Origin of the sequence: Albidovulum salinarum, assembly GCF_025673475.1 — a bacterium.
GTDB classification, from domain to species: domain Bacteria; phylum Pseudomonadota; class Alphaproteobacteria; order Rhodobacterales; family Rhodobacteraceae; genus Albidovulum; species Albidovulum salinarum.
In genome coordinates, this window is sequence record NZ_JAOVQO010000014.1 from 1 (window position 1) to 54,613 (window position 54,613).

Genomic DNA, 54,613 nt, shown 5'->3' on the forward strand with positions numbered 1-54,613 from the left:
TCCTGGACGAACTCGGCTATCTTCCGTTCGCCCAGACCGGCGGCCAGCTCCTGTTCCATCTGATCAGCAAGCTCTACGAGCGGACCTCGATCATCGTCACGACCAACCTGGCGTTCGGCGAATGGCCTACCGTCTTCGGCGACGCAAAAATGACCACCGCACTCCTCGACCGGCTCACACACCATTGCGAGATCGTCGAGACCGGCAACGAAAGCTGGCGCTTCAAAAACCGGGCGTAACACCAAGCCGCAACCACGCAGGCCCGCCGCCGCTGCGTTACATGAGGACTACGCAGCGCCGGGCCAGCTCAGCACCAAGGGGGTCAATCTTGGACGCCGATACGGGGTCACGATTGGATGCGGATTGACAGATCCGTTCGGTGCTGTCCCAAAGGTGCTCGATCATGCGAGCGATGACCCCGCGCGCTACCATCGTCTTGCCGAGGCCAACTTCGTCGGCGACCAGGAACTGGCTGACAGGGTCGTCGTCGCCGTAGAGACGATCGAAGACATAATCGACGGTGCGTCGCTGAAAGACCTTGAGAGGAGCGAGCGCCGCGTCGGCGCGGAACCGTTCATTCGCCATGCGCGGCATCCTGCGCAGCGAGCGCAATTCGAAAGGTGTTCCACAGCGCGCGGAACTCGGCGGGGATCGGATCGGTATCGGAAAAGGTATCGTCGCCGGTTTCTAGGCGTGCGATTAGCCGTTCTATCGCGCGGAGCTGGTCGCCGCCTTGGCAGAACGCCCGGACCATCTCTTCGAGGATCGGCGCGTCGTCGCTTGCCGCTCGCCAAGCGCCTTGACCGGAACCGTCCTGCGCCGCCAGAGCGGCGGCGAAGGGATCGCCCAATTCTGAGAGGAGAAGCCGCAAATAGCGAAAGAAAGCGTCCCTGCTATCGATGACCCAGCGCAGGATAGCGGCGTGGCGCTCTGCGGGCAGCCCATCCATTTTGAGCCCAGTGCTAAACAGGATAGAGAAGTCTTCCTCCTCATCCGTCAGGTGACAGGAGAGGAATCGGGTGAGGTCGACCAACGGCATCGCGCCAAGGTCAGCGGGCTGTCCTTGCCGAAGCAGCTCCAGCACGGAGTGCGCATGCCCTTCGCCCCGTGTGATCGGCCAAACGCGCAAGGCCCCAATCCCAACAAGCGGAAGCGGTTCGGTTGGTACAAGCCAGACCCGCCACGCCGAAGCGCCATCGTTGGTTGGCTCGCCACGCTCGCAACGGAGCTTCAGGCCACTGCGGCATATCTCGCGCCGCGCCAAATCCAAACGCGCTTCGGCTGCCCGTTGCGCCGCATCGGCAGCGCTCATCTCGTTGCGGGCGAAAGGCCGCGTCAGCCTGCCGAACCCCTTGTCGCCGAGGATTTCGTCAACGCTCCCGACCCGCGAACGCTTCCCTGTCAGTGTAGCAAATATCTCTACATTTTTGCCGGTCAGCAGCGCTGGCCGCGTGGCGTTTCCCGAACCGATCGTGATCGCAGTGTCCCATCCGCGCTCAGCGATGAACGCCTTGGCGTGAAGCCCTTGCAAGGCCGTGCCATCTTCCTCCTCGCCGTCTTCCGTCGCCGCCATTTCGTCGAGCACTGCAACGCCAGCAAAGCCATCCAGCGTGGCATCGGAAACTTGTGCGAGTTCGTCGGACCGCCCGATGAAGGAGGGTTTTTCGGCGCTGGCCAAGCCGGCGAGCATCGACAGAGTCTGATCATCGCAGAAGGGTGACACTACGCCCAGCCGTGCACAGGGTTCCGGGCGCCAAGGCTTTCCACCGAGTCCATTGACCGAGAAGGTGACGCTCTGGAACGGTTCGGGCAGAGTCCATTCGGCGCGCCGGATGTCTGCTGCGAGTTCATCGACCAGTGTATTCGTGCCCTCTGGAGCGCCTGCGGTCGTAAGGTTGGGGAGCTGTCGGAGAAAATCGGCAAGCGGGCGGTTGATAGCTTTGGGCTGCTTGGTGATCACGCCGTCTAGGGTGGCTGCAAGATCCCAGGAGCGATCACGTGTCAGGTTCCGAGAGAGAATAAGTAAACGTACGCGCGTTGGTTCGTCGGAGCGCAGCGGCGTGAAACGCAATGCCCACATCTTGGGATGGAAGGCTCCGCCTTTAGGTGCGGCGACCTCGACCACGATGCGTTCGAGCAGCGAGCACAGGCGGGAGTGTGGTCGGGCACTGGCTTGGATATGTCCTGCGTCGGTGAAGACGACGAGGCGGCCAGAGATGCGCTCGGCGCCCTCTAGAAGCGCCAGGGGGTGAGAGAGTATGTCGTCGCGATTTTCTGCTGCGAAGAGCGCCAGACTGACCGGTACCGCGAGCGCGGTCTCGAAGTCGAGCGAGAAGGTCGTGGCGACCGCCGCATCGAATACATAGCCTGCGGGCGGCTGCAGATTGGCGCCGTAGAGTGTTCTCTGCTCGGGATCGAGGCTGCGCCTATTCAGCATGCGCGAGGTCCCGGAGATGTGATTTTGCCTGCGCCCAGCGGAAGCTGAGGCGTTCTGCACCCGATGCACCTGTCCAGCGGTCGCGCACGGCATGATTGGCGTAGCGGGACTGGCTGGTCTTGAGCCGGCGTTCACGTTCCTCGACAAGCTGTCGCCCTGCGGGCGACGAAAACACTTGCTCCGGCCCGGCCAGAACCAACTCGCGCCACTCGGTCACGAAGCGCTTGGCGGCCGGTCGGACAGCGTGCGCCGGATGCTCCACGATATTCCAGAAATCATCGAGCGACCACGTACGGACGGCGCCCAGATCGAGTTCGTCGCTCCAGACTTCAAGCCGCTCGCGATAGGAGTCGATCCAATCATCGCGCTGGCGCAGCTCGCTGAGCGCGAGGTTGTACAGCAGAGAGGCGCCGTGCATCAAATGGGAGAAGATCTCCCCATGCTGGACGAGGCGCCGAGCGGGGGTCGGAAACGCCGAAAGATGAGGATGCGTCCAGATCTGGTCGCAGTCCGCGTCGATGCCTTCGCGCGCAAGCATCGTGAGTAGCGAGTTCGGCTGACTGGCGACCAGCCGATCGATTAGGAACTGCGCCTCGTCAGTGCTCAGTTGGAAGACGGCGCGTTCGAGCAGGTCTCCTGGCATCTGCGGCAAGGCCGGATTCCAGACGGCGGGAACCTGTGCGCCGGCCAACGAGTCTTCGCTGCTGGATGCGATGCGCGAACGGCCTCGGCCGCGCAACGCCACGAACAGGCTGTCGATGGAACCGGGAAAGACCCGAATCGCCCACGCGCCAAGCCCGGCCCAATAAACCGAACTCGGGAGCCGCTGGAGACGCGGCCCAGCATCGCGACCGATGATGCCATTGGTCTCGCCGCCAGCTTTCAAGGCGTCGGCAAGCCGAATTTCCGCGTCGCGCGCCTGAGCGCGGAGCTGCGACTCGGTGCCGTCGCGTCTTTCCAGATCCCGAAACAGCCAGGGAATGAACAACATGTACCTCAGGCGAGTCTGGATAGTGCTCGTGCCGGGAAAAAGATGATCGGCGATGGAATCCCGGATCGCGCCAAGCCCCAGCTCATCGCGAGTCTCGCGCTCTTGGAATAGCGCCATGATGCGCTGCGCCCGCTGACGCTCGGCTTCATCGAAATCAATCCAAGCAAGAGACGACATATACTCAGGCCGTCTCGCTCTCTGGAGACTTCGTCGGCAGAACGGGGATTACGATGCCCGAAGTCATCAGCACGATCAGTCCGCGCTCTGCGCCAGTCATGTCGAGATAGGCGCGGACCTGGGCTCGATAGTGATCGAGCGTTTGAACGTCGGGGTTCACGTCGCTTTTCCAGTCGACAACCACCACCGGCCTGCCATCCTCGTCAACAGTCAAGGCGTCGGCAATCCCTGCCCGAGCGGTCTCGACGCCATCAGACACATCTGCGCTATAGACAGGAAACTCAGCCAAAAGATCGGGTCTCAGGGCCGCAATGTCGGGGAGGGTCAGGGTTCGGGCAACACAGGCCGCCATTTCCTCAGCTGAGAGTCCCGTCGCCGGGTCTGCGGCCTGAGATCGGCCAAGGGCGCCGACTAGGTCGGCCGCCCGTTCCGTCAGGGCGGCTTCCGCCTCTAGGATTTCGCCGGTCAGCACTTCCTCCATGAGCTTGTGGAGGATCAGCCCGCGCTCCCGGCCGCCCTGCACGAGTGCCGCGGCCTCCATCTCTGGAGCCTGGTCATCAGCCGACCCCATCCAGAGCGCAGGGCCTTCCGCTTCCCGCCGCACGGTCCCGGCGGCGTTTTCGTCTCGGCTGGGAACAAGCCAGGTCAGCCGCGCCTGTGCGGCGGCAATGATCTCGGCTTCCGCGGCGAAGCTCGTGCGCGTCTGGGTATTGCCAGCGTCCACCCCTGCGGTCGTGAGGCTGGCAGGCAGGTGGGATACGTCCAAGCTAGGCAGGTCCGCGAGCGAAAGATCGACTAGACCGATCCAGGCCGTTTTCGATGGCGTGGCGTCGAGCCGGGGTAGGACGAGGAGTTCGCGGGCGCGAGTGGCTGCTACATACCAGAGCCGGATGCGTTCGCGGTCCAGCTCCTCCTTCTCCGTCTGGCGCGCGGCTTCATAGCCCTCGGGCGTGACGCCCAGGACCGGGCAATAGAAAGTCTCGGACTCGCGGTCGATGACAGCACTGTCGGGCGCCATGACGCCGGTCATGGTGTTGATCGGAATGACGATCGGCCATTCCAGCCCCTTGGCCGCGTGCATGGTAAAGAGTGCGACGGCTTCCTCCTGCGCGTCGGGCCGTCCCTCAACAGCGCGGGCCTCGTCGGACCACGCCGCGGCCATCGCCTCGGCAAAAGCGCGCAGGCCGCGCACGTTGTAGCCGGTCGACAAACTGAGATAGAGATCGACATTGGCGAGCGCACGTTCGGCTTGCCCGCGATGACGCTCAAGGAGGAGCGGACGGACGCGCATCACGTCCACGGCCTGCGAGAGCAGTGCGTGCGGCGTCGTGCTGTTGCCGCGACGGGAGAGCGATTGCAGCCGCTCGATGATCTCGCGCGCGAGCGGGTGCGCGATGACGGCTGGGTCGATGCTGAGATCCAGGCGCGGAATCCGATCCGGCTGTTCCTCCGAGCGCGGAAGAGCCCAGACAATGTCCAGCAATTCTTCTTCAGTGAGACCGACCAGAGGTCCCCGTAGCAGCGCACCGAGTGCCAGCGTGTCGCGGCGATCAGCCAGAACACGCGTCAGCGCGATGAGATCCTGGATCTCCTGGCGGCGGAACAGACCCTTGCCGGCCTGCGTCGCGACGGGGATGCCGCGGCGCTCTAGGGCTTCCTCATAGCGCCACAGCTCGGCGCCGGTAGGCGCCAGCAAGGCGATGTCGCCCGGTTGGCAGGGACGCTCCGCGCCGTTGCGACGGTCGATGATAGAATGGCTTTCGATCAGCCTGGCGCACAGATCGGCGACGGCGTCCGCTTCTGCGTCGCGCTGCTGTTCGGCGCTGGCTTTTCCATTTTCGTTGGCCGCGGCGATGTCGAGGGCCGCGACGCACAGGCCGCCCCGATCGTCATGGAACGGGTCGAGAGCGGTGAAACCCGGCTGGCCGCCGGCCGAGAGCACTGCCTCGAAGCGCTCGTTTACGAAGGTGAGGATTGAGGCGCGGGAGCGGAAGTTGGTAGAGATAGACAGGAGGCTCTCGGGGTCCTGGGCGCGGAAGACGTCTCGTGCCAGCAAATAGGCTCCGACGTCGGCTCCCCGGAATCGATAGATTGCCTGCTTCGGGTCGCCGACCAGGAAAAGCGCGCCCGGCCGGATCCGGAAGCGGGTCCAATCGTCATTGCCATCGGCCGGTTCGCCGCATAGTCGCCAGAAGATCTCGGTTTGAAGAGGATCGGTGTCCTGGAATTCGTCGACCAGGACATGGGCGAAACGCTGCCCCAGCGCCCGGCGCACAGCATCGTGGTCGCGTAGTAGGTTACGTGCGGCAAAAATTAGATCGTCGAAATCGAGCTGGGCGCTGGCGCGCTTGTGGTCGCGATAGCGTTGCAGGATGGGGCGTGCTTCGCCGATCAGCGCCGTGAGTGCATGGCCGGCGGCCGCCTGCACGAGCGCAACCCAGGCTTCGCAGCAAGCGGTGTAGTGGGTCTCCGCGGCATCGTTGAACCGATCGCCGTCAGCTTTTGAGAGGCCTGCCTGCTTGGCTGCGGTGGCCCATTTGCCCTTCTTGCGATAGGAGGCGAACGTGCCTGCCTTGGTGCAAAGGTCCGGGTGCGGCCGTGAAGTCAGGAGGTGGACGAGGCCTGCAGGCGCTACGGGATCGGGACCGTTCGCCAAGGCTGCGACCATTTCGGACAGCCGCTCGACGATCGTTACCGTTTCCGGCTCGGCTGCCGCCAAACCATCCATGAAGCCTGCAAAATCCGCAGCGGCCTTCCGGAAAGCCGCTAGGTGGTCGTCAAGCGGGGAAACGGGCGGGGCCGCGAGCGTGGGGCGGCGGCGCAGGTTTTCGGCGATCTTGTGGATCAGCGCCACGGTCTCGCCGGGGCTGTGAAGTACCATTTCGGCCAAGATGCCGTCCTGGCCGTCGGACAGGCGTTCGCGCAGGTAGCCATCGATAATCTCGAGGAAGGTGAGATCTGCCTGATTGCGATCCATTACGCCAGCGCCGGGATCGATATCAGCCTCCGCTGGATAGGGCTTGATTAGGCGCTGGCAGAAGCCGTGGATGGTTGAGCATGTGATTTCGTCGAGCGCCGCTCTGGCGGCGGCGAGATTGTCGCGATGGTGCTGTGTCAGCCCATTTGGGAACGCCACGCGTAGTTCGGTTGCGATCATGCCGTCCGCGAGGTCGGCGACGAACTCGCGGACACGCGACAGCAGCTCGCTCGCGGCGAGTTCGGTAAAGGTGACGGCGGCGATAGAACGCGGCACGACGCCTTCGGCCAGCATGGCAGCGATGCGGCCGGCCATTACGGCGGTTTTCCCTGAACCCGCGCCAGCTTCGACCAGAATTGAACGATCATGAAAGCTGATCGCATTGCGGCGTGCGCCGTCGTCCTTCAGCTCTTTGGACACGCTGCTTGTCATTGCGCCTCCCACACCTGCGCGACTTCTCCCAAACGCTCCGTCGCGGCTGGCATTTTGCGTCTGCAATAGGTGGCGCTGGCATTGGCTGGCAGGGCGAAGGCGAGCTCGTCATAATCGCCGCCGGTATCCGGGCCAGGCAGGGCTGCGCCGCTGGCGAAACTCGCCCGTGCTGCACGCAGATAGCCTGTGATCTCTGCGAGCACGGCTTCGGGATCGTCGAGTTTAAGATCGACGGCCTCGCGCGGATAGAGCAGCGAGGCGCTGATGGCGACGTCATCGCCGAGGAGTGCCTTCACCGCGAAGGCATAGAGGCAGCGTTGAAGCTCCCGCCCCCCGTTCAGGCGGACCTCACTCCGCGGTGGGCGGCCTGTCTTGTAGTCGCGTACCAGCGCACGCTTTCCGTCGCCGGAGACGTCGAGCCGGTCGATATAACCGGCGATGTTGAAGCCCGTGTCAGGAATCGTGACCGGCGTGCTCGCATCCCAAGGTGTTTCTGTGTCGGATTTCGGCTGTGATCCACCGAAGGGCACCTCACCGTAGGACCGTGCGCCCGGCAGTGGATCATCGCCATAGGACAGGGCTCGGCCCGCCATCACGCGAGCGTCGTCTAGAGTGCGCCGCCAGATGATGGCCGGTGGAACCGGACGCGCGCTTTCCCAGTCGGCGGCAACAGCCTCCGTGGCCTCTGCCACCGCCACATCGATGGCTTTCGTGCTGGCGGAAACGAGGCCGCCTCCGATTTCGAGTTTGCGCAAAGCGCGCTCGAGGACCATGTGGACGAGATCGCCGATCCCGAGTGCATCGAGCACAAGCGGCTCTGCGCTGCTTTGTGGTTCACGCCATCCAAACGCATAGACCCAGATAAAGCTAAGCGGATTGCGCAGCAGACGACGCAAAGAGCTGGCCGATTGGGTGCGGTCGAGGATTGCCTGAACGAGTGGATGACCGGCGCGCACGAGCCCGTCATGGGGGGTGATCTCCCCCTGCCGCCAGTCGCGCCAGCAGATTCGTGCGCTGACCGCTTGGGGATCTGAGGCGAACTCCTCCGGTCGGGCCAAAAGGCGGTCAGTTTCGCTGAAGGCGCGCGCCGGCGTCGCGTTGCGGCGTAGATAGGTTTCGTCGCCATGTGCGGCGAGGAGAGGACTACGCCCGAAAAGGCGTCCGTCGCTGTCGCGCCGAGCGCGTGAGAGGACGACTTCGTCGACCGTCGTGGCGAGTATCGTCTCGAAGTCCCGGCGGTCGGCGAGGTTTACGGGAAGCGGGTCTAGAACGGGGGTTGGGATGATATGGTCGGGGATCAGCCGATCTTCGGCAATCCCGCGCGGCCAGCGAGACGAATTTAGCCCGAGCAGCCGTACGAAGCGGCGAGGCGACGATGCAAGCGCGCTGGCCGGCGTCCACACAACGCAGACGCACGCTTCAAGTCCGTCGTCCTGTTTCATTGTCTCCAGTGTCGCGTCGATCGAGGCAGCAGGACCAGCGAGTAGAGCCTTGCGCCAGATCGCCAGTGCTCTGCCGTTGAGGAAGGCCTCTCCGATTTCGCCGGCGGCCTCCGGTCCTTTCGTCAGAGTCTCGACCGCTGCGCGCAGCGCCGGCGCATGCTCGGAGCGGTCGGGCCAGTCTTCCGGTGCCAACCGAGCTAGCAGACGGTTCCAAACGCCCGGTGTGGAGAGCGGCGCGTCCGTCGGCAGGACTCTCAGCCAACCTGTGGGCAAGGTCTCGAATGGCCCGTTGTCCCCGCAGAGCGCCGCGAGGCGCCGCAGTCGCGATTGTGACAGGCCGCGGACCACGATGTCGGCAAGCGCTGCGGCTGTCTGGCCATCGCGAGTGGTGACGGTGCGGACGCCGTGGACGAAGTGCAGGTCGATATTGGCGTCGGCGCGCAGGGCCAGGAAATAATCGTCATAGTCAGCGGTCGACGCAGTCGCGATTGCGATCTCAGAGGCCGAGACGCCCGAGGCCAGTAGGTTTCGCGCCCAGCGCATCGCCTCAATGGTTTCGTGATAAGCAGTCGCCGCGCTGATGGAACTGATCTCTGGCTTCCGCGCCGGTGAGCGCGCGACCTCGACACCCGTGCCGTTCAGCCATGCGGGAACCTCTCTCGGGCCGGCCGTCCACTGCACGGGGATATGGTCGGTGAGAGCCTGAAGCAGCGGCCGCCAGCAGCCCGAGAGTTCGGTAGGCCCGGCGATCTCCAATGGGCCGAGGACCGCAGGCGCATGAGCGATGCGGGCGGTCGCGGCTGCAACGATGTCGAGGGGTCGCATCATGCCGGGCGGAAGGCGGTCGAGGATGGCTGCTTCCAGGCGTGCGATAGCGGCGAGACGCGGATGGTCGGCCGCGTGCGAGGCAAGATCGATGCCAGCGCGCCAGGCTTTGTGGAGCGTGTCGGCCGCCGCGTCGATCATTCCGGGGAGTGCCTTGATGCTCTCGAGCTCTCCCATCGGCGTAGCGGGTAGGGCCGCCTGGATGGCCGCTCGCAGGCTCTCGGCGTCGATTGGGCGAGCGAAACCGCCCGCAAGGCGAACAGCTGCTTGCTCGAACGTCATGACCTGCAGGCCGTGTCGCCTGTTTCGGGCTGCTGCTATGCGGCTTTCCCGCATGGCGAGGCGACCGTGAACCACCAAAGTGGAGCGATAGGCAAGAGTCATGCCTGAACTCCTTCCGCTTGCCCTGTTTCATCGCAGAGTTCCGTCGATCTCGTCATAGATCGTTCGCACGACCGCCTTGCAGCGTCGTAGTTCGGCTCGACTCGGTGGTTGGGGTTGTACTTCGACACGCGAAAACGCTTTCTCGGTTCCCCTCCTAGAAGGTGCGGTTGATGCCAGAGTTTTTTTGGCCCCGTTGCCTTGGACGCTCAAACCCGCAGTAGTTCGGGCTTTCCAAGCATGCGTGAATAGGACCCTCGGCCTTCATCTGCGAAATGTTTCTCTTGCAGCGAGGGCAGGGCACGTAGAAATAACGCTCTTCATGCTGGCGTGGGGTGGCCGCGTTGCTTCTGATGTCGAAGTAGCCCGGACGCCACTTCTCAATAATGTCGCCGGGGACAAATTTCCAAAGGTCCCCAACGGTCTGAGTGCGTTCATCAAACCTTGCGACATTGGTTCTCTGATAGAGATTGGTATGGGCCAAGGCTCCCACTTGACCAATTGGGCCAGGCTTCCCTCCAGAGCCAAGCTCGTCACCCTGTTGATCCGAGGAGGCTGCCTCGGCCAGAGACAGACCGAACTCGAGGTCGTGGAATTCCTCCGAAGCCTCGGCACCGCGTCCCGTAGACTTGAGACTAACTCGTGCGACGTAATCATGATCGATCTGCAGGTTGCATTCGATCCGTTCGAGCAATGGCTGTGCTTTGGGGTCAACGTTGACTTTAACGACGCAGAGGGAGCGTCGGGGATCATTCGGTGAGGTCTTTCCGAGCTTTACCGGCTTCGCGACCTCCACCACGGCGATGCCCTCTCGGGGATCAACGCAAAATAGGCGCGTGTTGGCGACGTTCTGCGTTTCGTTCTCGATCGGAAGAGGCCACCCCGCATCGACGAGAGAGTGGTATGTGCCCTGGCCCGATGTATCCGCGACAAGAATTTCGATCGGTTTAGACAGCTTGAGCCGGAGCCCATCATTCGCGATCCAAGCTGCGCCTTCGGCGATGATGCGATCTCCATTTTCGAGTCGCGGAACCCTTCCCACGAACCTTTCCGTCAGGCCATCCCGAATTGCGGGCATGTTGACCATCCCGCCAGTTGCCAGGCAGAGTTCGATGTCCTGGTAAGTCAGCTGCGCCTGCTCGAGTATCTCATCAATCCGAGCTAGCCCGCGCGCGACGATGCCAGAGCTAAGTTCCTCGAGTTCCGTACGGGTTACCGATGCAAGGAGGTTTTTCCCGGGCCCATCCACCTTCAGGTAGTTCCGCACGATCACGTCTTCGGTGTCGACCTTGGGATCAGACAAATGAATCTTCAGAATTTCGCACTGGTGCAGCAGCTTCGCTGCCATTCCCGGTTGCTCCAGAGCTGTGATGTCTTCCAAGGCATGCGCAGAAGCATGCTTTTCGCGCAGGTAATTTCGTAGACGTTCGTCGAACTTATCGCCGCCGACTTCGTTATCACCAAGATTTCTGACCTGCATGATCGCACCACCAGTGATGCGGCAGAGGGTCAAGTCGAGGGTACCGCCACCCCAATCGAAAACCAGGATGGACCTTCCTTCGAGGCGCGCCAGCTCACGGCCAAGGTCAGGTTGGGCACGAATGTGAGCGTAAAGAGCAGCCACTGGCTCATGAACGAACTGCACAACACCAATGCCGGCTTTCCGCGCCGCTTCGCGGAGGGCTCGACGCTCAGGCCCTCCGAAGTCGACGGGGATGGTGAAGACCGCTCGCGCGAGATCATGCGCAGGTGCTCCTCCGCGTGCTATGGATGCGTCGGCTTTCAAGTGTCTGAGGACTTCGGCCACAGCGTCGGTAGGCTCAACGGGTCTCCCGTCTACAAAGATCGGACCGTCGCGCCTAAGGGACATTTTCGGAGATCGAACGAAGCCTGGTGGGGCGCCACTTTCGGTGATGTCCATATTCTCGCGGGCTTCGCGTCCAACCACGATGTCCGAGCCTCGGTACCAGATGACTGAAGGGTGAGGACGACGGGTAACCTGATCTACGAGCGCCAGAGCTCGACCCCCGACAGAGACCGCCGCAAGACTGTTCGTCGTTCCAAAGTCTATACCAAATATGGTCTCACTCATTCCTTAGCCTCTTCAATTACTGACAGGGCAGCCTTCACACGTCGAAGCGCAGTTCCCGGTGCTGGAGGCTCGATTTCGAGGGCGTCAATGGCATCCGCGAGCAGCGGTCCCAGTCGTTCGCCTAGGAGAACCTTCTGCTCCGCTTTGGTCTCCGTCAGATCATGACCCCAGTGATGGCGTTCAGCGGCAAGGGTCTGATCCAACTGCGCTATCTTGGTCTCCTGATCGGAGATCGTCTTCTTTGCATCTTCTAGGTCTGAGCGAAGCTTTTCGAGCTTTCGGTTCGCATCGTCGAGGCGAAAGCGAAGATCGTTTGAAATGTTCCTCTCGCGGGCCTGTTCGTCTTCCGCGGCCTTGACCATCTGGTCGCCCAGTGCTGCAATTGCTGCAGCAATCCGAAGCTCACCAGGCCTTCCCCTCTGAACGGCTCGCTGAGCTACGCGCGTAGCAGCCTTTAGATCTTTGAAGAGGACTGGACAAAGTTGCTCCGCAACCTGCCAAGTCCTGAGCTTCCGTTTCTCGACAAGCCAGCAGATGGCCAGCCGAAGAAGATTTTCGGCGCGTTTCTTATCCTCCTTCTTTTCTGAGCTCAGGCCTACAGAGAGTTCACGCAGAATGGATTTGAAGATGCGCCCTGCATCGTGGTCTTGGGGGTCGAAAGCTTCTCCGAGTTGCTCCTTAAGGCGCGACTGGGCGGCTCCCCACACCCACGCATCGACTGGGTCCGGCGGCGAGGCTTGGGCCATCAAACCCCAGAGACGCTCCACCTCGGGGTCCTTGGTCGGCATGAGCTTGGCTGCCGCCTCTTGGTCCGCGTGGCGGAAGCGCTTCACATCATTCTTGCGAAGAACCTTGAAGAACGCGGACGGGCTCGCACGATCCTCGCCAAAGTAGCCCACAAGCGTGGGCGGAAGTTCAACTTCATCGGACGAGGTATCGTTGGCGCGATCCGGCCCCTCTGCTGGCTTTTCGGTATTCGTGCTCTCAGCCTTGGTTCCTGGCTTATCTTCTCTCTCGGTCACGTTGATGCTTGCTCCAGGTATTTGCTTGCCCATCGGCTGAAGGGATAGATTTCGGCGATCTGTGTTAGTGGTTCCAAGGCGCTGTCTGTCGAGCCAAGTCGCCACGCTGATGCGGCCCAAATAGCGAAAGCCTTCTGGTGATCAGTTGCGTCGAGTAGATCGGAGTGCGCGAGCGCTCTGCACTCGTCATCCAGGATGGGGCTCCATCTGGGTTGTGCTGTGAGATGTTTGGAAAGTTCAAGCATGCGCCCTGTCCCGTGATCGATCGGGCAGACCGGGCGCCGTGCGTCGCTTTCGAGACGGCGCGTCAGGCTTGCCGAGCTAGGATCCGATAGTAGCTCGATCGCGAGGTCGAGCTCCCAATATCCCGTGCGTTCTCCGCCATTCTCGAAGTCGTTCAACGAGAAGCGTATGATGCAGGTAATCAATTTTGCGAGGGGGCTCGGGAAATCCTTCAGAATATCGAGTGCGCGACCATAGAGTTCACGATAGCGAGAGAATGGAGTGGTGAGGTTTTCGCCTTGGGGGCGCTCTTTGATCAGAATGCCGAGACAATAATCAGCCAAACCGGACGCATATTCCTTGCCCGGTCCCTGGGTCCTCTTGTCCGCGAGGAAGGAGCCAATCGAGTTTCTGGTAATCGATTCTGCTACCAGTATTTCTCTAAATGCTTCCTCCACTCGCTTGAGATCCGCTTTCTCCGCAATTCGGAAAGAAAAGCCATATTGAGTTACAACGGGTGTCGCTCTTTCCTCTGTCGCATTGACCAATTCGAGCTTTAGCTCCGCTTGTGAGGTCTCGGCGACAATCTTCTTGAGTCTATCTATGGAGACCTGCTCTGGCTCGGCACCGTCGAGGCAGACCATGGCGTGGCTCGTGTTCGCTACAGCAATTTCTGGCAATGCGAGTGGCGATCGAAGGACGGCATGGGCACTTGGTTCGCGGCCGCGCATCATGATGAACGGCCGCTCTACGCGATGTTTGGCGTAGACATGGTCGTGGAAAACAGACTGGCTCGGAAAAAGTGATGCGCAGAAAGGACAGGAGAAGCTAGGCTCTTTCGGTGGCCCGGGATCAGGAGTCCTTTCGGTGCCCTCATAGAAGGCATCGAGGTCACCTTCGCGGATCCAGCCGACAGTGGGCATGCTGACCTCTCACGTCGCGACAGTCTTCGTTGTGCAGAGGGGGCTTGGCCCCGTCCATCCAGCTTCATCATTGAACATCAATGGCATAAGGCGTATCACTTCGCATATCCGCGAACAAGCGGATTGACAGGGAGAGCAAGCGATGAACCGGCCATGTCCGCCGACGGTGTGACCTTCGGCCAGGCGATTTCGAAGGCCCGCAAGGCAATCGGATTCAGCCAGAAGGAGCTCGCAGCGCGTGTGATGAAAGAAGAGGCCGGCGGGTCGATCTCTCCACAGTACCTCAACGACATCGAGCACGATCGACGCAGCCCCAGCTCGGGCCATCTGATCCGCCAGTTCTCCGGGATCCTGAATATACCGCAGGACTACCTCTTCGCACTCGCGGGTAGGCTGCCCGACGACTTAAGACCCAACACAACCGACCCGGACAAGGTGGTGAAAGCCTTCGCAGTTCTTAGGAGGACGCTGAAAGAGTGATGAGCGTTCGCCTCGTGAAGAAATTTGGTTAGTTAGAGCTCGGGTAAACGCTCGCGGCCGCCACAGATGCCGGGCCGCTATATTTCTCGAGCAAACCAGCGGATACGGCCGACGATGTGAATCTCGTCGGCCGTTCTTTCGTATTCGGGATAGTGCTTGTTGTCGGAGATGACCCGCACGGCGGGCGGATCGCTGTTGGGGATGTGCTCGAGCCGCTTGGCCACCAGGCCGATCCCGTCGTCAAGCACAAAGATGCCGGGCGGATTGGGCGCGCGGCGCGTCATGTCGACAAGAACGGTGTCGCCCTCCAGCAAGGTCGGCTCCATGCTGTCGCCCTCCACATGCATGATGCGCAGCTGAGACGGGCTGGCCTTGAGGCTGCCCTTTATCCAGGAACGGCGGAAGTGGTATGCGCGGCCGGCCGGTTCATGGTCCAAGGTGACCACCGTACCACCGCCCATTGAGGGGCGCGGGCTGGCGTGTGCGATTGCGACGAAGGTCTCGTCGGGGTTCGCAACAAACGGCGGCTCGCCCTCAACTTCGCCGATGCCGTGGATCAACCAGTCCCGGTCGACTTTCAGGACGCGCGCGACTTCGGCCAGCTTGTCGATACCGGGGCGGGCGGACCGTCCGCGCAGGATGTCGTAGACGAAGGAGCGGTTGACCTCAGCCATTTCGGCGACGTGCGCGGGTGTCAGGCCGAGTTGGTCGGCACGGGCGCGCAAGCGGTCGGCCAGTGTATGCTGCTCGGACATGATTTCCCCAAGGGGCTGTGGATGAATTAGGATAAAACAGGATTGAAGCGGATGGGTCAAGGGGCTAGAACAAAACCTAAACAAACGTACATGGGGAATCGGGTGCGGCCGGATGGAGATCGAGAAGTCGTATTTCACCGTGCCGGAGATCCTCGAGCGCTGGTCCATGTCCGAGGCAGACCTCGTTTACCTCGCCGAGAACGACCAGCTGACGCTGTCGATCAGGGTGTTCAACCTGCCCCTCGAGTTCGGTGATTATGAGGAAACGCAGGAGGGTGAGCGCTTCCCTGTCCCTTGGGAGCAGGGCCGCTTCAACGGCCTTCTTGACCTGAACGCCCACGACGTCTTTCAGCTGTTCCGACATGGCGAAGTGCTGTCCGGCCACTTCCGGTCACCACGTGCCGACTACGCTTGCCTTACCGGAACGCGCGAACACATTACCATCCGTAAGCGAGACCTGCTGGTGAGGCGCGAAGAGCGCGATCGCTTCGAGGCTGAGACAGGCTTTGCCGGCGCTGCTGCGGGCCCACGACCAGGCGCCTTCCATGCCTCTGCCGATTACCAGGATATCCGCTGCAACGGGCAGCATTTCAGACTGGGCGCCATCCAGGCGCAGGTCGTACGCGCCCTCCATGAGGCCGCGACTCGTGGTGAGCCATGGCAGAGCGGCAAGGCGATTCTCGCCGCCGCGGGCTCGCGCAGCCTCAAGATGTCGGACGTCTTCAAGTCAAAGAGGAACTGGCGTCTCCTGATCGAGTCGAATGGCCGTGGTGCCTACCGCCTCTCCGGGCTCTGATCCCGTTTCGTTGCTCCGGCTCATCCCATTCCTTCGGTGGGATGCGCAGGGGGATGAGGGTGGGATAGTGATCCCCGACGGATGCTGTGGCCCTTGGGTTAACAAGGGTTTCTCCATCCCACTCTGCATCCCACTCTGATCCTGACGACATCCCATTGCGGGATTTCGCACTGTCCTTCGCAGGCATTCGGCCAAACGCGAAGGAGACGACGATGTCAGTCACGCATCTCAACCAGGTCGAGCTGGCGGCTCGATGGAAAATCAGCCCGCGCACGCTGGAGCGCTGGCGTTGGACCGGTGAGGGCCCCGCCTTCATCAAGATCGGCGGCCGGGTCGTGTACCGGCTCGAGGACGTCGAGGCCTACGAGGCCAACCGGCACTGCTCGAGCACGGCCGACAAGCCCGCCGTGAAGCTGGCGTGAGGGGGCGGCCATGACAATCCCCAACCGCATCACCCTCGAAGACCTGCCCACCCTGCCGATCGGCGAGATCGCCGCTCTGCCGGGCGACGAGCTGGCGCTCCTGAAGCAGGACGCAGATGAGCGGCTGCGCTCTGCGAAGACCCTCTGCGACTGGCTCGATGGCGCCACCGCGCTGAAGTACGGCGAGCAGGCGCAGGAGGCACGCCGCGCGGAGGGCAAGGACACCGGCACCGTCCGGATGCAGGACGGCCCGGTCACGGTGGTCGCGGAGCTGCCGAAGCGCGTCGACTGGGACCAGGCGATGCTTGCCGGTCTGGTCGAGCGCATCCGGGCCGATGGCGCCGATCCCGCCGAGTACGTCGACATCGCGTTCAGCGTGCCCGAGCGGAAATACACCACCTGGCCCAAGGACATCCGGCAGGAGTTCGAGCCCGCGCGGACCGTCCGCACCGGCAAGCCCAAGTTCCGGCTGCTGCTCGGTGAGGAGGTGCGCTGATGGCCGTCTCGCTCGCATCGCTGCAAACCTCGACGGCTCTGAGCCCGCCGCGCGTGCTGATCCACGGCGTCGCCGGCATCGGCAAATCCACCTTCGCCGCGTCCGCCGACGCGCCGGTGTTCGTCCTCACCGAGGACGGTCTCGGCAAGCTGCAGGTGCCGCATTTCCCGCTGGCGACGAGCTACGCGGAGGTCGCCGAGGCGCTCGACGCGCTGCTCGATGAGGACCACGCCTATTCCACGGTTGTCGTGGACAGCGTTGACTGGCTGGAGCCGCTGATCTGGGCCGAGGCCTGCCGGCGCAACGGCTGGCAGTCGATCGAAAGCCCCGGCTTCGGCAAGGGTTATGCCGAGGCGCTGACCATCTGGCGCGAATACATCGACCGGCTGAACGCGCTCCGCGACCGGAAGGGCATGGCGGTCATTCAGATCGCCCACACCGACATCAAGCGCTTCGACAGTCCCGAGCACGAACCCTACGACCGGTACGTGATCAAGCTGCAGGCCCGTGCCTCCGCGCTGCTGCAGGAGCACTCGGACGTGGTGCTCTTCGCCAACTACCGGATCTCGGTCAGCAAGTCCGACGTCGGCTTCAACAAGAAGGTGACCCGGGCGCTCGGGTCGGGTGCGCGTGTGATGCATACCGAAGAGCGCCCCGCCTTCCTCGCCAAGAACCGCTACGGCCTGCCGGAAAGCCTCCCGCTCGAGTGGTCGGAGTTCCTGGCCGCCATGGCGAGCGGTGACCGTGGCCCCGGTGGGGCCGCGAAAGCGCCGCGAGCAGCCAACTGATTACCACTGAAAGGACAGCACGATGGCACGTTTCGACACCGCCTTTGACGCCACCGGCATCGAGCCCACCACCGCCTACGAGATCCTGCCCGCGGGCAAGTACCGCGCCCAGATCGTCGAGAGCGAGATGCGCCTCACGAAGAACGGGACGGGGCAGTATCTCTGGCTCATGCTCGACATCCTCGGGGGGCCGCAGCAGGGCCGTAAGGTCTTCGACCAGCTGAACCTGGTGAACGCCAACCCGACCACGGTCGAGATCGCGCAGCGCACGCTGTCGGCGATCTGCCACGCCACGGGGAAGCTGCAGGTGAACGACAGCGAGGAGTTGCACCTGATCCCGATGACGATCCAGGTCGGCGTGAAGCCCCCGAAGGACGGCTACGGCGAGCGCAACACGATCCGCTACTTGGTGCCGGAAGCCCCGGCGCAGGCGGCCCCGCCCAAGCCCGCCGCGACGCAGCCGGCCAGCGCGCCCGCCCAGGCGACCGCCCGCCCGGCCACCGCGCCCTGGAACCGCAAGAACTGAGGCCCTCGGCCGTCGCGGGCGGATAGCTCGCGGCGGCCCGGACATCGCCAGACCCGAGAGACCGACCATGACCAACACCCCCGACGCGGCCTGCGCGACCGCGAACGCCCCCGGCGTGCTCGACGACACCCGGCGCCTGATCGAGATCGAGGACGCCATCGCGAAGATCCGCACCCAGATCGCGACCGCCGATCTGACGCGGCAGCGGACGGCCAGGCCGATCGACCCCGACTGGTTTCACCGCGCGCGCACGGCGCTGCGCCACCTCAATCGCGAGCGCGCCGAGATCGTCGCCCGTCAGGGCGGCCGCCGCCGGCGCGAACGGCTCAAGGAAATGGTCATCGCCGTCCTGCGCGAGCGCCATGACAGCGCCGCCTGGAGCGCGGTGCTGGAGGAGGCGCGGGCGCGGCTCGAGCGGGAGGAGGCGTGCTGATGGCCGAGCTTCCCGAACCCCCGACGCCGACCCTCTCCGCGATCTACGCCTCCTACGAGGCCCGGCAGGGCGACGGCTTCCGCGACCACCTCGGGGCCTCGCTCATCGGCAAGTCCTGCGCCCGCGCGCTCTGGTACGACTTCCGCTGGGCGACGCCCGCGCGGCACACCGGCCGCATCCTGCGGCTGTTCGAGACCGGCCAGCTGGAGGAGGCCCGGCTCGTCCGCGACCTGCGCGCCACCGGCGCGACGGTGCTGGAGGTCGATCCCGAGACCGGGCGGCAGTTCCGCGTCGAGGCCCATGGCGGGCATTTCGGCGGCTCGCTGGACGCCGTCGCGCTCGGCCTGCTCGAGGCGCCGAAGACCTGGCACGTCGTCGAGTTCAAGACGCATTCCGCGAAGAGCTTTGCCGAGCTCATTGCCAAGGGCGTCGCGCTCGCCAAGCCCCAGCACGCGGCGCAGATGCAGGTGTACATGCACCTGACCGGCATCACGCGGGCGCTCTACGTCGCGGTCTGCAAGGACACCGACGCGCTGCACATCGAGCGTGTTCCGGCCGACCCCGAGGCGGGCGAGCGCCTGCTGGAAAAGGCGCGACGGATCATCTTCGCCCAGCACCCGCCCGAGCGGATCAGCGCGGATCCCGCCTGGTTCGAGTGCCGGTTCTGCGACCACCACGGGCTCAGCCACGGCGAGGAGGCCGCGGCCGTCACCTGCCGGTCCTGCCTGCATTCCACGCCCATCGAAGGCGGCTGGCACTGCGCGCGTCACGACCGGCTTCTCGACCCGGCCGACCAGCGCCGCGCCTGCGCCCGGCACCTGTTCATCCCCGATCTGGTCCCCGGCGAGGTGACCGACGCAGGCGAGGACTTCGTCTCCTACCGCATGCGCGACGGGTCGGCCTGGACCAACGACGCCCGCGAAGAGGAGGCCGCCACATGCTGACCCTGCGACCCTACCAGCAGGCCGCGATCAACTCGATCTACGGCTATTTCGAGAAGGAGAGCGGCAACCCGCTCGTCGTCATCCCCACGGCCGGCGGCAAGAGCCTCGTCATGGCCGCCTTCATCGACGGCGTGCTCAAGGCCTGGCCCGACCAGCGCGTGCTCGTCGTCACCCATGTGCGCGAGCTCATCGCGCAGAACCATGCCGAGATGCTGGGGCTCTGGCCCGAGGCGCCGGCGGGCATCTACTCGGCCGGTCTCGGCCGCCGCGACGCGCGGGCCCGGATCCTCTTCGCCGGCATCCAGTCGATCCACGACAAGGCGACGCGCATCGGCCATGCCGATCTGGTGCTGATCGACGAGGCCCATCTGATCCCCGGCCGGTCGAACACCATGTATCGCCGCTTCCTGACGGACCTTCAGGCGATCAACCCGGCGTTGAAGGTGATCGGACTGACGGCGACGCCCTTCCGGCTCGACAGCGGCATGCTGCACGAGGGCGAGAATGCGCTCTTCACCGACATCGCCTACGAGGTGTCGGTCCGCGACCTGATCGATCAGGGCTATCTCTCCCCGCTCATCTCGAAACAGACCAAGACCCGCCTCGACGTGACGGGCGTGGGGTCGCGCGGCGGCGAGTTCATCGCGCGCGATCTCGAGGACGCGGTCGACCAGGACGCCATCACGCGCGCGGCCGTGGCCGAGGTGATCGCCCATGGCGAGACGCGCCGGTCCTGGCTCGCCTTCTGCTCGGGCGTGCGCCACGCCACCCATGTCGCCGAGGAGTTCCGCCGCCGCGGGGTCAGCTGCGCGACGATCTTCGGCAAGACGCCGAAGGACGAGCGTGACCGGATCATCGCTTCCTTCAAGCGCGGCGAGATCAGGGCGCTGGCCTCGATGGGCGTGCTTACGACAGGCTTCAACGCGCCGGCCGTCGATCTGATCGCCATGCTGCGGCCCACCAAGTCGGCCGGGCTCTATGTGCAGATGGCAGGACGGGGCACGCGGCTCGCCAAGGGCAAGGAGAACTGCCTCGTTCTCGATTTCGCGGGGAATGTCCGCCGGCATGGTCCAATCGACCTCGTGCGGCCGAACCGGCCGGGCGGTCCGGGCGACGGGCCGCCGCCCACGAAGATCTGCCCCGAATGCGGGACCATCGTGGCCATCGCCGCCCTCGAATGCCCCGGCTGCGGCTTCGAGTTCCCCGGCCGCGAGGTGAAGCTCGAGCCGACCGCATCGACGATGGAGGTGCTGTCGACCGGTAAGCCGCAATGGGTCGGCGTCACCGACGTCACCTACAGCCGCCACGAGAAGCGCGGCGGGCGGGTCTCGCTCAAGGTAACCTACAGCTGCGGGTTCGCCTTCCACACGGAATGGGTCTGCTTCGAGCACGACGGCTATCCGCGCCGGAAGGCCGCGAGCTGGTGGCGCGAGCGGGCGCCCGAGCTGGAGGTGCCCGAGTCAGTCGACGAGGCGCTCATCCTGGCCAACCGGCTGCGCCGCCCCACCGAGATCGCCGTCCGTCCCGCGGGCCGCTTCACCGAAATCACCGCCTACAGGTTCGCCCCATGCCTTACGTCCGTGCCGGGCTCTGCGCCGTCTGCCATCGAGAACCCCGCGGCTGGGGGTGGTTCGACGCGCGCTTCCGCATCTCCGACCCGCGGCGCGACACGAGCCGCAGAGACCTCTGCTGCCGGGCTTGCCAGGACATCTGTCACCGGAGGTCGGGCATGATCGATCCAACCCCCAATGAGACGGCGGCCATGGTCGAGGGCGGCAAGGCCGGCGGCGCATATCTCGACAGCCTCGGCCGGACCGATCTCGCCCAGCTGAGCGAGGCGGAGTGGGACACCTTCGTCGAGGTGATCGTCACCGGCTACTGCGACCACCTGCGTGAGCTGGCGTCGAAGGACCGCGCGCGGCTCGACGGCATGATCCCGGAGGTGCCGTTCTGATGGCGGACACCTCGTGGATGGCGCGCGTGGGCGCGCGCCTCGTGACCAACGGCTACGCGATCCTGCCGATCGCGCCCGGCACCAAGAAACCCGGCCAGTTCGCCCGCGCGGCTTGGCATGACTACCCGCAGTGGAACCGGCATGCGAGCCGCGACACGACCGAGATCGAGGTCGCGACGTGGTCGACCTGGCCCGACTGCGGGGTCGGGATCGTCGGCGGTGCGGTTGCGGCACTCGACATCGACATCGCCGAGGATGGCGAGCTGGCGCTGCGCATCGAGCGGCTGGCCCGCGAACAGTTGGGTGATACTCCGGCGCTCAGGATCGGCAAGCCGCCGAAGCGGCTCCTGGTCTATCGCACGCGAGAGCCCTTCGCCGGGATTCGGCGCGCGCCGCTGGAAGTCCTCTGCCTCGGGCAGCAGTTCGTGGCCTATGCCGAGCATCCCGACACCGGCCGGCCCTATGCCTGGCCGGACGAGGGGCTTGCGGATCTCGACATCGAGAGTCTGCCCGAGATCGACGGCGACCGTGCGGCGGCCTTCCTCGACGAGGCGCTGGCGCTGATCCCGCCCGAGCTGCGGCCGAAGAGCCTCGGCGCGAAGGGGGCGAACGGGGCCGGACATCCGTGTCTGCCGGCGCATGCGCAGGCTGGCACGCTGGCCGCGATCCGGAGCGCGCTCGCCTGGTTGCCGAACGCAGAGCTCGACTACGACAGCTGGATGCGCATCGGCATGGCGCTGAAGGGCGCGCTGGGTGAGGAGGGTGCTGCGCTCTTCGCCGACTGGTCGGCGCAGGCGGCCAAGAACGATCCGGCCGCGACGGCCAAGGCATGGACGAGCTTCAGGCCCGCGCGGATCGGCGCCGGCACGATCTATCACCTCGCCATGGAGAAGGGGTGGCGTCCTGACCCCGACCTGCTGCTCGACGGCAGTCAGAAGGCTTGTGCGGCCGACGAGCATCCCGCGGCGGGACTCCTCGCGCGGCTCGCCCAGCCCGAAGCCCCGATGCCGATCCTTCCGCCTGCGCCATCGTTCACGCTGACGATCCCGGGCGGGCTCGCGGGCGATCTCGCGCGCTACATGATCGATACCGCGCGCAGACCGCAGCCGCTTCTCGCGGTGGGCGCCAGCCTCTGCGCCCTCGGCGCGCTGATGGGGCGGCGCTACCGCACCACCACCGATTTGCGCACGAACCTCTACATCGTCGGCATCGCGGACAGCGGATCGGGCAAGAACCACGCCCGCGAGGTCGTCAACGAACTGTTCTTCGAGGCCGGACTCGCGCACCACCTCGGCGGCAACAAGATCGCCTCGGGCGCGGGGCTCCTGACCGCGCTCCACCGTCAGCCGGCGATCCTGTTCCAGATCGACGAGTTCGGCATGTTCCTCGCGGCGGCGGCCGACCGGAAGCGCAGCCCGCGCCATGTCACCGAGATCCTGGACAACATGACCGAACTCTTCACCGCGGCCTGCGGGGTCTTCCTCGGCGCGGAATACGCGAACCGGGACGGCTCGAACGAGCGGCGCGACATCGTCCAGCCCTGCCTCTGCGTCTACGGCACGACGACGCCGCTGCATTTCTGGGGGGCGCTGCAGGGCGCCAATGTCGTCGACGGTTCGCTCGCCCGGTTCATCATCCTGCCGAGCGAGGAGGACTATCCGGACGAGAACCGCCGTGCCGGGCTGCGCACGTCGCCACGACCGCTGATCGAGGAGCTGCAGCGGCTCGCCGAAGGCGGCGGCCGGGCGAGCGGCAACCTGGCCGGCAAGACCTCCGGGCCCGAGACCGCCGTCGATCCGATGACCGTGCCGATGGACGACGACGCGCAGGCGCGCTTCGACGCGCTCGGCGAGGAGATCACGGCCGAGCTCAGGGCCGCAGCCGGCACGTTCCACACGCCGATCCTCGCCCGGATCGCGGAGAACGCGGCCAAGGTCGCGCTCGTCCTGGCCGTGGGGCGCGATGCGGCCCACCCCGTCATCCGACTCGAGGAAGCCGTCTGGGCCATCGAGTTCGTGCGCCATTTCGCCCGGCGCACCATCGATGCCGTCGAGCGCCATGTCGCCGACACCGAGACCGAGGCGCATCTGAAACGCCTGCGCGAGATCATCCGCAAGGCGGGGTCGGCCGGCGTCACCAAGTCCGAGCTGACCCGCGCCTCACAATGGCTCCGGGCGCGCGACCGCGACGACATCCTGCTCACGCTGGTCGAGAGCGGCGACATCGTGACGGTCGAGCAGGAGACCGGGGGTCGGAAGGCCATGCGCTTCCAGGCGCTGCGGTGAGGGTCGGGACCATGCTTCCTTCAACCGCCCCCATCCTTCATTTGAAGGAAGTCCCCGGACAAGTCGCCGTCCCGCAACGGAAATCCGGCGCGCGGGGCTTCTTTCAATATTTCACGCAAGGACCCTCGCGCGCATGGATGGGGAGCGACGCCACAGACATACCCCATGAAGTAACTGAAATATTGAAAGAAGAGATTTATCCTCATTCTACCAATGGCTTGCGGCCCCACTTCCTTCAAGCGGACGGGGTGAAGCCATTGAAGGAGGCGCCGGGCGCTCCCGGCATCGACAACGTGATCCTGACCAGACCTCGCGATCTCGGCCTGGGCGCGCGTGCTGCCCTCACCAGGCAACCGTGCCGCCCCGGCCTCCCAATCGAAGAGGAGGTCGTCATGGACCGCTCCCCACTCATCGCCCCGGCGCCTCTCACGGCTGCCGGCAAACTCGACCGCTGCATTCTCGCGCTGGATCTCGGCACCAGCACCGGCTGGGCGTTGCGCTCGGCCGAAGGGCTGATCACCAGCGGGACCGCGAGCTTCAGACCCGGCCGCTATGACGGTGGCGGCATGCGCTATCTGCGCTTCACCAACTGGCTCACCGAGATCGACCGCCTGTCAGGACCGATCGCCGCCATCTGGTTCGAGGAGGTCCGCCGCCACGCCGGAACCGATGCGGCCCATGTCTATGGAGGGCTCATGGCCACGCTCACGGCATGGGCGGAACTGCGGGGCGTGCCCTATGCCGGCGTCCCTGTCGGCACGATCAAGCGCCACGCCACGGGCAAGGGCAACGCGCCGAAGGAGGCGATGATCGCAGCCGCGCGGGCCAGGGGCTTCAGCCCCGCCGATGACAACGAGGCCGACGCCATTGCGCTCCTTCTCTGGGCGATCGAGACGAACGGGGGTGTCGCATGAGGTGGCATCCCAAGGGCTACGGCGGCCAGCGCCGGGATCCGGACCAGGTGAAGCGCGACGGCTGGCGCGAGCAGGGTCTGCTTGCCGTCTCGCTCGAGGATGCGCGGCTGACATGGCCGGAACGCGAACTCGTCCGCCAGCTCGGCGAAAAGCTCTACGGGCCGCGCCTCTCGGACGAGGGAGGGCGCCATGGATAAGTGGACCCCGTCCCTCGTCGAGGCCCGTCTTGCCGAAGCGGCCTTCGTTCTCAAGCGCCTGCCCGAGCCACGGCGGCAGGGCTACTTCAGCACATGGCCCGAGATCATCCACTCCTTCGCCGACAAGGTGGGCCAGGAGCCGAAGCCCATGCGGGTGCTGCCCTCGCCGCAGGCGATCAGCCGGATGGAGGAGACGCTGACCTGGACCGCCTGCCTCGACCCCGTCGACGGCAAGATCGTCTGGATGCGTGCCCATGGCGAGCGGTGGAAGACCATCTGCTGGACGGTCGGGCTGCAACGCTCGGCCGCCCACCAGCACTGGCTCTACGGGCTCTGCGTCATCTCGCTGAAGCTCAACCGGCGTCGGTTCAACCGCAACCTGTCGAAGCGGCGCGTGATCGAACTGGCTGGTGGCGCGTAGCTCTGCGCGCCGGAGGGGAAGGTGTGCGGCGGACAGTTTTCGACGGGACAGAAAACCGGCTCAGGGGCTAAGTTCGGGATAAGCTCGGGAGAGGCGCGCGCGGGCAATCGATTACCCCCAAACGATCGTATTGTGCGGGTCCTTCCCGGGCTGAAACGTATACGGGCGGGCTTGGCGCGACGCTTTCCCAGTGACGCCTGCGGGAATAGCCGTTTCGTTTCGCTTGGGCCGAGCGCTCAATGAACACAGGGCCTGACGGTGCGCCGACGTCCGCCTGAAGCGAAGTGGACATTGGACCCAATTTCGCTTTCGCGGACATCCGGTTCGTTTCGGGCGCCACCCCGTTTCGCTTCGACCTCCAGCTCAGGATCCAGCAATGGACGTCGTCGACCTGCCGCTTGCGCAGATCATTCCCTATGCGCGCAACCCGCGGCGCAACGAGAAGGCAGTGGCGACGGTCGCGGCCTCGATCGCCGAGTTCGGGTGGCGCCAGCCGATCGTGGTCGACGAGGCCATGGTCGTGCTGGCCGGCCATACCCGGCTCGAGGCGGCGCGCCAGCTCGGGCTCGAGACCGCACCTGTGCACATCGCGCGAGGACTCTCCGAGGCCCAGACCCGGGCGTTCCGGATCATGGACAACCGCTCGAGCGAGAACGCCGAGTGGGACAACGAGTTGCTGGGCCTGGAACTCGGCGATCTGCTTGCGGCCGAGTTCGATCTCGGCCTCACCGGGTTCACCGACGAAGAGCTTGATGCCCTGATGAATGGGCTTAAGGACTGTGCGGTCGGGGCGCAGGACGGTGAGGATGACGTTCCCGCGGTCCCGGAAGATCCCGTCAGCCGGCCGGGCGATCTCTGGATCCTCGGCAACCACCGACTGCTTTGTGGTGACAGCACCTTGGCCACCGATGTCGAGCGGTTGCTTGGGACGGTCAAGCCGCTCCTGATGGTGACCGACCCGCCCTACGGGGTGGAGTACGACCCGGGCTGGCGGAACCAGGCGGGCGCAGCGAAGACCCGGCGCACCGGCAAGGTGCTGAACGACGATCGCGCCGACTGGCGTGAGGCCTGGGCGCTGTTTCCAGGCGATGTGGCGTACGTCTGGCACGGGGCCCTGCATGCGGCAACCGTGGCCGAGAGCCTCGAAGCGGCGGGCTTTGCTGTCCGCTCCCAGATCATCTGGGCCAAGGACAGGCTGGTCCTGAGCCGGGGCGACTACCATTGGCAGCATGAGCCCTGCTGGTACGCAGTGAAAAAGTCCGGCAAGGGCCACTGGGCCGGCGACCGCAAGCAGACGACGCTCTGGCAGATATCCGGGCGTGATCAGGACACGGACACGGTGCACGGGACGCAGAAGCCCGTTGATTGCATGCGGCGCCCGGTCCTTAACAACTCGAGCCCGGGGCAGGCGATCTACGAGCCGTTCATGGGGTCGGGTACGACGCTGATCGCGGCAGAGACAACGGGCAGGGTCTGCCTCGGGATCGAGCTGAACCCGGCTTACGTCGATGTCTCGGTCGAGCGGTGGCAGCAGTTCACCGGCCAGGACGCGGTGCTCGATCAAGACGGGCGCAGCTTCGACGATGTGACGTCAGGACGGGTTCGCCCCGATCAGTCTGAGCGCGGCGGCGCCGGCTCCGCCGCGTCTGACTCGTCGGCGGCATAGAACCGGATATCCGAGATGGCGATATCGGCCTCGAACTCCCGGCCGATGGCCACGATGCCGATCCGGCGGAGCCGGGCGAGGTTCAGCGGCCACCCGGTGCGGTGCGGGATGAAACTGTCAAAGGGCAGGCTGACAGTCGTCCAATCCGGCGGTGCCCGGAAGCTCTGACGGTAGGACTCCCATGGCCGCCGGACCTTGGAGGTCCGCAGGTGCAGGTTGTAGACTTCGCCATTGCCGAACACCTCGAGACGGATTCCGGTCCAGCGGCGTGCGTCGACTTCCCCGCCGGCGTCACCGAGATCGAGGGCGACCTGCAGGAAGCCACCATTGTTGTCGAGGCTGACGCCGCCAGTCATTCGGATGGCCTCGCGCCCTGCGACGATCTCGCGCGACATGCGTCCCGCGGAAATCCCGCCCATCACGCGGTCGGAGATGAGGGCCCAGCCGTTCCCGGTGACGGCGAGCGGCGGGTCGAACCGCAAGTCGTCGATGATCTCAGAGGCGTCCGTTGAGACGAGGCGTTTGTCTTCCATGCGAGGAGAGTTAGGCATGCCTGATCGGGACGCAATCCCGGCCGTGCATCGGCAGTCAAGAGTCATGTCCCTCGTAGAATCCATCACCAACGTGCTGGTGGGCTACGGCTTTGCCGTCGTGACGCAAATCCTGATCTTTCCGGTCTTCGGGCTGCACACGACGCTTGCGCAGAACCTGAAGATGGGTGCGGTGTTCACGGTGGTCAGCATCGCGCGCTCCTATCTCCTGCGCCGGCTGTTCGAGGCGATCCGCATCCATGAGCCCAAGTCGCTGCATGACGGAATGAGGGTGACGCGTGCTCGTCCGGTGAAATACACTCGCTTCCAGAGGGAGGAACCGAGCGCATGTCGGACGCACAGGAGCACTGGGACGGGGTCTATGGCGCACGGTCGGAAGGCGAACTGACCTGGTTCGAGGCCACGCCCGCTCTGTCGCTCGAACTCGTCCGTGCGCATCTGCATCCGGGCGATCCGTTCATCGATATCGGTGCTGGCGCGTCTCGTCTCGTCGATGTCCTGCTCGAGGAAGGCTTCGGTCCTATCACCGTGCTGGACCTGTCGGGCGCCGCATTGGCGGTCAGCCGGCAGCGTCTCGGCGCACTCGGCGACGACGTGGCCTGGATCGAGGCGGACATCACGACGTGGGAGCCAGACCGAACCTACGCCGTCTGGCACGACCGTGCGGTTTTCCACTTCCTGACCGCGGCTGACGACCGTGACGGTTACGTCCGCGCACTGTCCGCTGCCCTGCGCCCGGGCGGGATCGCGATCATCGCTACCTTCGCGGAGGACGGACCGGAGAAGTGCTCGGGCCTGCCCGTGGTACGCTATGCACCCGAGGCGCTGGCGCTGGAACTCGACAGTCTGCTACCGGGCCGGTTCGAGACGCTGGACGCAAGACGCCACATGCACATCACACCGAAGGGCAACCGCCAGAGCTTTCAGTACAGCGTGTTCCGTAGGAGAGATCGCTGAGACGAGAGCCGCCGCCCCATACGGGATGGCGGCATCGGTGTCCGCGCTACGAGGCGTCAGTCGCACGGCACGCTGTAGACCCGGCCGCGGCCCTCGACCTTCTCGGAGGTCACTTCGAGCCCGAGCTTCTTCTTGAGCGCTCCGGCAAACGCACCGCGGACCGTGTGCGGCTGCCAGCCCGTGGCTTCGACGATCTCGCCGATGGTGGCGCCACCCTCGGTGCGGAGCATCTCGATCAGGGTTTCCTGCTTGGTGCCCTTCCGGCATTGGACAGGGGCGGGCGGCGTCTCAGTCGGCGGCGCCTCGTCCTGCTCCTCCGTGATCCCGAGGGTGCTGTAGGCCAGCGGTGTGGCGCGCAGCGTGATCGGGCCGCGCTCCTCGTCGTGTCGCCAGACGGTGTTGAGATGCACTGCGGCGATTTCCTCGATCAGGCCCTGCTTCAGGAGGCTCTTGCAGACGTTGCCGACGGCGCTACCCTTGAGGCTGGCGGTGACGGGAAAGATAGCCCCGTCATCGCGGGCGCAGGCGGTGGACAGGATGACGGCTTGCGCGTCGGAAAGCTGGATCTGGCTCATGGGGTCGTCTCCGTTTTCGTGGCCCGCGTCGTGCGGCGCCTTCTACGACCCCGAGCCACGCAGGGCGCGCGGCGGGAGTTACGACTCGGCCGGAGATCACGCGGCGTGTTCACCCTCTCCAAAAGCGCTGTCGGTGATGCGCTTCAGGAGGCTGGCGTAGTGTTCGAGGGTGCCGACGTGGCTCCAGTTGATCTCGTCCGGGTGAGCGTTGAAGTGGTCCTCGCTGAACGCCTGCAGCCGGGCGAGCATCTCGTCGATCTCGGCCTTCTTGCCGACGAACGCGGCGAGCGCCGCTTCCCTGTTGCGCCGGGCCTTCTCGGCGCGGAGTTCGTGGCGCGGGGTAGTGATCGGGTTGAGGCGGGTCATGGCCGTGGCTCCTTCGGATGCGTCGCTTCGTTGGATGCAGGTTCGCTCCGAGGGCCGGCTCTATCCAGTCTAATCGGAGCAATATCAGTGCTTTGATCGACGCGAGGGGATCATCAAGTGTCATCGTCGGCGCAGTCGATCGGGGTCATCGCGAAGCTCCTCGATCTCTCGGAGCGCCGTGTGCAGCAACTGAGCCGCGATGGCGTGATCCCCAAGGCGACGCGGGGGCAGTATGACCTGATCGGGTCGGTCCGCGGCTACGTGCGCTACCTCCGCGATCAGGCCGCGAAGGCGCAGGCCGGCGCGCCCGACTACGCGTCGGAACGCGCGCGGTTCATTCGGGCACGGGCCGATCTCGCGGAGATGGAGGCCGAAGAGAAGCGCGGCAGCGTCCTCGCGGCCGAGGACGTGGAGGAGGCCTGGATCGCGGTGCTGGCGCTTCTGCGGACGCGGATGCTGGCACTCCCGGATCGGCTCGCACCGATCGTCCATCAACAGACCACGGTCGCTGACACCCGGAGCCTGATCCGCGCCGCCATCCGCGAAGTGCTCGACGATCTCGCGGAGACCCATGTCGCGCCAGTCCCAGAGCCCGAGCCTGACCCTGAGGGGGACTCCAATCCTAAGGCAGACGGTGAGGCGGGCGCTCTCGGTGCTGCGGCCGCCGCCGGAGCTGACGATCAGTGACTGGGCGGACCGGAACCGCCGGCTGAGTTCGGAGGCCAGCGCTGAGCCTGGCCAGTGGCGCACGAGCCGCGCGGAATACCAGCGCGGGATCATGGAGGCGATTTCCGACCCGGGAACGGAAACCGTCGTCATCATGTCCTCGGCGCAGGTTGGGAAGACCGAGATCCTGAACAACGCTGCGGGCTATCACATCGACCAGGACCCGGCGCCGATCATGGTGGTGATGCCCACGGAGCGCGACGCGGAGACCTGGTCGAAGGACCGCTTCTCGCCGATGGCGCGGGACACGCCGTGCCTCGCGGGCAAGATCGCCGATCCGAAGTCCCGGGATGGCACAAACAAGATCCTGCACAAGCGGTTCCCGGGTGGGCATCTGACGATCGTCGGGGCCAACGCACCTTCCGGCCTGGCGAGCCGCCCGATCCGGCTTCTCATGTGCGACGAGGTCGATCGGTATCCATTCAGCGCGGGGGCCGAGGGCGACCCGGTGAACCTCGCGCGAAAGCGCACGGTCACCTTCTGGAACCGCAAGATCGTCCTTGTCTCTACGCCGACGAACAAGGGCGCGAGCCGGATCGAGGCGGCCTTCGAGGAAAGCGATCAGCGGCAGTTCTGGGTCCCGTGCCCGGACTGCAATGCCGAACAGATCCTGACCTGGACGCAGGTCCGCTGGGACAAGGGCGACGACGGCGCACATCGTCCCGAAACCGCGCGGTATCACTGCATCGAGTGCGAAGCGGCATGGCGGGACGAGACCCGTTGGGCGGCGGTGAGCCGGGGTCGCTGGATTGCGAACCGACCCTTCGCGCGGGCTGCCGGGTTCCATCTCAACGAGATCTACTCGCCTTGGGTACGGCTCGAGGCGATGGTGCGGAGCTTCCTCTCGGCCCGGGCCGGGGGCGACGAGGCGATGAAGACCTTCGTGAACACGGCCCTAGGCGAGACCTGGATGGAGACCGGCGAGGCCCCCGACTGGCAGCGGTTGGCCGACCGGCGCGAGGCATGGTCCCCGGGCACGGTGCCTGAGTGCGGTCTGTTCCTCACCGCGGGCGCCGACGTCCAGAAGGACAGGATCGAGGTCGATGTCTGGGCCTGGGGCCGGGGTCTGGAAAGCTGGCTCGTCGATCACCTCGTGCTCGAGGGCGGGCCCGGAGATCCGGCCTGCTGGCAGCAGCTGACCGACCTGTTGGCGCGGACATGGACGCACGCCTCTGGCCAGCCGATGGTCCTCGCGCGGCTCGCGATCGATACCGGCTACGAGACCAGTGCGGTCTATGCATGGTCACGCAGGGTAGGCTTCGCGCAGGTGGCGCCGGTGAAGGGCGTCGAGGGGTTCACGCGAACGAGTCCGGTGACCGGGCCGACCTACGTCGATGCGACAGTCGCGGGCAAACGGCTCCGGCGCGGGGCCCGGCTCTGGACTGTCGCCACATCGACCTTCAAGGCCGAGACCTACCGCTTCCTGCGGCAGGATCGGCCGACGCGGGAAGAACAGGCCGCCGGCGCGCAGTGCCCGCCCGGCACGATCCATCTGCCGGAATGGGCGGACGGCGAATGGCTGAAGCAGCTGACCGCCGAGCAGCTGGTCACCGTGCGGACGAAACGCGGCTTCGCGCGGTTGGAATGGCAGAAGTTGCGCGAGCGCAACGAGGCGCTGGACACGCGCGTATATGCTCGTGCGGCCGCGTGGATCCTCGGGGCGGATCGCTGGCCCGAGACGCGGTGGGCCGATCTGGAAACACAACTCGGGGTAGCGAAATCGGACGGGCCCGAGGCCGGTGCGGCAACCGCGCCATCCATCCAGACACGACCAACGCCGCGCCGGCGCACGGTGCGGTCAAGCTACATGGGGTGAGTAGGAAGGGATCAGTTGAGCCGCGTGGCCCGGCTGCGCTGGAAGGCCTCGTAGGCGGTCTTGCGCCGCGCAGCGATTCTCCGGACGCGTTTAACAATCTCGGCCTCGCCGAAATCGGTCGGATGAAACGGCCCGCCATGCCAGTGCAGCATCTCCTTGTGTCGTGGATGCTGGCGGTTCGAAACCGCCTCGAGGAATTCCATGAATCCGGGTGGCCCTCCGACGTCTTCGGGTGGGCAGCGGTGTTCACCGCCGAGGAACACCGGGTAATCGATACCGGGGGCGGTTGGCTCCACCGCCTCGATCACGACGCGGTGCCGCCAGTCGTCCCCGAAATCATACGTATAGAGCAGCTCCGTGACGCCGCGGTTGACCAGGGTTGAGAGGCGCAAGCCCTTGGCCTGGTAGACCTTGTGGCCCCAGAGCGCATCGTCGGGATCGGGCTCGCCGTAGACCCGGTCGCCCAGGGCAAACTGATAGAGGTGAAAGTCCTCCCAGGGCATGACCGCCTGGATGAGCTCGTGGAGCGCGCGCAGGTTGGTCGAGAGGCTGACCTCGAAGCGGCGCCAGATGCGCGGTTCGAGATCTTCGAGGTCGATGCGGATCCGGGCGATCTGGTCGGTCATGGGTGCCTTTTGCCGAGTGGGGCTGGCCTGACGATAGAAGGTGGGCGGAATGCCGACAATCACAGAGCTCCGCAGCCGCCGCGAGGCGCTGTCCGCGCAGCGGTCGTCGGGCGTGGCGCGGGTCAGCTATGACGGCAAGACCGTGGACTATCGCAGCGTGGCCGAAATCGACCGGGCCATCGAGGCGCTGGATCGCGAGATCGCCGCGGCAGAGGGGCGTCGGATCGTCCGGCATGTGCGCGTGACGACGGCGAAGGGGCTCTGAGCGATGGGTCTTTTCGATCGCTTCCGCCGCCGACCCATCGGCGGCCCATCAGCCGTGCGCGCCCGTCTCGAAGGCGACATGGCGAAGCGCCGGCTGCGCGGCTGGAACCCGCCGTTGGAGAACATCAACGCGCTGGTCGCCTCCGGAGGTCCGCGGCTGCTGGCGCGGTCCCGCGAGCTGGTGGTGACCAACGGCTATGCCGCCAACGCCTGCGAGGCCTTCGCCGCGAACCTCGTCGGCGACGGGATCAAGCCGTCCTCGCTGATCGGGGACGCCGGACTTCGAGACGAGGTGCAGCAGCTCTGGCTCGCCTGGACCGACGAGGCCGATGCGGACGGGCTGACCGACTTCTACGGCCTCCAGGCCATGGTTGCGCGTGAGATGTTCGTCGCCGGCGAGTGCTTCGTCCGGCTGCGCCCAAGACGCGCCGAGGACGGGCTGCTGGTCCCGCTCCAGCTGCAGCTTCTCCAATCCGAGATGCTGCCCTTCGAGAAGACCGAGACCGCGGCGAACGGCAATCGCATCCGCTGCGGGATCGAGTTCGATGCGATCGGGCGGCGCGTGGCCTATCACTTCCGCAGGCGCCATCCGGGCGACAGCACCGATCAGGGCGCAGTGATCCCGGAGACGGTGCGCGTGCCGGCGACAGACGTGCTCCACGTCTACCGCCCCATCGACGCGGGCCAGATCCGCGGACTGCCGCACATCGCGCCGGCCATGGTGCGGCTGTTCCTCCTGGACCAGTACGACGACGCCGAGCTCGACCGGAAGAAGACCGCGGCGATGTTCGCGGGCTTCATCACCAAGACCGCGCCGGAAGAGCCCATGATGGGCGAGGCCGAGGCGGATCTCGACGGGGCCGCGATCGCCAGCCTCGAGCCCGGCACGATGCAGGTGCTGCTGCCGGGCGAGGACGTGAAGTTCTCGTCTCCGGCCGATGTCGGCAGCAGCTACGAGGCGTTCCAGTACAGGACGCTGCTCTCGGTCGCCGCCTCGCTGGGGCTGCCCTATCACCTCGTCACCGGCGATGTCCGGCAGGCGAACTACTCGAGCCTCCGGGCCGAACTCGTGGAGTTCCGGTGCCGCATCGGCCAGCTCCAGCACGGCGTGATCGTGCACCAGCTCTGCCGTTCGGTCTGGCTGCGCTGGCTGGAGACGGCGGTACTGTCGGGCGCGCTCGACGCCGATCCGGCAGAGGTGCGGCCGGTGCAGTGGATCCCGCCGCGCTGGGACTGGGTCGATCCCTTGAAGGACATCCAGGCGCAGGTCCTGGCGATGGAGGCGGGCATCACGTCGCGGCGCAAGGTGGTCGAGGCCACGGGCTACGACATCGAGGAAGTCGACCGCGAGAACGCGGCCGACGCCGCGCGCGCGACGGGTCTCGGCCTGCGCTACCGAGCGAGCCCCGGCGAGACGCAGGGCGCACGGGCAACGCCGGCGACGCGGGCCGAGCCCGGCGATGGCGCCGACAACGACACGGACGACGGCGCGGCGGCAACCGGTCCGGCCACCGAACAGGAGTGACGACATGGCAAGCTGGTATGCGATCCGCGCCCGGGGGACCGGTGCGGAAGTGGCGATCTATGACGAGATCGGCGCCTACGGGGTCTCGGCGAAGGGGTTCCTGGCAGAACTGGGCGCGCTGCCCGAGGGCACGCCCGTCGACCTGCGACTGAACAGCCCCGGCGGCTCGGTCTTCGACGCGGTCGCGATCCACAACGCGATCAAGCGCCACGAGGGCACGATCACCGTCTGGATCGACGGCATCGCTGCCTCGGCTGCTTCCTACATTGCCATGGCAGGCGACGAGATCGTCATGCCCGAGAACGCGTTCCTGATGATCCACGATCCGGCCGGCCTCGTCATGGGCACGGCCGAGGACATGCGCGCCATGGCCGAGGCGCTCGACAAGGTGAAGGGCAGCCTCGTCTCCGGCTACGCCGCAAAATCCGGCCGGACGCCGGAAGAAGTGTCCGCGCTAATGGCGTCCGAGACCTGGTTCGATGCGTCAGACGCGGTGGCGCAGGGCTTCGCCGACCGGCTGATCGAGCCCGTCCGCATCGCAGCAGCCTTCGACATCGGGCGCTTCCGTAACGCGCCTCCAGTGTTGGTCGAAGCGATCGAGGCTGAGCCGGAGCCAGACGACGAGAGCGACGGCGAGGTCACCGTGGCCACCGACGACGTCGCCGACGGCGATCAGGTCGAGGACGCCGAGGACGAGCAGACTGCCGCCTCCGATGCCCCGCGACCGCCGGCCGAGACGCCGCCTCCGTGCGGCGCACCGCCCGATCCTGCCGAGATCCGGGCCGAGGCCATCGGGCACGCCCGGGCCGTCGTCGATCTCTGCCGTCTTGCGGGCCAGCCGCAGTTGGCCGGTCGCTTCCTCGAAGCGGACGCGAGCCTCGACGAGGTGCGCGCCGCGCTCCTCGCCGCGAAGGCCGAGAGCGAGCCCGAGATTGCGTCCCATCACCCGCAGCCCGGCCGGTCCTCGGCCGCGCGCCCCTGGGGCGAGATAATCGCCCGCACCTTCAAGCTGAAAGGATGACACCATGACCACGCTGGTCGAAGGTACCCACCCCGGCGGCTTCCTCGTCTGGGAAGCCTTCCGCGACTACACCCGCGAGACGGTCACCGTCGCCGCGGGCACGCTCGAGCCCGGCACGGTGCTCGGCCGGATCACCGCCTCGGGCAACTACGCGGCCCATGATCCGGCCGCCGTCGACGGCACCGAGACCGCTGTCGCCGTGCTCTGGGGCAAGGCGGATGCGTCCGGTGGCGATGCGCCGGCCGTCGCCGTCGTTCGCGGCCCCGCCATCGTCAACCGCCACGACCTCGTCTTCGCCGGCACGCCCAGCGAGGCCGAGATCGAGGCCGCCCATACGGCGCTCCTCGCCGCGGGCATCCTCGTCCGCTGACCCAATCCCGACAGGAGGCATCCTCATGGCCACCATGGACATCTTCGAAGGCGATGCCTTCACCATCATCGAGCTCACCCGCGCGCTCGAGAACATCCCCTACAAGCCCGCGCTTCTCTCCGGCTCGGCCCTCTTCAGCCCGCGCGGCGTGCGCTCCCGCACCGTCGTGATCGAAAGCCGCGACGGGACCCTGTCGCTGATCCCGTTCTCGGAGCGTGGCTCGGCCTACGAGCAGCAGGTGCCCGACAGGCGCGAGATGCGCGCCTTCGTCTGCCGGCAGTTCAAGAAGCAGGACGTGCTCTGGGCCTCCGAGATCCAGTCGGTCCGCGACTTCGGCTCGGAGAACGCCACCCAGCAGGTGCAGACCGAGGTCGCCTACCGGCTCAGGAAGCTCCGCCAGGACGCCGAGACGACCTTCGAGTACCACCTTCTGAACGGCATCCAGGGGCTGGTGAAGGACCCGAAGGACCACGCGACGGTCGTGAACTACTTCACCGAGTTCGGTATCACGCCGGCGGCCGAGATCGACTTCGACCTCGACAACGCGAGCCCGGCCTCCGGCGCGCTGCGGAAACGCTGCCAGGCGCTGATCGAGAGCGTCGAGGACTCCATGGGCGGGCTCTCGGCTGGCGCCGTGCAGGTCCGCGCCGAATGCGGTTCGGCCTTCTTCGCCGATCTCGTCGCCCACAAGGAGGTGCGGGAGACCTACCTCAACACCGCCGCGGCGGCCGATCTGCGCGGCCGGGTGGCCGATGAGGTCAGCTTCGGCGGCATCACCTTCCGCCGCTACCGGGGCGGGGTGGGCTTCACGGTGCCGACCGACAAGGCGTTCTTCTATCCCGAGGGCATCGAGGGGCTCTTCGAGATCTACTACGCCCCCGCCGACACCTTCGAGACGGTCAACACCCTCGGCCAGCCGCTCTATGCGCGCACGATCCCCGACCGGGATCGCGACGAGTGGGTGCGCCTGGAGATCGAGAGTAATCCGCTCCCGATTTGCACCCGGCCGCAGGTGCTGCGCTCGGCAAGGCGGACCTGATGACCGCCTTCGCCGTTGCCCTCGACGCGCTCTTTGCGGATGCGCATCTCGCGCGCGACGTCGTCTACACCGCCGAAGGTGGCGCGCCCGCACTGGTCCGCGCCATCCTGCGCCGGCCGGACGACGTCACCAACTTCGGCGAGGCGCGCGTCTGGTCGGAGACCACCCGGTTGGATCTGCGTCTCGCCGAGGTCGCGAACCCGCGCCCTGGCGACCGCATCGAGATCGACGGCGAGGCCTTCCTCATTCAGGGCGAGCCTGTGCGCGACCGCGAGCGGCTCGTCTGGACCGTGGATCTGCGCCTGGCGTGACAGTGATGAAGCTGAGGCTCGACATCACGCCCGATCTCGTCGCCGCCATGGCCGCCGAGGTGAAGGCCGGCGAAAAGGCAGTGACCGCCGCCATGCGCGAGGCTGGGACCGGGCTAAAGACCGCCTGGCGTGGCCAGATCACTGGTGCTCGGCTCGGCCGGCGGCTCGCGAATTCGATCCGTAGCCAAACCTATCCGGAGGCCGGCGAGAGCCTGAACGCCGCGGCGCTAGTCTGGTCGAAGGCGCCCGTCATCGTCGGCGCCCACGACGCTGGCCCGCTGATCCGGTCGAAGGACGGGTTCTGGCTGGCGATCCCGACCGAAGCCGCCGGCCGCGGCCTTCGCGAAGCCAAGCTCACCCCCGGTGAGTGGGAGCGCCGCCGCGGCCTGCGCCTCCGCTTCGTCTACCGCCGCCGCGGCCCGAGCCTGCTCGTCGCCGACCGCGCCCGCATCAACACCCGCGGCCAGGCGGTGGCGTCGCGCGCCAAGACCGGCCGCAACCAGGTCACCGCGCCAATCTTCCTGCTGGTGCAGCAAGTCAAGCTGCCAAAGCGGCTGGAACTAGCGCGGGATGCAGACCGGGCGTTGGACAGTGTGCCGGGGCTGATTGTGGCGAACTGGGTGGAAGAGCGTATCAACTGAAGAAGTGGCGCGCCACCGCGCTAGCTGAGGATCGTCAGTGTTTCTTTGACCGTCAGCAAGAGTCGCTTCTGGAATTCGGCGATGAAACTGGGCAAGCGCATGTTGATCTTATCTTCATTGCCGTAAAAGAGGTTTCTGCTGCCATATGATGTGAGGCGTCCGTTCTCACGGTCGGGCATGAGAATAAACCGCTCTTGCACGACTCCATTCACCCTAACTTCATAGACCTTGGGTTGTTCGTCAAAAAATCCGTCGTGGATGATCAGATTTCGGATGGCCTCCGTTTCCGTGATCAGATCGCAGGGCTCAAATAGCGTCCCGGTTTTATTGTTGAGTGAAATGCGACGCCGGTCGCCGAAGAGCTTGTTTTTAGACGCCAAACGAGGGTAGCGACTGAAATCTGTTCTTAGATGCTCGGCTTCAAAGACAAGTTTCGTGGCATAGTCCAGAAGGCTGTGCAGACGAATGTAGATCACGTTAATGAGGGCGATCAGCTTTGCGGTTACTGGTGAACCGATGTGCCGAATTCCATCCGGGCTGACGCTGGGGGGATAGAAGAGTTCTTCCAAGTTGAGCGTTTTGTAGAATTCGCCCTGAAGTTGGACGACCTCGATCAGTGCCTCCTGAATGCCAGAAACCAGCCTGCGGCAGTCATACAGGTACAGGAGTTTGTGAGTCGTCGGGTCGCTGTTTGCGCCAACGAGTTTTTCGAAGAGTTCACGGGAGATTGGCGCTTCTGAGTTTAGTCCGGCAGTCACGACCCACTCTGGAACTTTCGGTAGTATTGCGTGGTATTGTCCAATCCCATCGAAGATTTGTGCTGCAAGGGCATCGTGCATTCGAACACAAATATTCTCGATCTCATGGGAAAAATCACCAGTGCTGGCACGCCAGACTCCCTGGGGATCAAACGAAAAGTAGACCACGCCGCTGCGCGGGACGTCCGAAAGGGGAACGCCGTGCAGAGTAAGGTAGGTCGGTTGCCGATCCGAAGCGCTCATTTCTGTCGACTGACTGAACATGCGTTCAAAGCTACACGCACCAAATTTTCTTTGCCAGACAGTACTGTTAGCCGCCACAGCAACGCTCATCCAAAAATCGCTGGCCGCCAATGCCCACCTATCGCGAAACCATCCTCGCCGCGCTGCACGCGCGGCTTTTGGCGCTGCCCGCCGCGGCCCTCCGCGGTGACGTGTTGCCCGAGCGCGTGCCGGCAGAAGGGCTTCTGATCCTGCGCGATGGCGAGCCGGGGGAACCCGAGGTTACGCTCTCGCCGCTGGCCTACCACTACCAGCACCGCGCCGAGATCGAGGCAGTCGTGCAGGGTTCCGACCGCGACGCCGCCTTCGACACGCTGACTGCCAGCGTCGGCTCGGCACTCGCCACCGACCGCACGCTTGGCGGTCTGTGCGACTGGATCGAGGCGGAAGCGCCACGGACGGTCGACCTGCCTGTCGAGGGCGCGGCGAGTCTCAAGGCAGCCGTAATCCCGGTCGTGCTGCACTATTCGACGGCCGATCCGCTCGGCTGACCCCGACAATTCGAGGAGAACACAATGGCACGAGCCCAAGGGGCGCGGGCGCAGATGGCGCTTGCGTTCGAGACCGTCTATGGCACGCCGCCTGCGAGCGGCTTTGCGAAGATGCCCTTCGCCAGCACCACGCTCGGCGCCGAGCAGCCGCTCCTGAACTCCGAGCTTCTCGGCTACGGCCGCGATCCGCTGGCGCCGATCAAGGATGCGGTGACCGCGGACGGCGATGTCGTCGTGCCGCTCGACGCCGAGGCTTTCGGCTTCTGGCTGAAAGCTGCGTTCGGGCCGCCTGCCACGACAGGCACGGCGCCTGGGCCGTTCACGCACGAGTTCCAGTCGGGCGCCTGGACCCTGCCGAGCCTCTCAATAGAGACCGGCATGCCGGAGGTGCCGCGCTATGCGATGTATTCCGGCTGCGTGCTCGATCAGCTGACCTGGCAAATGCAGCGCTCGGGGCTGCTCACGGCCACCGCGCGGCTGGTGGCGCAGGGAGAAACGGTGGGCGCGACCACCAACGCCGGAACACCCGCCGCGCTGGAGCTGAAGCGATTCGGCCATTTCAACGGCTCGATCACCCGGAACGGAACCGCGCTCGGCAACGTGGTCTCGGCCGACATCACCTATGCCAACAACCTCGACCGGATCGAGACCATCCGCAGCGATGGCCGGATCGACGGCGCAGACCCGTCCATCGCGGAGCTGACAGGCTCGATCGAGGTGCGCTTCGCGGACAGCACGCTGGTGACGCAGGCGATCAACGGCGAGGCTTGCGAGATGGAATTCGCCTACGTCCTGCCCTCAGGCGAGAGCTTCACCTTCACCGTGCACGCCGTCTACCTGCCGCGACCGCGCATCGAGATCTCCGGACCGCAGGGCGTGCAGGCGACCTTCGACTGGCAGGCCGCGCGTGACAGCGTCGTCGGCCGGATGTGCACCGCCACCCTCGTGAACGATGTGGAGACCTATTGATGCTGACGCTCGACCTGACCAACGCGCCGCACTGGCACGACCTCGCGCCCGGCGCCCGCGTGCAGCTGCGCCCGCTGACCACGGCGCTGATGGTGGCGACCCGCAGCGACCCGGCCGTGGAAGCCTGCCCTGAGGAGGCCTCCGACGAGGAACGCGCAGTGGCCTTCGCCAAGGCGCTCGCGCGGCGAGCGGTTCTCGCCTGGGAGGGCATCGGCGACGCCGACGGCAATCCCATCGAGCCCAGCCCGGAGGCCATCGACGCGCTGCTCGACGTCTGGCCGATCTTCGAGGCGTTCCAGCTGACCTACGTCTCAAAGGGCCTGCTGCTGGAGCAGGAAAAAAACGCCTCCGCGCCCTCGCTGAATGGTCCTTCGGCGGGGGCGAGCGATACTGCGAAGCCTGCGCGCAAGCGTGCGAGGACTGCCCAGCGCGGCTGAACCGGCCGCTGACCCATGAGGGCTGGCAGGTCTGGGATCTGGTCGGGCGCCTCGGCGGACAACTCCGCGTGTTGCCCGGCGGCGTCGTCGGCTGGGATCTGAGTGCAGCGCTTGCGCTTGGCGATGCGCTTGGCGTGCCGCCCGCCGCCGCAGCCGAACTGCTACCCGTCATCGAAGCGGTGATGGTGGCGAAGCTCAACGAACAGATGGAACGCCCCGATGGCTGAGAAGCGTGTGTCCGTCCGCCTCGCCGCGGTCGGCGGGCGACAGGTGCGCGCCGAGCTGGAAGGCGTGGGCGAGGCCGGAGCGCGCGGTTTCGGACGGCTCAGCCGCGAGATGGAGGCCGCGAACGCCCGACTCGCTGGCTTCGCGCGCCGGGTGCGCGTCGCGGCAGCGGCTGCGGTCGTTGCTGTCACCGCCGCGGGCGTCGCGATGGTCCGCTCCGGCCTGCAGACGATCGACGCACAGGCGAAGCTCGCGCAGTCGCTCGGGACCACGGTCGCCTCGATCCAGACGCTGGAGCGCGCCGGCGAACTGGCCGGCGTCTCGATGTCGGGGATCGAGCAGGCGACCAAGGATCTGACACGGCGTTTGAGCCAGGCTGCAGCCGGCGGCGGCCCCGCGGCGCAAGCTCTGGAGCGGTTGGGGCTCTCGGCCTCCGACCTGTTGACCCTGCCGCTCGACGAGCGCGTCGGCGCGATCAACGCTGCCATCGAGGAGTTCGTGCCGGTTGCCGAGCGCGCGGCTGTCGCGGGACAGCTCTTCGGCGAGGAAGGCTCCATCGCCATGAGCCGGATCGACACCGCCACGCTCCGCCAGGCGACCGAGGACGTGCGCGCCTTCGGCGTCGTGGTGTCCGAGCAGGACGCCGACCAGATCGAGCGCACGAACGACGCCATCTCCCGCCTCGGGTTGATCTGGCGTGGACTCTCGAACCAGCTCGCCGTCGCCGCGGCGCCGGCGCTGGAAGCCGTCGCCGATGCTATGGCGGCGCTAGCGAGTCGCACCGGCCCTCTGGGCAACGCCATCCGCGGGCTCTTCGACAACATCGGGCGGTTGGCGACCTATGCGGCCGCCTTCGCCACATTCCTTGCCGGTCGCTGGCTCGCCGGTCTCGCCGCTGCGGCGCTGTCCGTGCGCGGGCTAGCGACCGCGCTCGTCGTCCTGCGCGGCGCGGTGATCCGCACCGGCATCGGCGCGCTCATCGTCGGTGCGGGTGAGCTCATCTACCAGTTCACGCGCCTTGTCTCGGGCGCGGGCGGGTTCGGGAATGCCATTGCGCTCCTTGGCGATCTCGCCAGCGAGGTCTGGGACCGGATCGGCATGGGCGCTGCGAGCTTCGGGGCCTCGGCCATGGCGGCCTTCGCCGACATCCAGGCCTCGGCAGCATCTGCCATGCAGGGCGCGCTTGAGGCCGTGGTCGGCTTCGCGAATGCCGCTGTGAATAGCTTTGAGGGCGCGTTCGAGGCGATCAGGGCCGTCTGGGGTCTGCTTCCAGCCGCCATTGGCGATTTAGCGTTCCAGGCGGCGAACAGCCTGATCGAGGGTGTCGAGGCGATGCTGAATGGCGTCGTCACCCGGATCAACGGCTTCATCGACGGCGTGAATGCCGGGCTGGAAGCGCTCGGCGTCGAGCGCCGGATTGGGGTCATCGCCGAGCTCGATCTCGGCCGCCTCGAGAACCGCTTTGCTGGTGCGGCCACCGAGGCCGCAACGGCCGCACGCGATGCCTTCGCCTCGGCCTTCTCTGACAGCCCACTCGCCGTTCCCGATCTCGGACTGACGGCGGCGGCCAGCGAAGCCGCTGCCTCGGCGGAAGCCTGGCGTCAGACGGCCTCCACGCTGGCCGACGGCGCGCTTCAGCCGCTTGCCGCACTCGATGCCCTGCGCGCCGCCGTCAGCAGCACCGGCACGGAGGCAGAGACGGCGCTCGATGGCGCTACGGTCGCTGCCGAGCGCTTCGATGCAGCACTGTCCGGTGAGGACGGGGCGGGACCGGCCTCCGCGCTCGACGAGACGGCCGAGGCGGCAGGGCGCGCGGGTGGCGCCATGCAGAGTGCGGCCGATGTCGCGCGCCAATCCTGGGATGCGGCCCGCGCTGCCGTGGAACGGACGCAGGAGATCGCGAAAGGACTGGCAGAAGACATCACGGGTCCGATCAAGGAGGCGCTGAAGTCGGGCGAGCTCAGCTGGCAAACTTTCGCAGGTGCCGTGGCCGGCATCGCGCGCAATCTCGCGAACCGCCTCATCGACCAGGCCTTCAAGCCGATCGAGGACGCGCTCTTCCGTGCCTTCTCCGGCGCGGGCACCGGTGGCGGCGGCGGTCTTTTCGGCTGGATCGGCAGCGCCATCGGCGGGCTCTTCGGCATTGGTGGCTTTGCCAGGGGCGGGGCCTTCGCGCAGGCCGGCGAGATCACGGCCTTCGCCCGGGGTGGTGTTGTGTCCCGTCCGACGGTTTTTCCCTTCGCGCGGGGGATCGGGCTCATGGGCGAGGCCGGACCGGAGGCGATCCTGCCCCTGCGGCGCGGTCCGGGCGGGCGGCTCGGCGTAGAGGCCAACGGTGGTGGCCCGGCGCCCCAGCCCGCGACTCGCATCGTCAACGTGCTCGATCCCGCGATCGTCGGGGACTATCTCGCGACGCCCGCGGGCGAGCGGCTCATCGTCAACGTGATCCGGCGCAACCGGGGAGGTCTCGATGCCTGACCGGCTCTGGCCCTTCGCAGCGCAGACGCCGGTCACGGAAGTGCTGGAGTGGTCGACCGACGTCCTCGTCACGGAGGCTGGCGAACAGCGCATCGCGCTTCGCACGGGTCCACGGTCCACACTGACCCTCTCGCATCTTCTCGATGCCACGGGGCTCGCCGAGGCGGCAGAACTCGGCCGTGCCGGGCAGCTCGACGACTGGATCCTGCCGCTCTGGCATCTGGCGCGCCCTGCGACGGCACCGATCGACGCGGCTGACCTGACGGTCTTCGTCGACACAAGCGACGGCGCCTTTGACGGGGCGGCGCAGGCCATCATCGCTGCCGATGGCGGCAGGGCACATCTGGTCGAGATCACCGCTGTGCTGCCCGACCGGCTGGAGCTTGCGGCGGCGGCGGGCGTCAGTCTCGTGCATGCCATCGTGGCCCCGGTCGGCAGTGCCTTCCTCGCACGGCCCGTCGAGATCGACCGCCGCCGCCAGAGTCTCGGGACGGTCACTGCGAGCTTCACGCTCTGGTTCAGCGACGGCAACGCTGCTGCCATTCCTTATCCCCAGCATCAGGGGCTCGACGTGCTGACCGATCCGGCCGTCCTGCGCCAGCAGCTCGCCGAGACGCTCGGCCAGACCGTCGAAGCCATCGACAACGGTTTTGGGCCCATCGTGCTGGAGCCCGTCCTCACCCATGTCCAACGGCGATCGACCGTCACCCTCATCGATCGGGGCCCGGCGCGTCTGATCCGCCGGCGCTGGCTGCTTTCCCTGCGCGGGCGCCAGCGCGCCTTCTGGCTGCCGACCTGGGGCCGGGAACTGGTTCTGCAGGCGGCTGCAAACTCCGGCGCGACCTCCATCGTTGTCGCACCGCTCGCCGATCCCTCCGTCTGGACTGGCCGACACTTGTTTATCGACCACCCGACGGGGCCGGTTTTTCGCGAGATCACCGCCGCGGCCTGGGACGCGCTCGGGATCCGGCTCTCCATCGCCGCGCCCGGAAAGAGCGTCGCCCTCGGCACGCCCGTGCATCTGCTGGTGAAGGTCCGCTCGGATGCCGACCGGATCGAACTCGCCCACGGGCCGAACCGGACCGAACTGGCCTTGCCGCTGATCGAGACGCCCTCATGACCTACGATCTCGCCGAGACCTCGACCGCAGAGGGGCAGCCGTATTTCCTCTACCTCTTCGCGGAAGCGGACAGCATCTGGCGCTTCACGAGCCGCGCGAGCGCCTGGACCTCGCCCGCAGGCGCCATCGGGGACGAGACCGAGGATCTGGTCTGGGAGCCATCGGCGGTCAGCCACGGCTCCATTGTTCAGAGCAGTGATCCGCGCCGGGTGGATCTCTCGGTGACCTTCCCGCTCTCCGATCCCTTCGCCCGCCGGTATCTCGGACCCCGCGCCCGGTCGGTGACGACGCTCACCATCTACCGCGGTCACGAACAGGTGCCGGCCGAGGTGGTCGCGCACTGGAAGGGCCGCATCGTCTCGGCCCGGGTCGAGGGACGGCGCATCACGCTTCGCGCGGAGTCGCTTTTCACCTCGATGCGCCGGGAAGGCGTGCGGGCGAAGTACCAGCGCCTCTGTCGCCATGCGCTCTATTCCCGCGGCTGCCGCCTCGACATCGAGACCTTCTTCATGGGCGGCACCGCCACGGCGCGCTCGGGCCTCGAGATCACCGTCGCCGAGGCCGCGCTCCTGCCAGAGGGCTGGTTCCGCGGCGGCGTCCTGCGCCACGCGGGGCTGCTCGGTTTCATCACCGGCCATGTCGGGGACAGCCTGACGCTCGCGGGACGCATGCCGGAGCTTGAGACGGCGATCGACGATCCGGAGTCGGTCGCCCTCATCGACATGGCGCCTGGCTGCGATCTCCGCCGCGACACCTGCGCCGCCAAGTTCGGCAATTTCCTGAACTTCGGGGGCTTCCCCGACATTCCCGGCCGCAATCCCTTCGGCGGCACCAGCATCGTCTGACCCGCCGGATTATTTCGAGTCCCGCCCATGGTCTGGAACTTCGTCGTCCAGATCGTCGCCAGCCTCGTGCTGACGGCGATCTCCTATGCGCTTTCGCCGAAGCCGAAGACGGAAGCGCCGAAGGCGGCGGGGCTCGACGATTTCGACCTGCCGACAGCCGAGGAAGGTCGACCGATCCCTGTCGTGTTCGGCACCGTGCTGCTGCGCGGCCCGAACGTCGTCTGGGCCGGCGATCTCAAGGTCGACCCGATACGCAAGAAGGGGGGCAAGAAGTGAGCGAGACCCTCATCGTCCGCGCCGAGGACATCCGCGCGGCTCGGCTCTGCTTTCAAGGTGCGCGTCCTTGGTTCCGCCGCCACGGGCTCGACTGGCAGGCTTTCCTCGCCGAAGGACTGCCGGCCGAGGTGCTGGCCGCCACCGGCGACGCGCTGGCGCTGCGCGTGATCGCCGAGGCCGAGAAACGCGCCGCTCAGACCCAGACCGAGGCCTGACATGGGCGGTCGCTCCAAGTCCCAGACGGTCGGCTACAAGTATTCCCTCGGCGCGCATCTCGCGCTCTGCCACGGGCCCGTCGATGCGATCCGCGAGATCCGGGTCGACGACCGAACGGCCTGGTCGATAGGCACCGGCCAAAGCAGCGCCGCGGGCACCGGCGTCGGCGCGCTCGCAAGCTACGGCACTGTGGCGGCCATGTCGGCGACCGCCGCAGCCGTCGGCGACAGCGTGGCCGAGGTCACTTTTCCGGGCACGCTTGCCGGGATCCGCCTCGGCGCGAGCTACGACCTGAAGCTCGGCACCGACAACACGACGCGCACGGTCACCGTTCAGGCCGTGAGCTACGACGGCGGGGCCGCCGCCACGACCTGGCTCGTCGAGCCCGCCGCCACGGCCTTCGCCGCCCAGTCCGTCACCGTCTCTGACGCCGCGAGCCTGCCGAGCCTCAGCGGCGGCGCCGCAGGCGGTCGCATTCGGATCAACAAGCCGAACCTCTTCGGCGGTGAGAGCCGCGAGGGCGGCATCGTCGGCGACATCGACGTCCTGATGGGCGGGACCACGCAAGGTCAGAACGGCTACCTCGCCGCGCAGGCGGGGTCGAACGTGCCGGGCTATCGCGGCATCTGCTCGCTCGTCCTCCGGCAGGTCTATCTCGGCCTCAATCCCTACCTGAAGCCATGGGCCGTCCGGCTCACCCGGATCCTGCGCGCAGAGGACGGCAACGCGCAGTGGTACCCCGAGAAGGCGCAGATCGTGCCCGAGGTCCGGATCGGGGACGCCGCGATCTACATCGCCATGGACACCTCGGGCTCCATGTCCGGCAGCCGCATGGCGGCGCAGCGGACCGCCGTCTCGCTGCTTATCGCAGAGATTGGCGCGAATGCGCTGGAGCCAAACGACATCCAGATCGTCACCTGGAACTCGACCGTCTCTGGCACGATCCTTCGGCGCGACGCCGATGCCGCAGCCTACGGCGAGCTCAAGGACTGGGTCGACGCACTGCCGACCACCGTGAGCGGGGGGACGGATTTCGGGGCGGCGGTCAGCCAGGCGGGCGCCTTCTTCAATGGCGCGGGCGGCAAGCGGCGCATCCTGATCTTCGTGACCGACGGCGAGCCGAGCCCGGCCTCGAGCTTGGAGGCCGCCAAGGCGACGCTCGCGGGCCTCTCGGAGGTCGACGTCTTCGCCTTCAACATCGCGCTCTCGGACACGAGCGCCACCTCCCAGATCGACAACACACCCGTCGACGGCGTACCGGTCGTGCCCGCGGGCGATCCCGACGTGCTCGTCGCCTCGCTCCGCGCGGCCTTCGGCGAGGGCCCGGACATGAATCCGGCCCATATCATCCGCGAATGCCTGACGAACCGCGACTGGGGCCTCGGCCACGGCTTCACCGACATCGGCCCGAGCTTCGCGACCGCCGCCGATGCGCTTTTCGCCGAGGGGTTCGGGCTCTCGCTCCTCTGGCAGCAGGAATCGACGATAGAGGACTTCATCGCCGACGTGCTGAAGCACATCGACGCCTATCTCTACGTCGACCGCCGGTCGGGCCGCTGGGAGCTGAAGCTCATCCGCGCCGACTACGACGCGGAGACGCTGCCGATCTTCGACGAGACGACTGTCGTCGACTGGGGCGAACTCGGCCGCCGGGAAGCCGCCGATCTCGTGAACTCGGTCACCGTGAAGTTCTCCGACGCCCGCACCGACCAGACCGGATCGGTCAGCGTCACCGACACCGCGCTCGTCCAGGACCTCGGCCAGGTCGTCAGCGCGACGGTCGACTATCCGGGGATCCGCTACGAGTCACTCGCCGTCCGAGTGGCCGAGCGCGATCTGCGCGCCCTCTCGGCGCCGATCCTGTCGGGCGAGATCACTGTCACCCGCGTCGGCGCCGATCTCGATCCGGGCGACGTGATCCGGCTTGTCAGCCCGCGGCGCGGGCTCGAGGGTGTCGCGGTGCGCATCGTCGAGATCGACCACGGCGACGGGCGCGCGAACGGCCTGCGGCTTCGCATCGCCGAGGACGTCTTCGGGCTCGGTGAGACTGCCCTCGTTGGTGGCGAGAGCGGTGATCCCGGGCGGCTCATCCTGCCGCCGAAGCCGCTCGCGCGCCGCTGGGTGACGGAAGCGCCATACTGGCTTCTCGTGCAGGAACTCGGTCACGCGCAAGCCGACGCGCTGCTCGACGAGGATCCGGACGCGGGCGCGCTCGTTGCCGCCGGCGAGCGCCCCTCGGCCGATGCGCTCTCGGCGCAGGTCTGGACCGACAGCGGCGCCGGCTACGCGCTCGAGGCGGGCGTCGAGTTCGTGCCGACGGCGCTGCTCACTGCGGATGTGACCGACGATCCGGCCGAGCGGGTGCTGCCGGTCGGCAGCTGGACGGGGCTCACGGACGTCACCATCGGAACGCTCGCCGCGATCGGAGATGAACTCATCCGGATTGACGGGGTCAGTGCCACGACGCTGACGGTCGGACGGGGCTGTCTCGACACCGTGCCAAAGGTCCATCCCGCGGGCACGCCGGTGATCTGCTGGCAGCTCCTCGCCAACGCGAGTGAGGCGCGCTTCGCGGCGGGAGAGACGGTCGCGGTCCGCATGCTGCCGGAGACGGGGTTCGGGACGCTGCCGCTCAGCCAGGCGCCCGAGGACGAGGTCACGCTTGCCTCGCGCGCCATTCGGCCGCTGCCGCCGGGCGATCTGCGCGGCAACGGCGTCTCCGTCGTGAACCCGAACGTCCTGAACCTCGGCCCCGTGCTTCTGACATGGGCGCATCGCGACCGGCTCCTGCAGACGAGCGTGGCGATCGATGCCTATGACGCGGGCGACATCGGCCCTGAGCCGGGTGTTACCTACGTCCTCCAGATCCTCTGGGTCGATCCGGACACGGACCTGCTCGTCGAACCTCCCGCCGCGGAGATCGCTGTCGGAACGGCCAACAGCTACACACTCACGAAGGACGACGTGCCGATCCTCTCGGCGCCGACTGGCACGAAGCATTTCGAGGTGCGGGTGCAGGCGCGGCGTGTCGCCGGCAGCGCGACCTATGAGGCCTGGCAGGCGCGCTCCATCCGTCTCTTCATGCCCGACGGCATCAAGGTGGCCGAGGCCAGTCTCTGGACCGAGTTCGGGGCGGAAGCCCGGCTGACGGTGCCCGAGACCGTCGTCTTCCTCGGCTTCGGCGGTGCGGTCCAGCTGACCGTGGCCGACGCCGCGCACTGGATCGGCTTCGGGGGCGATGCCCGGCTGAGCGTGGCGCGGGCCGATCTCTACCACGAACGGGGCGGCGAAGCGCGTCTCACCGCCGCCGACAGCGCTCTCTACATCGAGGTGATCCCATGAGCTACATCCTCCATCTCGGCCACCAGGAGACCGACCTCTCCGGCGTTGCGGGCCGGATCAGTACCGATGCCGCCGGGTTCGATCCCGCCTATGACGTCAACGCCGTCAAGATCAGTGCGAACAACGGATCGTCCGTGCCGTTCTCGGCAACATGGACCGAGCCCACCAGTGACGTCTGGATCGGCTTCCGCTACCGGGCGCCGTCTATCAACGCCCATGCCATCGCGACTGATGGCATCTTCCTCGAGTTCTACGACGCGGCGAACCGGCAGGTCGGCCTCGTGCGGACCGAACGGGACGACGAGAAGTACCGAGCGATGGCCGTTGGAGACACCAACGTCGACGGGGCTTCGTCTTTTGTCGCCGCGACGAACCAGGCCTACTGGATCGATGTGAAGATCGCCGTCGGCGCCGACATCACCATCGAGTTCCATGTGGACGGCGTGCTTCACAGCAGCGCAACGGCCGCCAACACTGGTGGGAAGGGCCGGCCAGTCCGCTGCATCTGGCGCAACCTTTACCTCTTCGATTTCTACAACCCGGCCACCTGGTACTACGCCCATATTGCCGTGCTCGACGGCGTCTCGACCATCGGCCGCCGGTTCGTGCGGCGCACGCCGGATCTGGTCGGCACCTACGATGCCTTCTCGGGCGGCATCGATGCAATCAAGGACGGCGACATCGCCACGCGGGCCGCGAGCGACATCGCGGGTCAGCGGCTCTCCTTCTCGCTCGCGGGGCCGACCGGTCCCGCCGGGGCCACGACCATCGCAGGCGTGCACGTCAAGCAGCTGGCCCAGCTCGGCACTGCCGGCCCGACCGGCGTCGCGGGGTTCCTGCGCATGGGCGGCGTGGACTATGACGCGACGCCCGGCGCGCCCTCGGCCGACCTGCCATCGCCTGTCTATTCGAGCTGGGATCTGAACCCCGCCGACAGCACCCCCTGGACCGCAGCCACGCTGCCGGCGGAAGCGGGGATCGTCTCGTCATGATCTTGCCCCGCACGGAAAAGGGTGAGGTCAGGATGTCGGAAGCCGAGTTCAGCGCCCTCCTGTCCGAAGCCGCTGAAGCGGGCGCGAAGCGCGCGCTGGCCGATGCCGGGATCGACGGCAAGGATGCCGCCCTCGACATCCGCGATCTCCGATCGCTCCTCGACTGCATCCGCTTCGTCCGCCGCACCGCCGTCCAGACCGCCGTCCATCTCATCACCACCGGCATCATGCTCGCGCTTCTCGCCGGCATCGCGCTGAAGCTGAAGATCTTCGGCGGAAGCCCCTGACCCGACCGAGCAGCGATTTCGTCACCACCAGACCCGCCCGCGAGGCGGGTTTTTCGTTTCTGGAGGATCCCCATGACCACGACCCTTTACGATCACTGGCGCGACGTGCCCGAGAGTGCCTGGCGCTGGCCGAATTTCAGCCCGGCCGAGATCGCCTGCCGGGGGACGGGCAAGCTGCTGATCAACGAGCCCGCTCTCGACAAGCTGCAGGCGCTGCGCGATCGGCTGAGCAAGCCCCTGATCGTCCGCTCGGCCTATCGCAGCCCCGAGCACAACCGCGCCGTCGGCGGCGCGACCCGGTCGAAGCACATGGAGGGCGCCGCCTTCGACATTGCGATGACGAACCACGACCCGGAGACCTTCGAAGCGGCGGCGCGGGAGGTGGGGTTCCTCGGCTTTGGCTTCTACCCGAGGTCGGAGTTCATCCATGTCGACCTCGGCCCTGCGCGCAAATGGGGAGAGCGGTTCCCCGTGCAGTCCGGACCCTTTGCGGCAGAGACCCCGCCTGCGCGAGAGGTTCTGGCTGAGAGCCGGACCATGAGGGCCGGTGGTGCGGCTGGCGTCGCGACGCTGGGCGCAGCCGGGGTGGAGGTAGCCCAGCAGGTGCTGGCGGAGACGCAGAACGCAATCCTGCCGCTGGTTCCGTATCTCGATACGCTGCGCTGGGTGTTCATCGCCGTCGCGCTCGGCGGGATCGCGGTCACGATCTACGCGCGGCTGGATGACTGGAAACGGGGGCGGCGATGATTGCCGTCCCTCTCGGCGGGATCGCCGGATCGGCATGGGCGAGCACGGCCGTCCGCTACGGCCTAACTGCCCTCGCGATCCTTCTGTTCCTGCTGGCCCTGCGCCACTCCGGTGAGCGCGTCGGGCGACTGGCCGAACGGCTCGAGACCATGAAGAGATCCCATGATGCGCAAAAACGGATGCTCGAGGCGGCGGCGCGTCGCCCTCGTTCTCGCGACGAGCTTGCTGACCGGCTGCTCGACGGTCAGTTCTGACGGTAGAGCATTGCGGGAATGTCCGCCGGTCGTCGAGTATAGCCGAGAGTTCCAGGCGAAGGTGGCCGTGGAGCTGGTCCTGTTACCGGAAGGGTCGGCGGTCGTGGAGATGCTGAGTGACTATGCTGTGATGCGGGAGCAGGCGGGGTTTTGCTAAGATGCCCTGAAGATGTCGACTTTCGTCTCAAGGCAGCGCCGCAGCGAAAAATCGTTGGATCCAATAGAAAACCATCCATCGGGCTTTTGATAAAAATCAAGTCCGCGACCAATCTTAATTATCCAACCAGTATCAGTACGAATTTCTCGATCATGTATTTTGCTGTCTAGGTCAACAGTCAGAATGACATCGATCTCAAGCAGGCTTTGCTTCAATTCATCCATGCGTTCGTTGACGGTGGCAAGGTCTGTCTTCTCGTCATAACTGCTGCGGAGGTTAATCTTCCTCACAGTTGGTGCCTTTACAGCGGATTCGCAGAAGCGGACAAAATTTGCGAGCTGATGTGGGGCTCGAATATAGGGATCCTCAATAATGATCTCTTTAGCGCCCTGCAGGTACGGCCCAATTATCGTGTCGTAGGTGTGTCCTACGTCGCCATAACTGATAGTGAAGTGTTTCTCTGCAAGCGAAGGTTGAGTATCAACGCCATCATTTTTTCCCGGCGCGTTGGCGTCGATGTTAGCACGACCTGGCTCCTGCCTCGCTGGTGGCTGAGCGCCACGATGCGGCGCAAGGGATGGTCGCTCGGGCTCAAGAGTCTGCACAACACCCTTGGTCTCGGGGCAGTAGACTACAATCTCTTTTCCGGAAGTGTCGAAGTAAGAGAGATCAATAAGCGCAAACTCATCATCGGGTTTGCGCTTATTCATTTGCTCCTTAACGCGGCGCCGGCACTCAATGGCATACTCAACATACTCAAAGAACTCCTCATCGCTCGGCGGACCGTCTGGATGGAGGATCTTAAGAAATGCACAAAGCGTCTTCTTGATACCCTTTTCATCGCGTCCTTCAACGCTCGCCCCGAGCTTGGCTCGCTTTGACACTTCCTCGTAGCGATTGTTGTGCTTGAGCTGGTAGTGGAAGGCCTCCGCAAGATAGTCGGTGATCAGTCCGAAGCGATCGGTCAGATAGGCGCTACTCGTTTTCGGCATCTCCCAGCCTGGAAGGTAGCAAGCAAAGCGATCCATGACAGCGAGATCGAATTGAGGTGGTAGGGGCAGAAATAGATCATGCTCGGATGAGCGGACGATCTGATCGATCGACTGATCGATGTTCCCGACAAACGCCATGCTTGCATTGGCGATAATTTCAACGCCCCGTGAAAAACGGCCATTGGCCATATAGTCCTTCATAATCTGAATGGTGTCGGGATCTTTGATCTTGATGCCGCCGACTTCATCGAAGGCGACTGTATCCCAAAAGCCAACAAGGCCAATCTTGCCGCGTGCATTATTGTAGAACAGAGTCGCCTTTGTAGCCTGGCCGCCACTAATGAGCGTGGAGTAAGGCGAAAATTCACTGAAAAAGTAGGACTTGCCCGTTCCGCGCGGTCCGAGCTCCACGAAATTGAAGTTGGCTTCTACAAGTGGAGCGAGGCGGGCGATGAAGTGGAGCTTCGTTCGGTGATCGAGCTTGCCTGGCTCAAGACCGACGGAGCGAAGTATCACATCTAGCCACTCGTTACGGGTCATTTTGGCCCGTCCTTCGCGATAGGCATCAAAGTCGAAGCGGCTTAACTGAATTGGACGCAAGTCTTCCACGTAGAAGGCATAATTGTCCTCATCTACCTCGTTATGAGCGATGACTACCTCTGCCCAAATGCCACCTTCGAGCAGGCGATCAATGTCACGATAGAACTTCTCGCCGATGGCTACCTTCTGCGATGAAAAATTCTCAAGGGCTGCCCAATGGCGCTTGTCCTTTTCGACATAGCGGACATGAACCTTGTCAATAAACTTGTGCTTGCCCTTGACGGCGACCCGGGACTGAGCAGAATTGGCTTCGTCCGGCCGTACGTAGTTTTCATCCAAGGTAGCGAGTACGGCCTCCATGCCCGCCTGTATCTCGGCCGGCTCATTGCTGGCGCAGTAACGGGCAAGAAGAAACTCCAAGACGAATGTGGGGACATTCGTTCCTTTCTTAATGCGGTGGAGTAGGTCTTTTCGAACAACCTTGCCGTCGAATACGTCGTTTAGTTTCTTATCGAGAGGGTCCATCTCCATTTCAAACTGCATAGTCAGTCTCCAGGTCGAGGCTTGCATGTGAAGCCATCGTCACGGGGTTAAGGGCTTTGAGTTTGAACTTTCCTTCAAACTCCATATCCATGCGGATCGTAACCTGGCGACTATCGCCGGGGCGAAGAGTCACGGTGCCGGTGGCGGGGTCCACAGGCTCAGCCCGGCGAGCTTCGCCTATGACGTTGCCCTTTCGATCATGCGCTTCGAGCAAGATCTCAAAATCGGACTCTTGCGAGAACATATCCGCGTTTTCGATCGACAGCTCGACCACGGGCAGACGCGTTGTGATCCGCTTTGCTCCATTCTTGTAGCTCAGACGCACAGTGGCGACAGAGTCCTCACTCTTCTTGTTTTCCTGCAGCCGGACAATGATGACAGGAACAACGGCTTCCTGAAGAGAAGGTCCACCGTGAAAGAATTGCAGGCCGCGCCTGTAGGGCGCGAGACTGCGCGGCGCAGCAAAGTTCTCAAAGTCCCCTCTAACGCCGGCCTTGTTGGCCGCGATCGCAAAGCTCTGACTATCGCCGGAACCCCTTCCTAGGAGCGCTCGGTCGTGAAGGCTGACCCAGTGTCCGTGACTGGGTTTCGCGCATATATCGCCCGCATCGGCGTGTCCGTTCAGGAAGAAGCCGTGGTCAGTAGCGATAATGGCATCGGTAAAGCCAACTTCTTTGAGACGATGGAGGGCAACACGGATACTCTTCAGGGTCTGGTGAACGAGTCCAAGGGTTGTCTCCGGATTGCTTTCCAAATGGCTGTCAATCTCGGTGCTGCGGAGCACGAGGAGATTGACCTCTGGCGCAATAGTCAGCTTCTTGGTGCGCACGAACGCTGATAGCGTCATTTCCTGGAACCGATCTCCGAACAGCTGTT

At 65.6% G+C, this 54,613-nt stretch carries 57 protein-coding genes (1 of these 57 cut by a window edge); 41 read left to right on the top strand and 16 right to left on the bottom strand.

Translation table 11 applies throughout. The features are described 5' to 3' along the window. The coding region (locus tag OEZ60_RS14725) for an ATP-binding protein (RefSeq protein ID WP_263337735.1) at window positions 1-239 on the top strand (239 nt) is incomplete at its 5' end. A 37-nt stretch (window positions 240-276) separates the two neighbouring features. Here the strand turns inward: OEZ60_RS14725 and OEZ60_RS14730 are convergent. From OEZ60_RS14730 to OEZ60_RS14765, 8 genes are all read right to left on the bottom strand, one after another. Further along, window positions 277-585: a hypothetical protein gene (locus tag OEZ60_RS14730; protein ID WP_263337737.1), complete on the bottom strand. Its 309-nt coding sequence runs from the start codon at window positions 583-585 to the stop codon at window positions 277-279. Further along, window positions 575-2,437, bottom strand: a complete 1,863-nt coding sequence (locus OEZ60_RS14735; protein ID WP_263337740.1) for a phospholipase D family protein — start codon at window positions 2,435-2,437, stop codon at window positions 575-577. The genes OEZ60_RS14730 and OEZ60_RS14735 overlap by 11 nt, the downstream gene beginning before the upstream one ends. Next, entirely contained in the window at window positions 2,427-3,605 is a 1,179-nt protein-coding gene (locus OEZ60_RS14740; protein WP_263337743.1) for a DUF6361 family protein, read from the bottom strand. Before OEZ60_RS14740 ends, OEZ60_RS14735 begins: the two co-directional genes overlap by 11 nt. Before the next feature lie 4 nt (window positions 3,606-3,609). Continuing rightward, window positions 3,610-7,014, bottom strand: a complete 3,405-nt coding sequence (locus OEZ60_RS14745; protein ID WP_263337745.1) for a UvrD-helicase domain-containing protein — start codon at window positions 7,012-7,014, stop codon at window positions 3,610-3,612. Beyond that, window positions 7,011-9,665 carry a PD-(D/E)XK nuclease family protein gene (locus tag OEZ60_RS14750; protein ID WP_263337747.1) on the bottom strand — a complete coding sequence of 885 codons (2,655 nt, stop codon included), beginning with the start codon at window positions 9,663-9,665 and terminating at the stop codon, window positions 7,011-7,013. The genes OEZ60_RS14745 and OEZ60_RS14750 overlap by 4 nt, the downstream gene beginning before the upstream one ends. A gap of 154 nt (window positions 9,666-9,819) precedes the next feature. Next, window positions 9,820-11,754: an Hsp70 family protein gene (locus OEZ60_RS14755; protein ID WP_263337750.1), complete on the bottom strand. Its 1,935-nt coding sequence runs from the start codon at window positions 11,752-11,754 to the stop codon at window positions 9,820-9,822. Further along, window positions 11,751-12,809: a hypothetical protein gene (locus OEZ60_RS14760; protein WP_263337753.1), complete on the bottom strand. Its 1,059-nt coding sequence runs from the start codon at window positions 12,807-12,809 to the stop codon at window positions 11,751-11,753. Before OEZ60_RS14760 ends, OEZ60_RS14755 begins: the two co-directional genes overlap by 4 nt. Beyond that, window positions 12,773-13,921, bottom strand: coding sequence for a hypothetical protein (locus tag OEZ60_RS14765; RefSeq protein ID WP_263337755.1), 1,149 nt, complete (start codon window positions 13,919-13,921; stop codon window positions 12,773-12,775). The genes OEZ60_RS14760 and OEZ60_RS14765 overlap by 37 nt, the downstream gene beginning before the upstream one ends. A 153-nt stretch (window positions 13,922-14,074) precedes the next feature. Here OEZ60_RS14765 and OEZ60_RS14770 point away from each other — a divergent pair, with 153 nt between their 5' ends. Beyond that, the gene (locus OEZ60_RS14770; RefSeq protein ID WP_263337758.1) at window positions 14,075-14,401 is read left to right on the top strand and encodes a helix-turn-helix domain-containing protein; all 327 of its coding nucleotides are present in this window, start codon (window positions 14,075-14,077) and stop codon (window positions 14,399-14,401) included. Between the two features lie 77 nt (window positions 14,402-14,478). Here the strand turns inward: OEZ60_RS14770 and OEZ60_RS14775 are convergent, their stop codons facing one another. Beyond that, window positions 14,479-15,156 carry an XRE family transcriptional regulator gene (locus OEZ60_RS14775; RefSeq protein ID WP_263337760.1) on the bottom strand — a complete coding sequence of 226 codons (678 nt, stop codon included), beginning with the start codon at window positions 15,154-15,156 and terminating at the stop codon, window positions 14,479-14,481. 112 nt (window positions 15,157-15,268) lie between these two features. Here OEZ60_RS14775 and OEZ60_RS14780 point away from each other — a divergent pair, with 112 nt between their 5' ends. The 14 genes from OEZ60_RS14780 to OEZ60_RS14845 all read left to right on the top strand — a co-directional run bounded on the left by OEZ60_RS14780 (window position 15,269) and on the right by OEZ60_RS14845 (window position 26,998). Then, window positions 15,269-15,952, top strand: coding sequence for a hypothetical protein (locus OEZ60_RS14780; protein WP_263337762.1), 684 nt, complete (start codon window positions 15,269-15,271; stop codon window positions 15,950-15,952). A gap of 212 nt (window positions 15,953-16,164) precedes the next feature. Then, window positions 16,165-16,374, top strand: a complete 210-nt coding sequence (locus tag OEZ60_RS14785; RefSeq protein ID WP_021096360.1) for a helix-turn-helix transcriptional regulator — start codon at window positions 16,165-16,167, stop codon at window positions 16,372-16,374. 10 nt (window positions 16,375-16,384) lie between these two features. Next, window positions 16,385-16,870 carry a hypothetical protein gene (locus OEZ60_RS14790; RefSeq protein WP_263337767.1) on the top strand — a complete coding sequence of 162 codons (486 nt, stop codon included), beginning with the start codon at window positions 16,385-16,387 and terminating at the stop codon, window positions 16,868-16,870. Next, window positions 16,870-17,658: an ATP-binding protein gene (locus tag OEZ60_RS14795; RefSeq protein WP_263337769.1), complete on the top strand. Its 789-nt coding sequence runs from the start codon at window positions 16,870-16,872 to the stop codon at window positions 17,656-17,658. The genes OEZ60_RS14790 and OEZ60_RS14795 overlap by 1 nt, the downstream gene beginning before the upstream one ends. 22 nt (window positions 17,659-17,680) lie before the next feature. Continuing rightward, entirely contained in the window at window positions 17,681-18,184 is a 504-nt protein-coding gene (locus OEZ60_RS14800; RefSeq protein WP_263337772.1) for a DUF669 domain-containing protein, read from the top strand. A 67-nt stretch (window positions 18,185-18,251) separates the two neighbouring features. Further along, window positions 18,252-18,617 (top strand): hypothetical protein, encoded by a 366-nt coding sequence (locus OEZ60_RS14805; RefSeq protein ID WP_263337775.1) that lies wholly within the window; start codon window positions 18,252-18,254, stop codon window positions 18,615-18,617. Continuing rightward, entirely contained in the window at window positions 18,617-19,561 is a 945-nt protein-coding gene (locus OEZ60_RS14810) for a PDDEXK family nuclease (RefSeq protein ID WP_263337777.1), read from the top strand. Before OEZ60_RS14805 ends, OEZ60_RS14810 begins: the two co-directional genes overlap by 1 nt. Then, window positions 19,555-21,294: a DEAD/DEAH box helicase gene (locus tag OEZ60_RS14815; protein WP_263337780.1), complete on the top strand. Its 1,740-nt coding sequence runs from the start codon at window positions 19,555-19,557 to the stop codon at window positions 21,292-21,294. Before OEZ60_RS14810 ends, OEZ60_RS14815 begins: the two co-directional genes overlap by 7 nt. Beyond that, window positions 21,291-21,515 carry a DUF6511 domain-containing protein gene (locus tag OEZ60_RS14820; RefSeq protein WP_263337783.1) on the top strand — a complete coding sequence of 75 codons (225 nt, stop codon included), beginning with the start codon at window positions 21,291-21,293 and terminating at the stop codon, window positions 21,513-21,515. Before OEZ60_RS14815 ends, OEZ60_RS14820 begins: the two co-directional genes overlap by 4 nt. Beyond that, window positions 21,515-23,800: a PriCT-2 domain-containing protein gene (locus OEZ60_RS14825; RefSeq protein WP_263337785.1), complete on the top strand. Its 2,286-nt coding sequence runs from the start codon at window positions 21,515-21,517 to the stop codon at window positions 23,798-23,800. The genes OEZ60_RS14820 and OEZ60_RS14825 overlap by 1 nt, the downstream gene beginning before the upstream one ends. 392 nt (window positions 23,801-24,192) lie before the next feature. Continuing rightward, window positions 24,193-24,714, top strand: a complete 522-nt coding sequence (locus OEZ60_RS14830) for a crossover junction endodeoxyribonuclease RuvC (protein ID WP_263337788.1) — start codon at window positions 24,193-24,195, stop codon at window positions 24,712-24,714. Then, the gene (locus tag OEZ60_RS14835; RefSeq protein ID WP_263337791.1) at window positions 24,711-24,911 is read left to right on the top strand and encodes a hypothetical protein; all 201 of its coding nucleotides are present in this window, start codon (window positions 24,711-24,713) and stop codon (window positions 24,909-24,911) included. The genes OEZ60_RS14830 and OEZ60_RS14835 overlap by 4 nt, the downstream gene beginning before the upstream one ends. Next, window positions 24,904-25,332, top strand: a complete 429-nt coding sequence (locus OEZ60_RS14840) for a DUF6362 family protein (protein ID WP_008887425.1) — start codon at window positions 24,904-24,906, stop codon at window positions 25,330-25,332. The genes OEZ60_RS14835 and OEZ60_RS14840 overlap by 8 nt, the downstream gene beginning before the upstream one ends. A 376-nt stretch (window positions 25,333-25,708) precedes the next feature. After that, a complete protein-coding gene (locus OEZ60_RS14845) occupies window positions 25,709-26,998 on the top strand; it encodes a DNA modification methylase (protein WP_263337795.1) in 1,290 nt (429 codons plus the stop codon). Here OEZ60_RS14845 and OEZ60_RS14850 read toward each other — a convergent pair. Further along, a complete protein-coding gene (locus OEZ60_RS14850) occupies window positions 26,944-27,531 on the bottom strand; it encodes a CIA30 family protein (RefSeq protein ID WP_263337797.1) in 588 nt (195 codons plus the stop codon). The two genes, OEZ60_RS14845 and OEZ60_RS14850, sit on opposite strands and share 55 nt — an antisense overlap. Before the next feature lie 16 nt (window positions 27,532-27,547). Here OEZ60_RS14850 and OEZ60_RS22335 point away from each other — a divergent pair, with 16 nt between their 5' ends. Together OEZ60_RS22335 and OEZ60_RS14860 are read left to right on the top strand one after the other, a co-directional pair. Continuing rightward, a complete protein-coding gene (locus tag OEZ60_RS22335; RefSeq protein WP_459178384.1) occupies window positions 27,548-27,937 on the top strand; it encodes a DUF7220 family protein in 390 nt (129 codons plus the stop codon). Continuing rightward, window positions 27,877-28,506 (top strand): class I SAM-dependent methyltransferase, encoded by a 630-nt coding sequence (locus OEZ60_RS14860; protein WP_263337799.1) that lies wholly within the window; start codon window positions 27,877-27,879, stop codon window positions 28,504-28,506. Before OEZ60_RS22335 ends, OEZ60_RS14860 begins: the two co-directional genes overlap by 61 nt. A gap of 56 nt (window positions 28,507-28,562) precedes the next feature. On the opposite strand, the gene OEZ60_RS14865 is transcribed toward OEZ60_RS14860, so the two are convergent. Further along, the gene (locus OEZ60_RS14865) at window positions 28,563-29,081 is read right to left on the bottom strand and encodes a DUF3489 domain-containing protein (RefSeq protein ID WP_263337802.1); all 519 of its coding nucleotides are present in this window, start codon (window positions 29,079-29,081) and stop codon (window positions 28,563-28,565) included. A 96-nt stretch (window positions 29,082-29,177) separates the two neighbouring features. Next, a complete protein-coding gene (locus OEZ60_RS14870; RefSeq protein WP_263337804.1) occupies window positions 29,178-29,447 on the bottom strand; it encodes a hypothetical protein in 270 nt (89 codons plus the stop codon). A 117-nt stretch (window positions 29,448-29,564) separates the two neighbouring features. Between OEZ60_RS14870 and OEZ60_RS14875 the strand changes: the two genes are divergently transcribed. Together OEZ60_RS14875 and OEZ60_RS14880 are read left to right on the top strand one after the other, a co-directional pair. Beyond that, window positions 29,565-30,134 carry a terminase small subunit, Nu1 gene (locus OEZ60_RS14875; protein WP_263337806.1) on the top strand — a complete coding sequence of 190 codons (570 nt, stop codon included), beginning with the start codon at window positions 29,565-29,567 and terminating at the stop codon, window positions 30,132-30,134. Beyond that, on the top strand, window positions 30,082-31,989 hold the full coding sequence (locus tag OEZ60_RS14880; RefSeq protein ID WP_263337809.1) for a phage terminase large subunit family protein: 1,908 nt from the start codon (window positions 30,082-30,084) through the stop codon (window positions 31,987-31,989). Before OEZ60_RS14875 ends, OEZ60_RS14880 begins: the two co-directional genes overlap by 53 nt. A gap of 11 nt (window positions 31,990-32,000) precedes the next feature. Here the strand turns inward: OEZ60_RS14880 and OEZ60_RS14885 are convergent, their stop codons facing one another. After that, entirely contained in the window at window positions 32,001-32,615 is a 615-nt protein-coding gene (locus OEZ60_RS14885; RefSeq protein ID WP_263337811.1) for a plasmid pRiA4b ORF-3 family protein, read from the bottom strand. 49 nt (window positions 32,616-32,664) lie between these two features. Here OEZ60_RS14885 and OEZ60_RS14890 point away from each other — a divergent pair, with 49 nt between their 5' ends. Genes OEZ60_RS14890 through OEZ60_RS14920 form a run of 7 tightly spaced genes read left to right on the top strand, consistent with a single transcriptional unit; the run spans window position 32,665 to window position 37,786 of the window. Next, complete coding sequence (locus OEZ60_RS14890) at window positions 32,665-32,880, top strand: phage head-tail joining protein (RefSeq protein WP_263337813.1); 216 nt, start codon at window positions 32,665-32,667, stop codon at window positions 32,878-32,880. A gap of 3 nt (window positions 32,881-32,883) precedes the next feature. Further along, window positions 32,884-34,404 (top strand): phage portal protein, encoded by a 1,521-nt coding sequence (locus OEZ60_RS14895; RefSeq protein ID WP_263337815.1) that lies wholly within the window; start codon window positions 32,884-32,886, stop codon window positions 34,402-34,404. Window positions 34,405-34,408: 4 nt separating this feature from the next. Further along, a complete protein-coding gene (locus OEZ60_RS14900; protein WP_263337817.1) occupies window positions 34,409-35,425 on the top strand; it encodes a head maturation protease, ClpP-related in 1,017 nt (338 codons plus the stop codon). Window positions 35,426-35,429: 4 nt separating this feature from the next. After that, window positions 35,430-35,795, top strand: a complete 366-nt coding sequence (locus OEZ60_RS14905; RefSeq protein WP_263337820.1) for a head decoration protein — start codon at window positions 35,430-35,432, stop codon at window positions 35,793-35,795. A gap of 25 nt (window positions 35,796-35,820) precedes the next feature. Next, window positions 35,821-36,834 carry a major capsid protein gene (locus tag OEZ60_RS14910; RefSeq protein WP_263337823.1) on the top strand — a complete coding sequence of 338 codons (1,014 nt, stop codon included), beginning with the start codon at window positions 35,821-35,823 and terminating at the stop codon, window positions 36,832-36,834. Continuing rightward, window positions 36,834-37,145, top strand: a complete 312-nt coding sequence (locus OEZ60_RS14915; protein ID WP_263337824.1) for a head-tail joining protein — start codon at window positions 36,834-36,836, stop codon at window positions 37,143-37,145. Before OEZ60_RS14910 ends, OEZ60_RS14915 begins: the two co-directional genes overlap by 1 nt. A 5-nt stretch (window positions 37,146-37,150) precedes the next feature. Further along, window positions 37,151-37,786, top strand: coding sequence for a DUF6441 family protein (locus tag OEZ60_RS14920; RefSeq protein ID WP_263337826.1), 636 nt, complete (start codon window positions 37,151-37,153; stop codon window positions 37,784-37,786). A gap of 20 nt (window positions 37,787-37,806) precedes the next feature. On the opposite strand, the gene OEZ60_RS14925 is transcribed toward OEZ60_RS14920, so the two are convergent. After that, window positions 37,807-38,877 carry a hypothetical protein gene (locus OEZ60_RS14925; RefSeq protein ID WP_263337828.1) on the bottom strand — a complete coding sequence of 357 codons (1,071 nt, stop codon included), beginning with the start codon at window positions 38,875-38,877 and terminating at the stop codon, window positions 37,807-37,809. A 20-nt stretch (window positions 38,878-38,897) separates the two neighbouring features. Here OEZ60_RS14925 and OEZ60_RS14930 point away from each other — a divergent pair, with 20 nt between their 5' ends. The 14 genes from OEZ60_RS14930 to OEZ60_RS14995 all read left to right on the top strand — a co-directional run bounded on the left by OEZ60_RS14930 (window position 38,898) and on the right by OEZ60_RS14995 (window position 51,505). Further along, window positions 38,898-39,317, top strand: a complete 420-nt coding sequence (locus tag OEZ60_RS14930; RefSeq protein WP_263337830.1) for an acyl-CoA transferase — start codon at window positions 38,898-38,900, stop codon at window positions 39,315-39,317. Between the two features lie 24 nt (window positions 39,318-39,341). After that, window positions 39,342-40,286, top strand: a complete 945-nt coding sequence (locus tag OEZ60_RS14935; RefSeq protein WP_263337833.1) for a phage tail tube protein — start codon at window positions 39,342-39,344, stop codon at window positions 40,284-40,286. Further along, the gene (locus tag OEZ60_RS14940) at window positions 40,286-40,723 is read left to right on the top strand and encodes a hypothetical protein (RefSeq protein ID WP_263337834.1); all 438 of its coding nucleotides are present in this window, start codon (window positions 40,286-40,288) and stop codon (window positions 40,721-40,723) included. Before OEZ60_RS14935 ends, OEZ60_RS14940 begins: the two co-directional genes overlap by 1 nt. 68 nt (window positions 40,724-40,791) lie before the next feature. Continuing rightward, on the top strand, window positions 40,792-40,950 hold the full coding sequence (locus OEZ60_RS14945) for a DUF7697 family protein (protein ID WP_459178385.1): 159 nt from the start codon (window positions 40,792-40,794) through the stop codon (window positions 40,948-40,950). Beyond that, window positions 40,943-43,426, top strand: coding sequence for a phage tail tape measure protein (locus OEZ60_RS14950; RefSeq protein ID WP_263337837.1), 2,484 nt, complete (start codon window positions 40,943-40,945; stop codon window positions 43,424-43,426). Before OEZ60_RS14945 ends, OEZ60_RS14950 begins: the two co-directional genes overlap by 8 nt. After that, complete coding sequence (locus OEZ60_RS14955; protein WP_263337840.1) at window positions 43,419-44,546, top strand: hypothetical protein; 1,128 nt, start codon at window positions 43,419-43,421, stop codon at window positions 44,544-44,546. Before OEZ60_RS14950 ends, OEZ60_RS14955 begins: the two co-directional genes overlap by 8 nt. Beyond that, window positions 44,543-45,391, top strand: coding sequence for a DUF2163 domain-containing protein (locus OEZ60_RS14960; RefSeq protein ID WP_263337843.1), 849 nt, complete (start codon window positions 44,543-44,545; stop codon window positions 45,389-45,391). Before OEZ60_RS14955 ends, OEZ60_RS14960 begins: the two co-directional genes overlap by 4 nt. A gap of 27 nt (window positions 45,392-45,418) precedes the next feature. Next, window positions 45,419-45,667 (top strand): hypothetical protein, encoded by a 249-nt coding sequence (locus OEZ60_RS14965; RefSeq protein WP_172321706.1) that lies wholly within the window; start codon window positions 45,419-45,421, stop codon window positions 45,665-45,667. Then, on the top strand, window positions 45,664-45,882 hold the full coding sequence (locus OEZ60_RS14970; RefSeq protein ID WP_263337849.1) for a hypothetical protein: 219 nt from the start codon (window positions 45,664-45,666) through the stop codon (window positions 45,880-45,882). The genes OEZ60_RS14965 and OEZ60_RS14970 overlap by 4 nt, the downstream gene beginning before the upstream one ends. A 1-nt stretch (window position 45,883) precedes the next feature. Continuing rightward, complete coding sequence (locus OEZ60_RS14975; RefSeq protein WP_263337852.1) at window positions 45,884-49,225, top strand: phage tail protein; 3,342 nt, start codon at window positions 45,884-45,886, stop codon at window positions 49,223-49,225. Continuing rightward, window positions 49,222-50,217 (top strand): FscB, encoded by a 996-nt coding sequence (locus OEZ60_RS14980; protein WP_263337855.1) that lies wholly within the window; start codon window positions 49,222-49,224, stop codon window positions 50,215-50,217. Before OEZ60_RS14975 ends, OEZ60_RS14980 begins: the two co-directional genes overlap by 4 nt. Then, window positions 50,214-50,504: a DUF6127 family protein gene (locus tag OEZ60_RS14985; protein WP_263337857.1), complete on the top strand. Its 291-nt coding sequence runs from the start codon at window positions 50,214-50,216 to the stop codon at window positions 50,502-50,504. The genes OEZ60_RS14980 and OEZ60_RS14985 overlap by 4 nt, the downstream gene beginning before the upstream one ends. Window positions 50,505-50,576: 72 nt before the next feature. Then, a complete protein-coding gene (locus OEZ60_RS14990; protein WP_263337859.1) occupies window positions 50,577-51,251 on the top strand; it encodes a YcbK family protein in 675 nt (224 codons plus the stop codon). Then, window positions 51,248-51,505, top strand: a complete 258-nt coding sequence (locus OEZ60_RS14995) for a hypothetical protein (protein WP_263337860.1) — start codon at window positions 51,248-51,250, stop codon at window positions 51,503-51,505. The genes OEZ60_RS14990 and OEZ60_RS14995 overlap by 4 nt, the downstream gene beginning before the upstream one ends. Before the next feature lie 153 nt (window positions 51,506-51,658). Here the strand turns inward: OEZ60_RS14995 and brxL are convergent, their stop codons facing one another. Continuing rightward, window positions 51,659-53,737, bottom strand: a complete 2,079-nt coding sequence (gene brxL / locus OEZ60_RS15000; RefSeq protein WP_263337862.1) for a BREX system Lon protease-like protein BrxL — start codon at window positions 53,735-53,737, stop codon at window positions 51,659-51,661. Continuing rightward, window positions 53,727-54,613, bottom strand: the final stretch of a protein-coding gene (locus tag OEZ60_RS15005) for a PglZ domain-containing protein (RefSeq protein ID WP_263337863.1). Its footprint extends 1,645 nt past the window's final position; 887 of the gene's 2,532 nt are visible here — the last part of the coding sequence; its start codon lies beyond the right edge, outside the window; its stop codon occupies window positions 53,727-53,729. Before OEZ60_RS15005 ends, brxL begins: the two co-directional genes overlap by 11 nt.

What these genes read in the sequence shown, in the direction of transcription:
- OEZ60_RS14730 (WP_263337737.1), bottom strand. Translation starts at nt 585, where the DNA reads ATGGCGAATGAACGGTTCCGCGCCGACGCGGCGCTCGCTCCTCTCAAG.
- OEZ60_RS14735 (WP_263337740.1), bottom strand. Translation starts at nt 2,437, where the DNA reads ATGCTGAATAGGCGCAGCCTCGATCCCGAGCAGAGAACACTCTACGGC.
- OEZ60_RS14740 (WP_263337743.1), bottom strand. Translation starts at nt 3,605, where the DNA reads ATGTCGTCTCTTGCTTGGATTGATTTCGATGAAGCCGAGCGTCAGCGG.
- OEZ60_RS14745 (WP_263337745.1), bottom strand. Translation starts at nt 7,014, where the DNA reads ATGACAAGCAGCGTGTCCAAAGAGCTGAAGGACGACGGCGCACGCCGC.
- OEZ60_RS14750 (WP_263337747.1), bottom strand. Translation starts at nt 9,665, where the DNA reads ATGACTCTTGCCTATCGCTCCACTTTGGTGGTTCACGGTCGCCTCGCC.
- OEZ60_RS14755 (WP_263337750.1), bottom strand. Translation starts at nt 11,754, where the DNA reads ATGAGTGAGACCATATTTGGTATAGACTTTGGAACGACGAACAGTCTT.
- OEZ60_RS14760 (WP_263337753.1), bottom strand. Translation starts at nt 12,809, where the DNA reads ATGGGCAAGCAAATACCTGGAGCAAGCATCAACGTGACCGAGAGAGAA.
- OEZ60_RS14765 (WP_263337755.1), bottom strand. Translation starts at nt 13,921, where the DNA reads ATGCCCACTGTCGGCTGGATCCGCGAAGGTGACCTCGATGCCTTCTAT.
- OEZ60_RS14770 (WP_263337758.1), top strand. Translation starts at nt 14,075, where the DNA reads ATGTCCGCCGACGGTGTGACCTTCGGCCAGGCGATTTCGAAGGCCCGC.
- OEZ60_RS14775 (WP_263337760.1), bottom strand. Translation starts at nt 15,156, where the DNA reads ATGTCCGAGCAGCATACACTGGCCGACCGCTTGCGCGCCCGTGCCGAC.
- OEZ60_RS14780 (WP_263337762.1), top strand. Translation starts at nt 15,269, where the DNA reads ATGGAGATCGAGAAGTCGTATTTCACCGTGCCGGAGATCCTCGAGCGC.
- OEZ60_RS14785 (WP_021096360.1), top strand. Translation starts at nt 16,165, where the DNA reads ATGTCAGTCACGCATCTCAACCAGGTCGAGCTGGCGGCTCGATGGAAA.
- OEZ60_RS14790 (WP_263337767.1), top strand. Translation starts at nt 16,385, where the DNA reads ATGACAATCCCCAACCGCATCACCCTCGAAGACCTGCCCACCCTGCCG.
- OEZ60_RS14795 (WP_263337769.1), top strand. Translation starts at nt 16,870, where the DNA reads ATGGCCGTCTCGCTCGCATCGCTGCAAACCTCGACGGCTCTGAGCCCG.
- OEZ60_RS14800 (WP_263337772.1), top strand. Translation starts at nt 17,681, where the DNA reads ATGGCACGTTTCGACACCGCCTTTGACGCCACCGGCATCGAGCCCACC.
- OEZ60_RS14805 (WP_263337775.1), top strand. Translation starts at nt 18,252, where the DNA reads ATGACCAACACCCCCGACGCGGCCTGCGCGACCGCGAACGCCCCCGGC.
- OEZ60_RS14810 (WP_263337777.1), top strand. Translation starts at nt 18,617, where the DNA reads ATGGCCGAGCTTCCCGAACCCCCGACGCCGACCCTCTCCGCGATCTAC.
- OEZ60_RS14815 (WP_263337780.1), top strand. Translation starts at nt 19,555, where the DNA reads ATGCTGACCCTGCGACCCTACCAGCAGGCCGCGATCAACTCGATCTAC.
- OEZ60_RS14820 (WP_263337783.1), top strand. Translation starts at nt 21,291, where the DNA reads ATGATCGATCCAACCCCCAATGAGACGGCGGCCATGGTCGAGGGCGGC.
- OEZ60_RS14825 (WP_263337785.1), top strand. Translation starts at nt 21,515, where the DNA reads ATGGCGGACACCTCGTGGATGGCGCGCGTGGGCGCGCGCCTCGTGACC.
- OEZ60_RS14830 (WP_263337788.1), top strand. Translation starts at nt 24,193, where the DNA reads ATGGACCGCTCCCCACTCATCGCCCCGGCGCCTCTCACGGCTGCCGGC.
- OEZ60_RS14835 (WP_263337791.1), top strand. Translation starts at nt 24,711, where the DNA reads ATGAGGTGGCATCCCAAGGGCTACGGCGGCCAGCGCCGGGATCCGGAC.
- OEZ60_RS14840 (WP_008887425.1), top strand. Translation starts at nt 24,904, where the DNA reads ATGGATAAGTGGACCCCGTCCCTCGTCGAGGCCCGTCTTGCCGAAGCG.
- OEZ60_RS14845 (WP_263337795.1), top strand. Translation starts at nt 25,709, where the DNA reads ATGGACGTCGTCGACCTGCCGCTTGCGCAGATCATTCCCTATGCGCGC.
- OEZ60_RS14850 (WP_263337797.1), bottom strand. Translation starts at nt 27,531, where the DNA reads ATGGAAGACAAACGCCTCGTCTCAACGGACGCCTCTGAGATCATCGAC.
- OEZ60_RS22335 (WP_459178384.1), top strand. Translation starts at nt 27,548, where the DNA reads ATGCCTGATCGGGACGCAATCCCGGCCGTGCATCGGCAGTCAAGAGTC.
- OEZ60_RS14860 (WP_263337799.1), top strand. Translation starts at nt 27,877, where the DNA reads ATGTCGGACGCACAGGAGCACTGGGACGGGGTCTATGGCGCACGGTCG.
- OEZ60_RS14865 (WP_263337802.1), bottom strand. Translation starts at nt 29,081, where the DNA reads ATGAGCCAGATCCAGCTTTCCGACGCGCAAGCCGTCATCCTGTCCACC.
- OEZ60_RS14870 (WP_263337804.1), bottom strand. Translation starts at nt 29,447, where the DNA reads ATGACCCGCCTCAACCCGATCACTACCCCGCGCCACGAACTCCGCGCC.
- OEZ60_RS14885 (WP_263337811.1), bottom strand. Translation starts at nt 32,615, where the DNA reads ATGACCGACCAGATCGCCCGGATCCGCATCGACCTCGAAGATCTCGAA.
- OEZ60_RS14890 (WP_263337813.1), top strand. Translation starts at nt 32,665, where the DNA reads ATGCCGACAATCACAGAGCTCCGCAGCCGCCGCGAGGCGCTGTCCGCG.
- OEZ60_RS14895 (WP_263337815.1), top strand. Translation starts at nt 32,884, where the DNA reads ATGGGTCTTTTCGATCGCTTCCGCCGCCGACCCATCGGCGGCCCATCA.
- OEZ60_RS14900 (WP_263337817.1), top strand. Translation starts at nt 34,409, where the DNA reads ATGGCAAGCTGGTATGCGATCCGCGCCCGGGGGACCGGTGCGGAAGTG.
- OEZ60_RS14905 (WP_263337820.1), top strand. Translation starts at nt 35,430, where the DNA reads ATGACCACGCTGGTCGAAGGTACCCACCCCGGCGGCTTCCTCGTCTGG.
- OEZ60_RS14910 (WP_263337823.1), top strand. Translation starts at nt 35,821, where the DNA reads ATGGCCACCATGGACATCTTCGAAGGCGATGCCTTCACCATCATCGAG.
- OEZ60_RS14915 (WP_263337824.1), top strand. Translation starts at nt 36,834, where the DNA reads ATGACCGCCTTCGCCGTTGCCCTCGACGCGCTCTTTGCGGATGCGCAT.
- OEZ60_RS14920 (WP_263337826.1), top strand. Translation starts at nt 37,151, where the DNA reads ATGAAGCTGAGGCTCGACATCACGCCCGATCTCGTCGCCGCCATGGCC.
- OEZ60_RS14925 (WP_263337828.1), bottom strand. Translation starts at nt 38,877, where the DNA reads ATGAGCGTTGCTGTGGCGGCTAACAGTACTGTCTGGCAAAGAAAATTT.
- OEZ60_RS14930 (WP_263337830.1), top strand. Translation starts at nt 38,898, where the DNA reads ATGCCCACCTATCGCGAAACCATCCTCGCCGCGCTGCACGCGCGGCTT.
- OEZ60_RS14935 (WP_263337833.1), top strand. Translation starts at nt 39,342, where the DNA reads ATGGCACGAGCCCAAGGGGCGCGGGCGCAGATGGCGCTTGCGTTCGAG.
- OEZ60_RS14940 (WP_263337834.1), top strand. Translation starts at nt 40,286, where the DNA reads ATGCTGACGCTCGACCTGACCAACGCGCCGCACTGGCACGACCTCGCG.
- OEZ60_RS14950 (WP_263337837.1), top strand. Translation starts at nt 40,943, where the DNA reads ATGGCTGAGAAGCGTGTGTCCGTCCGCCTCGCCGCGGTCGGCGGGCGA.
- OEZ60_RS14955 (WP_263337840.1), top strand. Translation starts at nt 43,419, where the DNA reads ATGCCTGACCGGCTCTGGCCCTTCGCAGCGCAGACGCCGGTCACGGAA.
- OEZ60_RS14960 (WP_263337843.1), top strand. Translation starts at nt 44,543, where the DNA reads ATGACCTACGATCTCGCCGAGACCTCGACCGCAGAGGGGCAGCCGTAT.
- OEZ60_RS14965 (WP_172321706.1), top strand. Translation starts at nt 45,419, where the DNA reads ATGGTCTGGAACTTCGTCGTCCAGATCGTCGCCAGCCTCGTGCTGACG.
- OEZ60_RS14975 (WP_263337852.1), top strand. Translation starts at nt 45,884, where the DNA reads ATGGGCGGTCGCTCCAAGTCCCAGACGGTCGGCTACAAGTATTCCCTC.
- OEZ60_RS14980 (WP_263337855.1), top strand. Translation starts at nt 49,222, where the DNA reads ATGAGCTACATCCTCCATCTCGGCCACCAGGAGACCGACCTCTCCGGC.
- OEZ60_RS14985 (WP_263337857.1), top strand. Translation starts at nt 50,214, where the DNA reads ATGATCTTGCCCCGCACGGAAAAGGGTGAGGTCAGGATGTCGGAAGCC.
- OEZ60_RS14990 (WP_263337859.1), top strand. Translation starts at nt 50,577, where the DNA reads ATGACCACGACCCTTTACGATCACTGGCGCGACGTGCCCGAGAGTGCC.
- OEZ60_RS14995 (WP_263337860.1), top strand. Translation starts at nt 51,248, where the DNA reads ATGATTGCCGTCCCTCTCGGCGGGATCGCCGGATCGGCATGGGCGAGC.
- brxL (WP_263337862.1), bottom strand. Translation starts at nt 53,737, where the DNA reads ATGCAGTTTGAAATGGAGATGGACCCTCTCGATAAGAAACTAAACGAC.